Source organism: Labilibaculum manganireducens, from assembly GCF_002843385.1.
GTDB classification, from domain to species: Bacteria; Bacteroidota; Bacteroidia; order Bacteroidales; family Marinifilaceae; genus Labilibaculum; species Labilibaculum manganireducens.
Genome location: NZ_MVDE01000025.1, coordinates 1 through 57,671, shown reverse-complemented (window position 1 = coordinate 57,671; position 57,671 = coordinate 1). Strand labels below are relative to the sequence as shown.

37 protein-coding genes and 1 tRNA gene are annotated in these 57,671 nt (G+C 37.3%); 30 read left to right on the top strand and 8 right to left on the bottom strand.

Going from position 1 to position 57,671, the window contains the following annotated elements:
• Positions 1-962: 962 nt before the first annotated feature.
• The 11 genes from BZG01_RS15080 (at position 963) to BZG01_RS15030 (ending at position 21,977) form a co-directional block, all read left to right on the top strand.
• Entirely contained in the window at positions 963-4,019 is a 3,057-nt protein-coding gene (locus BZG01_RS15080) for a SusC/RagA family TonB-linked outer membrane protein (protein ID WP_180327338.1), read from the top strand.
• A gap of 58 nt (positions 4,020-4,077) precedes the next feature.
• On the top strand, positions 4,078-5,775 hold the full coding sequence (locus tag BZG01_RS15075) for a RagB/SusD family nutrient uptake outer membrane protein (protein WP_101310667.1): 1,698 nt from the start codon (positions 4,078-4,080) through the stop codon (positions 5,773-5,775).
• 183 nt (positions 5,776-5,958) lie between these two features.
• Positions 5,959-8,220 carry a GH92 family glycosyl hydrolase gene (locus BZG01_RS15070; RefSeq protein ID WP_101310666.1) on the top strand — a complete coding sequence of 754 codons (2,262 nt, stop codon included), beginning with the start codon at positions 5,959-5,961 and terminating at the stop codon, positions 8,218-8,220.
• A 30-nt stretch (positions 8,221-8,250) separates the two neighbouring features.
• Positions 8,251-10,665: a glycoside hydrolase family 3 N-terminal domain-containing protein gene (locus tag BZG01_RS15065; RefSeq protein WP_101310665.1), complete on the top strand. Its 2,415-nt coding sequence runs from the start codon at positions 8,251-8,253 to the stop codon at positions 10,663-10,665.
• 122 nt (positions 10,666-10,787) lie between these two features.
• Entirely contained in the window at positions 10,788-11,459 is a 672-nt protein-coding gene (locus BZG01_RS15060) for an SGNH/GDSL hydrolase family protein (protein WP_101310664.1), read from the top strand.
• Positions 11,460-11,474: 15 nt separating this feature from the next.
• Complete coding sequence (locus BZG01_RS15055) at positions 11,475-12,296, top strand: alpha/beta hydrolase (RefSeq protein ID WP_101310663.1); 822 nt, start codon at positions 11,475-11,477, stop codon at positions 12,294-12,296.
• Positions 12,297-12,406: 110 nt separating this feature from the next.
• Complete coding sequence (locus BZG01_RS15050; protein ID WP_218973129.1) at positions 12,407-12,574, top strand: hypothetical protein; 168 nt, start codon at positions 12,407-12,409, stop codon at positions 12,572-12,574.
• Between the two features lie 30 nt (positions 12,575-12,604).
• Entirely contained in the window at positions 12,605-14,845 is a 2,241-nt protein-coding gene (locus tag BZG01_RS15045) for a GH92 family glycosyl hydrolase (RefSeq protein ID WP_101310661.1), read from the top strand.
• A gap of 31 nt (positions 14,846-14,876) precedes the next feature.
• Positions 14,877-16,940: a glycoside hydrolase domain-containing protein gene (locus BZG01_RS15040; protein ID WP_218973128.1), complete on the top strand. Its 2,064-nt coding sequence runs from the start codon at positions 14,877-14,879 to the stop codon at positions 16,938-16,940.
• Between the two features lie 57 nt (positions 16,941-16,997).
• Positions 16,998-19,310 carry a GH92 family glycosyl hydrolase gene (locus BZG01_RS15035; protein WP_101310660.1) on the top strand — a complete coding sequence of 771 codons (2,313 nt, stop codon included), beginning with the start codon at positions 16,998-17,000 and terminating at the stop codon, positions 19,308-19,310.
• A gap of 459 nt (positions 19,311-19,769) precedes the next feature.
• Entirely contained in the window at positions 19,770-21,977 is a 2,208-nt protein-coding gene (locus BZG01_RS15030) for an alpha-N-acetylglucosaminidase (RefSeq protein WP_101310659.1), read from the top strand.
• A gap of 340 nt (positions 21,978-22,317) precedes the next feature.
• Here the strand turns inward: BZG01_RS15030 and mnmE are convergent, their stop codons facing one another.
• Positions 22,318-23,715 (bottom strand): tRNA uridine-5-carboxymethylaminomethyl(34) synthesis GTPase MnmE, encoded by a 1,398-nt coding sequence (gene mnmE, locus BZG01_RS15025; RefSeq protein ID WP_101310658.1) that lies wholly within the window; start codon positions 23,713-23,715, stop codon positions 22,318-22,320.
• Positions 23,716-23,922: 207 nt separating this feature from the next.
• On the opposite strand from mnmE, the gene BZG01_RS15020 reads away from it, so the two are divergent.
• Positions 23,923-24,279, top strand: a complete 357-nt coding sequence (locus tag BZG01_RS15020) for a hypothetical protein (protein WP_101310657.1) — start codon at positions 23,923-23,925, stop codon at positions 24,277-24,279.
• Between the two features lie 91 nt (positions 24,280-24,370).
• Here the strand turns inward: BZG01_RS15020 and BZG01_RS15015 are convergent, their stop codons facing one another.
• Both BZG01_RS15015 and BZG01_RS15010 read right to left on the bottom strand, forming a co-directional pair.
• Positions 24,371-24,994, bottom strand: coding sequence for a YqaA family protein (locus tag BZG01_RS15015; RefSeq protein WP_101310656.1), 624 nt, complete (start codon positions 24,992-24,994; stop codon positions 24,371-24,373).
• Positions 24,995-25,210: 216 nt separating this feature from the next.
• Positions 25,211-25,507, bottom strand: a complete 297-nt coding sequence (locus tag BZG01_RS15010; RefSeq protein ID WP_143470922.1) for a hypothetical protein — start codon at positions 25,505-25,507, stop codon at positions 25,211-25,213.
• 159 nt (positions 25,508-25,666) lie between these two features.
• Between BZG01_RS15010 and BZG01_RS15005 the strand changes: the two genes are divergently transcribed.
• The 8 genes from BZG01_RS15005 to BZG01_RS21790 all read left to right on the top strand — a co-directional run bounded on the left by BZG01_RS15005 (position 25,667) and on the right by BZG01_RS21790 (position 33,289).
• Positions 25,667-26,497, top strand: coding sequence for a hypothetical protein (locus BZG01_RS15005; RefSeq protein WP_101310654.1), 831 nt, complete (start codon positions 25,667-25,669; stop codon positions 26,495-26,497).
• 10 nt (positions 26,498-26,507) lie between these two features.
• Positions 26,508-27,428 carry a universal stress protein gene (locus tag BZG01_RS15000; protein WP_101310653.1) on the top strand — a complete coding sequence of 307 codons (921 nt, stop codon included), beginning with the start codon at positions 26,508-26,510 and terminating at the stop codon, positions 27,426-27,428.
• A gap of 483 nt (positions 27,429-27,911) precedes the next feature.
• A complete protein-coding gene (locus tag BZG01_RS14995; protein WP_180327337.1) occupies positions 27,912-29,168 on the top strand; it encodes a sensor histidine kinase in 1,257 nt (418 codons plus the stop codon).
• 5 nt (positions 29,169-29,173) lie between these two features.
• The gene (locus tag BZG01_RS14990; protein WP_101310651.1) at positions 29,174-29,827 is read left to right on the top strand and encodes a response regulator transcription factor; all 654 of its coding nucleotides are present in this window, start codon (positions 29,174-29,176) and stop codon (positions 29,825-29,827) included.
• 238 nt (positions 29,828-30,065) lie between these two features.
• The gene (gene nhaA, locus BZG01_RS14985) at positions 30,066-31,397 is read left to right on the top strand and encodes a Na+/H+ antiporter NhaA (protein WP_180327336.1); all 1,332 of its coding nucleotides are present in this window, start codon (positions 30,066-30,068) and stop codon (positions 31,395-31,397) included.
• Between the two features lie 241 nt (positions 31,398-31,638).
• Positions 31,639-31,720 (top strand) — tRNA-Leu (locus tag BZG01_RS14980).
• Between the two features lie 102 nt (positions 31,721-31,822).
• Positions 31,823-32,779: an NAD(P)H-dependent flavin oxidoreductase gene (locus tag BZG01_RS14975; RefSeq protein ID WP_101310677.1), complete on the top strand. Its 957-nt coding sequence runs from the start codon at positions 31,823-31,825 to the stop codon at positions 32,777-32,779.
• Positions 32,780-33,133: 354 nt separating this feature from the next.
• Positions 33,134-33,289 (top strand): hypothetical protein, encoded by a 156-nt coding sequence (locus BZG01_RS21790; RefSeq protein ID WP_218973127.1) that lies wholly within the window; start codon positions 33,134-33,136, stop codon positions 33,287-33,289.
• A 205-nt stretch (positions 33,290-33,494) separates the two neighbouring features.
• On the opposite strand, the gene BZG01_RS14965 is transcribed toward BZG01_RS21790, so the two are convergent.
• Positions 33,495-33,998, bottom strand: a complete 504-nt coding sequence (locus BZG01_RS14965; protein WP_101310649.1) for a DUF6155 family protein — start codon at positions 33,996-33,998, stop codon at positions 33,495-33,497.
• A gap of 792 nt (positions 33,999-34,790) precedes the next feature.
• On the opposite strand from BZG01_RS14965, the gene BZG01_RS14960 reads away from it, so the two are divergent.
• Positions 34,791-36,233 (top strand): hypothetical protein, encoded by a 1,443-nt coding sequence (locus tag BZG01_RS14960; RefSeq protein ID WP_101310648.1) that lies wholly within the window; start codon positions 34,791-34,793, stop codon positions 36,231-36,233.
• A gap of 299 nt (positions 36,234-36,532) precedes the next feature.
• Here BZG01_RS14960 and BZG01_RS14955 read toward each other — a convergent pair whose 3' ends face one another.
• The 3 genes from BZG01_RS14955 to BZG01_RS14945 form a co-directional block, all read right to left on the bottom strand.
• On the bottom strand, positions 36,533-37,954 hold the full coding sequence (locus BZG01_RS14955) for a glutamate synthase subunit beta (RefSeq protein WP_101310647.1): 1,422 nt from the start codon (positions 37,952-37,954) through the stop codon (positions 36,533-36,535).
• Positions 37,955-38,034: 80 nt separating this feature from the next.
• Positions 38,035-42,555 carry a glutamate synthase large subunit gene (gltB, locus tag BZG01_RS14950; protein WP_101310646.1) on the bottom strand — a complete coding sequence of 1,507 codons (4,521 nt, stop codon included), beginning with the start codon at positions 42,553-42,555 and terminating at the stop codon, positions 38,035-38,037.
• A gap of 394 nt (positions 42,556-42,949) precedes the next feature.
• The gene (locus tag BZG01_RS14945; RefSeq protein ID WP_101310645.1) at positions 42,950-43,225 is read right to left on the bottom strand and encodes a hypothetical protein; all 276 of its coding nucleotides are present in this window, start codon (positions 43,223-43,225) and stop codon (positions 42,950-42,952) included.
• 976 nt (positions 43,226-44,201) lie between these two features.
• Between BZG01_RS14945 and BZG01_RS14940 the strand changes: the two genes are divergently transcribed.
• The 9 genes from BZG01_RS14940 to carB all read left to right on the top strand — a co-directional run bounded on the left by BZG01_RS14940 (position 44,202) and on the right by carB (position 56,018).
• A complete protein-coding gene (locus BZG01_RS14940; protein WP_245870390.1) occupies positions 44,202-44,771 on the top strand; it encodes a GNAT family N-acetyltransferase in 570 nt (189 codons plus the stop codon).
• A 69-nt stretch (positions 44,772-44,840) separates the two neighbouring features.
• Complete coding sequence (locus tag BZG01_RS14935) at positions 44,841-46,040, top strand: argininosuccinate synthase (protein WP_101310644.1); 1,200 nt, start codon at positions 44,841-44,843, stop codon at positions 46,038-46,040.
• A gap of 2 nt (positions 46,041-46,042) precedes the next feature.
• Positions 46,043-47,008, top strand: a complete 966-nt coding sequence (gene argC / locus BZG01_RS14930; RefSeq protein WP_101310643.1) for an N-acetyl-gamma-glutamyl-phosphate reductase — start codon at positions 46,043-46,045, stop codon at positions 47,006-47,008.
• A gap of 12 nt (positions 47,009-47,020) precedes the next feature.
• Positions 47,021-48,154 carry an aspartate aminotransferase family protein gene (locus BZG01_RS14925; RefSeq protein ID WP_101310642.1) on the top strand — a complete coding sequence of 378 codons (1,134 nt, stop codon included), beginning with the start codon at positions 47,021-47,023 and terminating at the stop codon, positions 48,152-48,154.
• The gene (gene argB, locus BZG01_RS14920) at positions 48,151-48,930 is read left to right on the top strand and encodes an acetylglutamate kinase (RefSeq protein WP_101310641.1); all 780 of its coding nucleotides are present in this window, start codon (positions 48,151-48,153) and stop codon (positions 48,928-48,930) included. The genes BZG01_RS14925 and argB overlap by 4 nt, the downstream gene beginning before the upstream one ends.
• A 3-nt stretch (positions 48,931-48,933) precedes the next feature.
• The gene (locus tag BZG01_RS14915) at positions 48,934-49,998 is read left to right on the top strand and encodes a M20 family metallo-hydrolase (protein ID WP_101310640.1); all 1,065 of its coding nucleotides are present in this window, start codon (positions 48,934-48,936) and stop codon (positions 49,996-49,998) included.
• Positions 49,999-50,074: 76 nt separating this feature from the next.
• Positions 50,075-51,412 carry an argininosuccinate lyase gene (argH, locus tag BZG01_RS14910; RefSeq protein ID WP_218973126.1) on the top strand — a complete coding sequence of 446 codons (1,338 nt, stop codon included), beginning with the start codon at positions 50,075-50,077 and terminating at the stop codon, positions 51,410-51,412.
• Positions 51,413-51,511: 99 nt separating this feature from the next.
• Positions 51,512-52,600, top strand: a complete 1,089-nt coding sequence (gene carA / locus BZG01_RS14905; RefSeq protein WP_101310638.1) for a glutamine-hydrolyzing carbamoyl-phosphate synthase small subunit — start codon at positions 51,512-51,514, stop codon at positions 52,598-52,600.
• A gap of 58 nt (positions 52,601-52,658) precedes the next feature.
• Complete coding sequence (gene carB / locus BZG01_RS14900; protein ID WP_245870388.1) at positions 52,659-56,018, top strand: carbamoyl-phosphate synthase (glutamine-hydrolyzing) large subunit; 3,360 nt, start codon at positions 52,659-52,661, stop codon at positions 56,016-56,018.
• 397 nt (positions 56,019-56,415) lie between these two features.
• On the opposite strand, the gene BZG01_RS14895 is transcribed toward carB, so the two are convergent.
• Positions 56,416-57,108 (bottom strand): DNA-binding domain-containing protein, encoded by a 693-nt coding sequence (locus BZG01_RS14895; RefSeq protein ID WP_101310637.1) that lies wholly within the window; start codon positions 57,106-57,108, stop codon positions 56,416-56,418.
• Between the last annotated feature and the right edge of the window lie 563 nt (positions 57,109-57,671).

The following is a 57,671-nucleotide window of genomic DNA, read 5'->3' as shown; positions in this document are numbered from 1 at the left end:
AATTGGCAAAATACAAACTGTGTGAATACTGGAGAAATCTCTTTGTATGGAGATGATTTGTAATTGATATAAAATGGTTCCGTTTAAAATAACGTTGATCGTTAAACGCGGTTGACAGCTTCTTTTTTAGTTAGTAAAAGGGCTTCTTGAATTGCTAAAAACAATTGGGAAGTCCTTTCCTTTTTTATGTTGAGTTCAATTGTAATATACTTGAATCTACTGCAATAATTCATTCCACGTATATAATAGAACAGAAATGAATTTTTGAACGAATTTATAAAGATGATAGGTATATAAATAAGTTATACTGGGATTTTTATTCTTTGCGCTTCAATGTTCTATTAGACTCAATTTGTAATTACGTTCTGGCAGGAGAGGACGATCATGGACTTGATTCGTATTTTCCTCAGTATTCTATCACTACCAATCTCCGATAATGTTTCAAAAGTGTCTTATTCGTTTCAAAAAAATAAAATAAGGCATAATAAAATCATTAGTTGTTCCTTAGTTCAATAAGTTGTCAAACGTCTCTTTATGTGGTTGTTATGTATGGCTTCCGAAGAATGGCTTATTGCCTTTTTTATCCTTTTGCAGAAAAAATTGACAGATGAAACAAAAGCATCTCTATCTGAAACAAAAACACCATATCAAGAAAGTGCACATGTTTACTTTTGAATACTTACTTCTGTAAAAAACGATGTTTACAGCCATCATATTTGGGTTTTGGGAAGTAATCCTATTAGAAAACCTTTTCAGGTTGATACTGAAAATGGTCGCATTTACGATCGGGATGCTATGAAACTTTTGGGTAAAGAATATGAAAGGGCTGGGAACCTAAAATGTAATAATCATTCAAAATTATCAATAAGTATATAATAAAAGACCAAACTGTTAACGGCAGTTGGAACCTAATTTATATAAAATCTATAACCTTTATTTTATTAATTAAAACTATGAATGTAATGCGAAAAGTGAAAGAACAAATTTCACGAAGAAAGTATTTAATACTTTATCTTCTAATTCTGCCTTTGATGCTTTTCCATAGCGTGGAAGCTATAGGACAAGCAGGTTCAAAAACAATAATGGGTAAGGTTACTGACTCTAAGAGTTTCCCATTACCAGGTGTTGCTGTCTTTATAAAAGGCACAACCATGGGAACTACAACTAATGTCGATGGAATTTATAATTTGAAACAAATTCCAGAGAATAGTACCTTGGTTTTTTCTTTTGTAGGGATGAAAAGCGAGGAGATTAAAGTTGCCGGAAAAACAACTATTGATGTGCTTTTAGAAAATGAAACCATTGGCTTGGATGAGGTTGTGGCTATTGGCTACGGTACTCAGAAGAAAAAAGACTTAACCGGCTCAATTGTTCGCATGGAAATGGGTGGGAAAGAGCAAGCAGCAAATACCAGTTTGGTGCAGGCTTTACAAGGGTATTCGCCGGGATTGAACGCTTCAGGAGGATCCAGTGCAGGCGATGGAGGCTCTTTTTCAATTAGGGGAAGAACTTCTTTGTCAGCAAGTGATCAGCCACTTATTGTTTTAGATGGAATTATTTATAACGGGAGTATTAACGATTTAAACGTTAATGATATTCAGTCTGTCGACATTCTGAAAGATGCCAGTGCTGCTGCTGTTTACGGTTCAAGGTCGGCTAATGGTGTTCTTGTTGTTACTTCAAAAAAAGGAAGTTCAGGAAAACCAAAATTTACGTTCAATGCTTACTATGGTGTTCAGGGATTATCAAACACTGATCGTACGAATGTTATGGATGCAGAGCAATATGCAGTTCGTTTGGTGGATTACTACTACCAGCAGGATTTGTACGACTGGTATAAAACCGGGCCAACCAGTGCCGACGGACGTCCGGTTAGACCTGATGTTACTGATCGCAATTTGGTTGCATCGTACCTGAGAACCGAAGAAGAACAGCTTAACTACTTAGCAGGAAAAGAAGTGGATTGGGTTGATGAAGTTTTTCAAACCGCACCAATTCAGTCGTACAGTTTAAGTGTATCCGGGAAAACGGATCGCACCAATTATTACTTGTCAACTTCTTATTTAGATCAGGAAGGAATTTTACTGAACGACAACTATGAACGTTTAACTTTTAGCGGTCGTTTCGAAAGCGAAATTACAGACTGGTTAACTCTGGGTTTTGACCCAACTTTTTCGCACCGTGACTATTCGGGTGTTAGTGCATCGGCCGGTTATGCTTTGCAGGCAAGCCCGCTAGGAAATATGTACGATGAAAATGGAGACTATCCGGTTTATATCGCCGAAGAATCTTACAATTATCATCCGCTTGGAAACTTGTTGGCAGATGATAGTTCGCCAAGAGATTATTTTAGTCTGGTATTAAAAGGGGCGATCAAAGTTCCTTGGGTAAAAGGGTTAAAATATGAGGCGAATTATTCAAAAACCTATGATTTTGATAAAACCTCACGTTATTATCCAACTTCTATGGCTGACGGATCGAAAACCGACGGCTCTGGCTATGTTGATAATTCGAACCAAAGAACATGGTTATTAAACAGTTTATTTACCTATAGCAGAACTTTTGATGATAAACATAAGATTAATGCAAATTTCTTATACAGTCGTGAAAATGTTTCCGGAGATGGCTCGTATTTGTATGCTTATGGTTTTGCCAATGAAATTTTGGGATATAATGCCTTGGAACTTGGCGAAAACCAGGAGGTCTCTACTTCGGCTTACGAAGAGAATACGCTCTCGTACATGGGGCGTATAAACTATAGTTTTGATAGCCGTTATTTACTTACAGCAACAATCAGAAGAGATGGTTTCTCGGGTTTTGGTGGAAATAAGAAATTTGGAAACTTCCCGTCGGTTTCACTCGGATGGGTTATTTCAGAAGAGTCGTTTATGGACAACGCGGACTGGATGGATTTTCTTAAGCTCCGCTTGTCATATGGTGTAAATGGGAACCAGGGAATTGGTCGGTATGCCAGCCAATCAAAAATGGGAAGTACAGAAACTGTATTCGATGGCACTACTGCAGTAGGTCTCTATGCATCTTCGCTTGGGAATGCTGATTTAGGTTGGGAAAAAACAGCCTCTTTTAACGTGGGAGTTGATTTCAATTTCTTCGGCAACAGAATTTCTGGAAGTGTTGATGCTTATCACGCAAAAACAACTGATGTATTAGTGCAGAGATCCATTCCGAGAACCACCGGTAACTCTAGTGTTTGGACCAATATTGGCGGAATAGAGAACAATGGTATTGAAGTGAGTCTTGTTACTGAAAACATCAAAACCCACGATTTTAAATGGAAAACTGCTTTTGCATTCTCTTTGGTTCGAAATAAAATTACCAAACTCTACGACGAGGTAACTGAAGACTTGGGGAACAGTTGGTTTGTAGGGGAACCTATCAGCACAATTTACGGCTATGTAAACGATGGTGTTTGGCAGGAAGAAGATTTGTTTAACGGTACTATTATGGAAGGCTATTACCCTGGACAATTTAAAGTGCGCGATTTAAGCGACGATGGAGAAATTACTGCCGAGGAAGACCGAAAAATACTTGGCACAACTGATCCGAACTATCGCATTAGTATGAATAATATCTTAACCTATAAAAATTTCACATTCAGCTTCTTCTTAAATTCTATACAAGGAGGGAACAACTATTACCTTGGAAATAATTCGGGAGCTGTTGTAGCGGGAGGAACAGATTCTGCCTACCGTTTAAACAGAACAGCCATACGCGATTACTGGAGACCAGATAATGCTGTCAATGATGCTCCTGGTATTTATTATAATCCGAAAAAAAATCCAGGAGTATATCAAAGAAAAAGTTTTGTGCGCCTGCAAGATGTTTCTTTAGGATATACATTCGATAATAGCTTTCTGTCAGGTTTAAAAATCGACAACCTGAAGGTTTATGTAAGTGGGAAAAATCTTTATACCTGGACTGATTGGTCGGGCTGGGATCCTGAAACAGGAAGCCCAATGATGAGAAGTATTATTGGCGGTGTAAATATTAGTTTTTAATCAGAATACTAATTGTAAAAACAAAACAATCAGTTATTAATACTTTAAAAACAATAAAATGAAAAAAAAGAATTCAATACAAAAATATATAAGTGGAAGTATCGCTTTGGTACTCTTACTTTTGGGAATGTACTCTTGTAACGAAGATGTACTTGATGAAACCCCTCTTGATTTTATTTCAACAACAAATGCTTTTAATTCGCCCGATGATGTAGAAATGGGAGTTGTAGGACTGTACAGTTTAGGGCGCGATTGGTATTCGGCAATAAACGAAAAATATATGTTTGTCTTTACTGCCTTGGGAACGGATCTGGCCTATTTCGGAGAAGACCCGGCCGGAGGTTACATGAGTAACTGGGATACCGATATTACACCAACCAGCGATTTGCCAGAAAGGTTTTGGACCAAAGCTTTTGATTTGGTATATCAATCAAATACAGTAATTGCAGGTATCGAGAATCTGGAGTGGAATAATGAAGAAAAAAAGAATATGTATTTGGCTGAAGCCCGTTTTTTCCGTGCTTTCAATTATCGTATTCTTGTTACATTATATGGAGATGTTCCATTGGTAGTAGAACCGATTGCAACTCCTAAAACCAATTTTGTAAGAGCACCTAAAGCTGACATCTATAAATTAATGGAAGAAGATTTTGCTTTTGCTGCTGATAAACTTCCCGTAAACGGACAAGAAGCTACAGCCGGACGATTAACTCAAGGCGCTGCATGGCACATGTTAAGCGAAACTTATTTGGCACAAAACAAATATCAGTTGGCTGTAGATGCCGCAACACATGTAATCAACGATTACGGTTACGATTTAATGCGGGAACGTTTTGGCTCACAACCTAATTTGTTTGGTTCCGAAAATGTCTATTTCGACCTGTTTACAAAAGAAAACCATAACCTGGGAAGCAATAAAGAAGCAATCTGGGTGATACAAAATGATCCTGATGTAACAGGAGGAGGTTTTTATGCCGGAGAAAGAGGGTATGGATGCGCTTATTACCGAATGGGTAACACCCCGGACGGATACAAAGCCTTTTTGGGTGATATTAATAATGGCTCTTATACCGGATACAGCGATACACTCGGACGTCCGGTAGGATGGTCAAGGCCTACAAATTACACTGCTTATAGTATTTGGAAAAGCGACTGGGATAATGATTATAGAAATGCAGAGGCTTGTATTAAAAGACATTTCTATTTCAATAATCCGAATTCAGCATACGATGGAATGGAAATTGACTGGAGCTTGTACGAGTCTCGTTCAAGTGCGTTTAAAGATACCACCCAATACATATATCCTTATTTCATGAAAGCTGCAGCTCCCAATGATCATTACACTGATTTATCTAGAGCAGGAGGTGGTGTAAACCATAAAGATGTTTATGCAATTCGTTTGGCTGAAACTTATTTGTTAAGAGCAGAGGCATATTTGGGATTAAAACAACCCGGAAAGGCAGCCGACGATATAAATGAAGTACGGAAAAGGTCAAATGCTAAGCCGATATCAGCAGGCGATGTGACTATCGATTATATTCTGGATGAAAGAGCTCGGGAGTTATACACAGAAGAATGGCGTATGTTAACACTTATGCGTTTAGGGAAATTGGTTGAACGTGTTAGTGCTTATAATAACAATCCTGGAAATCCCGGTTTAAGTATTCAGGATTATCAGAATCTATGGCCAATTCCTCAAACTGAAATTGATTTAAATACAGGAGCTGTTTTAGAGCAAAATCCTGGTTATGAGTAGTAATCTCTCATGAGGTATAATTCTGTACCAACTAATCGGTATAGTTATTTTAAGAACTTCCTTGAATGCAGTTTTGCATGCAGGAAGTTCTGTTTTTCCTTTTTGTATGCAACACTTGTGGGTTTTTATAAAAAAACCAATTCATCCTGTTCAGAAAACTTTTAACCCAAGAAAATAATGATAATGAGTAAAGAGAGATTAAAGAGATTTGTATTGATAATATTTTTATTGCCAGCGTTTTGCATGTGCTCCCAACCGGGAAAAAAAACGAATTTTTCCGATCATGTTGATCCAATTATTGGATCCGGAGGGCATGGTCATGTTTTCGTTGGCGCAAGCGTGCCTTTTGGAGGTGTTCAACTGGGACCAAGCAATATTTTTAAGGGCTGGGACTGGTGTTCAGGATATCATTACTCAGATAGCATTGTGATTGGTTTCTCACATACTCACTTAAGCGGAACCGGTGGTTCCGATTTGGGTGATATTCTGTTGATGCCCGTAAATGGAGAGGTTAGCGTAAAAAGAGGACGTCAAGACGATATAAGTAATGCTTATGCTTCCTATTTTAGTCACGATAACGAGGAAGTAAAAGCTGGCTATTATTCTGTAATTCTTGATAAATACAAGATCAAAGCAGAACTAACCGCAACCGAAAGAGTTGGAATTCATAAATATACTTTCCCATCAGAAAATAACAACCATGTTATTATTGATTTAAAAGAAGGAAACGGCGATAAATCTACTGATACCTACCTGAAAAAAGTTGATGCACACACCATTGAAGGTTACCGTTTTTCAAAAGGATGGGCGAAGGACCAGCGCATTTGGTTTACACTGAAAAGCAATCAGGAAATTGAGAAACTTGAGGTATTCGACAATGCTACTCCTGTCGGAGAGGATGTTATAAAAGCTCAGGGAGCAAAAGGAGTAATCTCATTTGCCGGCAATCCCAAAGAAGTGATTTTTAAAGTGGGTATTTCGCCGGTAAGCTCAGAAAATGCACTGGCCAATATAAATTCAGAAGCACCCGGGTGGGATTTCAACAAAATAGTCAAACAGGCAGAGGCGAAATGGAATCATGAACTTTCAAAGATCGAGATAGAAACCACTGATCCGACTTTAAAAGAGATATTTTATACTGCCATGTTTCATTCGTTTATTGCCCCTGTTTTGTTTAACGATGCCGACGGAAGTTACAGAGGCACAGATAAAGAAGTATACAACAATCCTGGATTTGAGAACTATTCCGTGTTTTCGTTATGGGATACCTACCGTACAGAGCACGAACTACTAACCATCGTTCAGCCGGAAAGGGTAAATGATTTTATCAATTCAATGTTGGCGATTTACCAACAGCAGGGCAAATTGCCGCAATGGCATCTTATGGGAAATGAAACGAACGCTATGTTGGGCTATAGCGCTGCTCCTGTGGTAGTTGATGCCTGGCAAAAAGGATTTGATGGTTTTGATGAAGAACTGGCTTTTGAAGCATTGAAAGCATCTGGAACTTTTCAATCTCAACGTGGCATTGCTCCATTAATGGAATATGGATTTATACCCAGAGATAAAGCCCGCGAAGCAACTTCGGTAGCCTTGGAAAATTCGATAGACGACAGGAGTGTTGCCCAAATGGCAAAGGGGCTTGGTAAAGAAGAAGACTTTAAATACTTTATGGAAAGAGCCGAAACTTATAAAAGTTATTTTAATAAAACTACTGGCTTTGTTCACCCAAGAATGTCTGATGGTTCCTGGGCATTACCTTACGATCCGATGGAATCAATTCATATAGTAGGCGATTTCTCGGAAGGAAACGGCTGGCAATATACATTTTTGGTTCCGCAGGATCCGGAAGGGTTAATCGAATTATTGGGTGGCGACGATAAATTCACCGATAAGCTTGATTCTTTGTTTACTATTACTGGTGACATGGGGGAACACGCTTCCGCGGATATTACCGGATTAATTGGTACGTACGCACAAGGAAATGAACCATGTCATCATATGGCATACCTTTATGCTTTTGCCGGGGAGCAATGGAAAACAGCCGAGAAAATTCGTTATATTCTTAATGAGTTTTACACGAACAAACCAGATGGATTAATTGGTAATGAAGACTGTGGGCAAATGTCGGCATGGTACGTAATGTCGTCACTTGGTTTTTATCCTGTAAATCCTTCTAACGGAGTGTATGTTTTTGGTAGTCCCTTGTTTGACAAAGCCACAATTAGTCTCCCTGACGGAAAGACCTTTGCAGTTGAAACAGTAAATAACAGTAAAGAAAACATTTACATCCAGTCGGTTGAGTTAAATGGTCAGCCTTATTCAAAAAGTTATATAACACACCAGGATATTATGGCTGGAGGAGCTCTGAAATTTGGTATGGGTAATACTCCAAATTATAATTTTGGTTCTTCATATAAAGATAGACCTAAGTCAACTTTATAAAGAAGGTTATTAATTAGTAAAATGATAGATATGTATAAAATATTTCAGAAAATCTCATTGATGTTGTTCATGTGTTTGCTATTCTTTTCAAATATAGCATTAGCACAGAAAAGTGGTATTTATAAGAAAGGATGGATTGACTTTAACAAGAATGGAAAGAAAGACATTTATGAAGATTCCACTCAACCTATTGATATTCGGGTAGCTAATTTGTTGTCGCAAATGGCAGTTGATGAGAAGACTTGTCAGTGTGCTACGCTTTATGGCTACAAAAGAGTATTAAGAGATGAAATGCCAACACCTGAATGGAAAAATGAGATATGGAAAGATGGTATTGCTAATATCGACGAAGAATTGAATGGGTTAAAGCGCACACAATATTCATATCCATTTAGCAAACATGCCGAAGCAATCAATACGATTCAAAAATGGTTTATTGAAGAAACCCGGTTGGGTATTCCTGTTGATTTTACCAACGAAGGTATTCACGGATTAAACCATGACAGAGCAACTCCGCTGCCAGCACCAATTTCAATTGGAAGCACCTGGAATAAGGATTTAGTGAATCAAGCCGGCGAAATTGTAGGCCTCGAAGCCAAAGTGTTAGGTTATACCAATGTTTATGCTCCAATTTTAGATGTCGCCCGCGATCAACGTTGGGGCAGGGTGCTGGAATGTTACGGCGAAGATCCATATTTAGTTGCCGAGTTAGGCAAACAAATGGTGAATGGAATCCAATCGCAGGGAGTGGCTTCAACATTAAAACATTTTGCAGTTTATAGTGTGCCCAAAGGCGGGCGCGATGGAAATGCACGAACAGATCCTCATGTTGCCCCACGCGAAATGCATCAATTGTTTTTGTATCCTTTTAAAGAGGTTATAAAAGAATGTCATCCACTTGGCGTAATGAGCAGTTATAATGATTGGGACGGTGTACCTGTTTCAGCCAGCCATTATTTTCTTACAGAGCTGCTTCGTGGAGAATTTGGCTTCCGCGGATACGTGGTTTCTGACAGCTATGCAGTTGAGCAGGTTTATGCCAAACATCATGTGGCTGTTGATAATAAAGACGCAGTAAGGCAAGTTGCTGAAGCAGGTTTAAATGTAAGAACAGATTTTTCTGCTCCGGAAAAGTATATACAACCCCTACGCGAATTGGTTAAAGAAGGTAAACTGTCGATGGAAACACTTGACCGTAACGTTACCGATGTTTTACGGGTTAAATTCGAGATGGGTTTGTTTGATAGTCCTTATGTGGAAAACCCGAAAATGGCAGATAAAGTGGTTGCTGTAAATACCGATGATTTTGTTTTAAAAATGGCGCACGAATCACTTGTTCTGCTAAAAAATGACGAAAAGCTTCTGCCACTTGATATTAAGAAGCTTAACAATGTTTTAGTTACCGGACCTCTTGCTATCGACGAGTCGGCTTATGTTAGTCGCTACGGCCCACAAAATCTGGATATCACTAATGTTTTGGAAGGGATAAAAAATTATGTTGGGAACCAGGCTAATGTCGATTTTGAAAAAGGCTGCGAAGTTGTTAATGCCAATTGGCCCGAAAGTGAGATTATTCCAACTCCCTTGTCTGATGAAGAGAAGCAAAGTATTCAGAAGGCAGTTGAAAAAGCTGAAAAATCAGATGTTATTATTGCCGTTTTGGGTGAAGATGAAAAACGTTGTGGTGAAAGTAAATCCAGAACAGGACTTGATTTACCAGGAAGACAACGCGATTTGTTGATGGCATTAAAAGAAACCGGGAAACCAATTGTTTTAATTTTAATTAACGGACAGCCGCTCACCATAAATTGGGCCGATCGATACATCCCATCAATTTTGGAAGCATGGTTCCCAAATGCCAAAGGAGGACAAGCAATTGCCGAAACAATATTCGGAGATTATAATCCAGGAGGTAAACTTCCAATTACTTTCCCCAAAAGCTTAGGGCAGATTCAACTTAATTTTCCCTATAAACCGGGGTCTCAGAGTGGGCAGTCAACTTCTGGTCCAAATGGTTACGGAAAAACACAGGTTGTTGGTGCTTTGTACCCTTTCGGTTACGGTTTAAGCTACACCGATTTCGAATACAGTAACTTAAGCGTTTCTCCAAAGGAACAGTATGCACAGGGCAATATTGAAGTTTCTGTTGACATTAAAAACGTTGGCGATTGCAAAGGAGACGAGGTTGTGCAACTTTACGTAAAAGATAAAGTAAGTAGTGTAATTAGTTATGTTATGCAATTGCGAGGTTTTGATCGTATTTCGTTAGAGCCGGGAAAAACAAAAACGGTTCATTTTAGCATAAAACCGGATGACCTTCAAATATTGGATAAGAATATGAACTGGACTGTTGAGCCTGGTGAATTTGAAGTGTTACTCGGAAGTAGTTCAAAGGATATTCGATTAAAGGAACAGTTCGTGATTAAAGAAATAATCGAACAATGATTTGAATATTGATTTTTTGCAACCAATAAAATTAGCATAAAAATAGAACTCGCATCAATAAAAAAATAAGTGAAATGATGCGGATTCTATTTGTTCTCAGAGAAATAAACAATTATAAGAAGATGAAAATATTATTATGTATTTTAAGCTTAACGCTGTTTCTTGGAGCATCAGTTCGGGCGCAGGATTGGCCGGATCTTGGCCGTTTTGAAGAAGCAAATCAGAAATTAATGGAACAGGCAAATGATTCAGAACGGGTTGTTTTTATGGGAAATTCCATTACCGAAGGTTGGATTAAAACTTATCCTGATTATTTTACCGAACACTTTGTAAATCGAGGGATTAGTGGTCAGGTAACGCCGCAAATGCTAATTCGTTTTCGGTCCGATGTCGTGGACCTTAAACCAGCAGCAGTTATTATTTTGGCCGGGACAAATGATATTGCCGGAAACAAGGGCCCATCATCACTTAAAATGATTTTGGATAACCTTAAATCGATGACCGAAATTGCGAAAAGTAACAACATTAAAGTTTTGCTCTGTTCTGTACTGCCCGCATATGACTATCCGTGGAGACCGGGCAAAGAGCCAAATACAAAAATTCCGGAATTAAATAAAATGATAAAGGAATATGCCACAGAGGCAAATGTGACTTACGTTGATTGTTTTAGTCCAATGGCAAACGATAAAAATGGCATGAAGGAAGAGCTTACAAAAGATGGAGTACATCCCACCTCTGCTGGGTATGATATAATGCGACCCATCATCAATCGTGCAATTAAAGAAACGTTATAAAAATAAAGAAAACAGATGAAACGGTTGATTACATTTTTATTTTGTATTTGGGCGCTAGTTCCAGCGCAGGCTGCTATTGTCGACACCATTCAGGTTTACAGTTTATCGATGCAGAAAAGTATTGAGGCGATAATTATTACTCCCGATAGTTATGCTTCGGCCAAAGAATTGCCGGTGGTGTATTTGCTTCATGGATACGGCGGCAATCACCTCGACTGGATCAGCAAAGTAAAAGGGGTTGAGAAAGATGCCGATCAGTTTAACTTGATTATTGTTTGTCCTGATGGTGGAGCTAGCAGTTGGTATTGGGACAGCCCGGTTGATCCGACCTCGAAGTACGAAACATTTGTTTCAGGCGAATTGGTCAAAGAGATTGATGCCAAATATAAAACCATTAAAGATCGTAAGGGCCGGGCCATTACCGGGCTTAGTATGGGCGGGCATGGCGCTCTGTTCCTCGCATTTAATCATCAGGACGTTTTTGGCGCTTGTGGAAGCATGAGTGGAGGAGTAGATATTCGTCCATTTCCCAACAACTGGGACATAGCCAAACGATTTGGAACTTATGTCCAATATCCTGAACGTTGGGAGAAAAATACAGTAATAAATCGGCTTAATGTACTAACCCCAAACTCACTGGCAATTATTATTGATTGCGGAACCGATGACTTTTTTTATAAGGTGAATGAAAAGCTCCACCAGCAATTGCTGTATCGCAATATTCCTCACGATTACATTACCCGACCGGGGAGTCATTCCTGGTCATACTGGGCTAATGCTGTAAAATTTCAAATGCTATTTATGAGCAATTATTTCAATATCCGGAAAGATCTATGAAATCAATTGAAAACTTATAGTATCGACATGTACACTTGGAAAATAGAAACAAATGAGAAAAGCATTTGCATTTTTAATTATTCTATTATTGGCCCGAAATGTTTGACAAAATGGTAGCAACCATTGATATTCCGGAAGTTGTAAAGATGCTTCGTAATGTTAAGTGTAAGGGAATGATAAGTATAGAGCACGAACGTAACAGGCGCGATCCTTTTATGGGAATCGCGGAGTTTATTGGATTTATTCGCGGTGTAATTAAGGCTACTCAAAAGGATTAGTTATGTTTAATAAAATAAAGTTTGAAACCAATGATACCTATTATTAAAAAAGTAGTGCTTTTAAGCATTGCAATCCTTTTATTTCTGTTTGTTGAAAGTGAAGGTGCGAACAGTAAAGATGAAGAAAAACCCGTGGATTTTGTAAACCCATATATCGGAAATATTAGCCACTTATTGGTGCCAACATATCCCACTATCCACTTGCCCAACAGTATGTTGCGTGTTTATCCCGAGCGTGGCGATTATACAAGTGTAGAATTACATGCTTTGCCGTTGGTAGTTACTAGTCATCGCGGAAATTCTGCTTTTCGGTTAAGCCCGTTTCAGGGAAGTGAAAAGCAGTTAAGGCCGGTAATGAGTTACAGTTATGATCAGGAAAAACTTACACCTTATTCGTACTCTGTTTATTTAGACGAGCAGCAAATTCAGGTAGATTATGGTTTGTCGCATCAGTCGGCAGCCTACGAAATCGAATTTGAAAAGCATGATCCTTCCTATTTGATTTTAAGTTCGGGGAATGGTGCCTTAAGTTGGGATGGCAAGGCATTAAGTGGTTATCAGTGGATTGCCAATGATACAAAGGTTTATGTTTACCTGGTGACACAAGAACAACCTGCACGTGTTTCTACGTTGGAACACGGCAATCTAACAGAATCGAAGAGTATGGAAGGCAGAAATGCCTGTCTCGTTCTGAAATACCCGAAAGGAACAAAAAAGCTAAATGTTCATTATGGTATTTCATTTATTGATGCAGAGCAGGCAAAAGCAAATATGCTTCGTGAAGTAGCAGGCAAGTCAGTTGCTAAACTTCAAACAGCAGGCCGTGAAATTTGGAACAAAGAACTTGGTAAGATAAAAATAGAAGGCGGATGTGCCGACGAGAGAACGGTTTTTTATACCTCGTTGTACAGATGTTACGAGCGCCCGGTTTGTATATCAGAAGATGGAAGGTATTACAGTGCATCTGATAAACAAGTACATACCGACGAAGGGCGTCCGTTTTATACCGACGATTGGATTTGGGATTCGTATCGCGCACATCACCCGCTGCGTGTTTTAATTGACTCAAAGAAAGAAGAAGATATTTTGAACTCATTTGTTTTGATGTCGGAACAAATGGAGCACAATTGGTGGCCAACTTTCCCTGAAATAACCGGCGATAGCCGCCGTATGAATTCCAACCATGGCGTAGCTTCGGTTATTGATGGCTACCGAAAAAAAGTGCGAAATTTCGACCTGGAGAAAGCATACGAAGCTTGTAAAGGTGCAATTACAGAAAAAACCTTAGCTCCGTGGTCGGGAAAACCAGCTGGCGAGTTAGACGCATTTTATAAAGAGTATGGCTATATTCCCGCTCTACATCCAGGCGAAAAAGAAACAATTCCGGAGGTTAGTTCAGGCGAAAAGCGTCAGCCGGTTGCCGTAACGTTGGGTACTTCGTACGATGAATGGTGTTTGGCGCAAATTGCCGAAGAACTAAATAAGGACGATGATGCAGCATTTTTCAAAAAAGCATCATACAATTACCGTAACCTGTTTAACGAGAAAACTAGTTTTTTTCATCCAAAAGATAAAACGGGAAAATTTATAGAACCGTTTGATTATAAATTCTCGGGAGGAATGGGCGCGAGAGACTATTATGGCGAGAATAATGGCTGGACTTATCGTTGGGATGTGCAGCATAACATCCCGGATTTGATTGAGTTAATGGGAGGAGAGGAGCAGTTTGTGAACAAGCTCGATCGAACATTTTCTGAATCACTGGGACGCAGTAAATTTGGTTTTTATGCTCAATTACCCGACCAAACTGGAAACGTGGGACAATTTACAATGGCCAACGAACCTTCGTTGCATATTCCGTATTTATACAATTATGCCGGCCAACCATGGAAAACGCAGAAGCTTATCCGGAAATTAATTAAAGAATGGTTCCGAAACGATTTAATGGGTGTTCCCGGCGATGAAGATGGCGGAGGAATGTCTGCTTTTGTTGTTTTCTCGGCAATGGGATTTTATCCGGTTACTCCTGGTATTCCTGAATATTCGATTGGAAGTCCGATGTTTAAACATGTATCGCTTCGTTTAGAAGATGGGAAAACATTTGAGATTAAAGCAGAGAATGCTTCGGATGAAAATAAATATATTCAGTCGGCAACATTAAATGGCGAGAAACTAAGTACTCCTTGGATTTCGCACGAAGCCATTGAAAATGGAGGAAGACTGATTTTTGAAATGGGGCCAAAGGCAAACCAGAATTGGGGTGTTGAATAAAATATTTTGATTTTTAAAGAAGAAGGTTGATATGACGAGAATTGTATTTTGGCAACTAGTTGCTACAGTTTTTTTAATGTTTGTTTCTTGCTCAACAGAAACTGCAAAAGATGGAATGGAGTTGCCTGGTGCCGTAGAAAAAGTGAATGTGGTGAATGTATTTCTTGGTACTTCGGGCGACCATGGACAAATGTCGCCATCAGCATCGTACCCATTTAGCATGTTAAGTATTGGCCCGGTAACAACTCCGCATATACATACCGGTTACGAGTATTATGCCAAAAAGTATAACGGGTTTGTACACACGCATCTCGAAGGTGTTGGATGTACCGGTTCAGGCGGTAATATTCTTATAAAACCAATACTGAACGGTAATATTCAAACCGAACTGATAAAACAAAGCCAACAGGGAAGGCCGGGATATTACGAGGTGTCGTTCAAAAATGGTATAAAATCTGAAATGACGGTAGCTCATAATTTTGGTCTTCATAAGTATCACTTTCCCCAAAACAAAAACGAGTTATTTATAGATCTTTCCTATGCTTTGTCGGGCAGGTTTGTAAACGAGGAACACACGCTTTCTGATAATTCGATTAGTGGCTGGATTGATACCAAAACAACCTGTAGCCGTGGAATATACAGGATTTACTATTGCCTGGAAGTGCCGGGATGCCAATCTATTACTGAGGTAGGCGAACATAAATTACTAATTGAAGGAAATAAAACGGCCGATCTTCAGGTTTATATTGGTTTCTCTTCGGTAAATACCGATTATGCTAAGGAACGAGTTAAAAAAAACAGTTTCCAACAAGTTCGCTCGAGTGCTGAGACGCAGTGGAATAAACTATTAAATCAGATTCAGGTTACTGGTGAGGACGATAGAGTAAACCTATTTTATTCGTTGTTGTATCGGGGCTTGCAAGCTCCTTATCTTATTTCGGAAGAAGATGGCACATATACCGCCATTGATGGTTCGGTGCAACATAGCAGCGATGCCATCTATAACGGGTGGGCCATTTGGGATAATTACCGCGAACAGCTTCCTATGCTTTCATTATTTTATCCCGATCAATATGGAGATATTGCAAAATCTATCGCCAATTTATATCCTTACGGAAAAGATAATTGGGCAACAAAACATGAGCCTTCGCCGACAGTTCGCACCGAGCATGCGATGGTTGTTTTGCTAGATGCCTGGGAAAAAGGGTACGATATTCCGTTGGATGAAATTAAAGTTTTTTTGCTTGACGAAGCGGAGCATTTGGATTATGGAGCACCTGATAAAGCGCTGGAATCGAGCTATGATTGCTGGGCACTTTCCAGGATTTTAAAAATTACGGGAGACGACGACCTCAGCGAAAAATACCGGCAAAAGGCCATGGAATATAAAACGTATTGGCTGAAAGATTTTGCAGATCTTACCAAAAACGATATCGACAGAATGCAGGCCAGAGGTCTTTACCAGGGTACTATTTGGCAATATCGCTGGTTTGTTCCTTTTGATGTAGCTGGGTTAAAACAACTGGCCGGCGGAGAGGACGCCTTTATTCAGCAGCTCGACCGTTTTTTTGACGAAAACAATTATAATCACGCCAATCAACCCGATCTTCAGGTACCCGGACTATACAATGCCACAAATGAGCCATGGAAATCTCAGAAGCTGTTTCGTGAGTTGTTGTTAGACACTGTTGTTCAATGCTATTTTAATAATAACAGTAAAGGCATTGATCCTTACGTTGGCCGCATTTATAAAAATCAGCCACGTGCTTATTTGCGTACGATGGACGATGATGCTGGAACGATGTCATCCTGGTTTGTTTTGCGTAGTCTGGGGCTATCGGCAGTTAATGTTGGCGAGCCGGTTTATTACCTTACAGCTCCTATCTTCCAGTCGGTTAAGCTGGATTGGGGAAATGGTAAAATTTTCGACATCAAGGTAAAAAACTACAATAAGGATAACTTTTATATAAAAAGTGTAAAACTGAACGGAGAAACGTTAACACGAAACTGGTTAACTCATCAAGAAATAATCAATGGTGGAGAACTAGTAATCGAAACATCCGAAGTGCCAAATAAATCCTGGGGAGTGGAATAACTTTCAGAATAGTTTTTTTAGAATTAGGTTTTAAAAACAATACTCAAAAAATATAAAATGAGAAGAATAATATTTGTGCAAAATATATTACCGCTTAGAAGAGCAATTTCGCTACTATTCTTGACTTGTTTAACTTTAACAAGTGTTTCCGCCCAGGATGGTGGTTTGATAGAGTATGTCAATCCTTTAATGGGAACAGATTCTAATTCAAAATTATCCAACGGAAACACTTACCCTGCCATTGCTTTGCCTTGGGGAATGAATTTTTGGACACCTCAAACCAACAAGATGGGACATGGTTGGGTTTATGGTTACGACGACAATAAAATTCAGGGATTTAAACAAACCCATCAACCAAGTCCGTGGATCAACGATTACGGTCAGTTTTCTCTTTTCCCTTTAACGGGGGATTTAAAAATTACCGGAGAAGAACGCGCAAGTTGGTTTTCGCACAAAGCGGAAACGGCTAAGCCGAACTTTTATAAAGTGTATTTGGCAGATTACGATGTGACGACAGAAATTACTCCAACTGAACGTGCTGCAATGTTTCGTTTTACTTTTCCCGAAAATGAAAAGTCGTATGTTTTGGTTGATGCTTTCGACCGTGGCTCGTATGTGAAAATTATTCCTTCAGAAAATAAAATTATTGGATTTACAACCCGGAATAGTGGGGGAGTCCCCGATAATTTTAAAAACTACTTTGTGATTGTTTTCGACAAAAGTTTTACTGAAAGTAATGTTTGGAGTAAAGACCATATTATTGAAGGGAAAACTGAGTTGGAGGATGACCATGTGGGAGCTGCTCTTCAATTCAAAACTAAAAGAGGAGAGCAAATTCATGCTCGGGTAGCTTCTTCTTTTATTAGTTACAAACAGGCTGAGCGAAATTTGCAAGAATTGGGTACTGATTCTTTTGATCAAGTAAAATCTAAAGGGGCAGATATTTGGAATAAAGAACTTTCGCGTATTAAAGTTGGAGGCGGTTCGGATGATCAGATAGAAACTTTTTATTCTTGTCTGTACCGTGTATTACTTTTCCCTCGTAAGTTTTACGAATATGATGAGAATGGAAATGTTGTTCATTACAGCCCCTATAATGGGGAAGTATTACCGGGTTATATGTTTACTGATAACGGTTTCTGGGATACTTTCCGGGCAGTATTTCCATTTTTTAATTTAATGTACCCATCACTTAATGAAAAGATACAGGAAGGTTTAGTCAACACGTATAAAGAAAGTGGATTTTTACCTGAATGGGCAAGCCCCGGTCACCGCAATTGTATGATTGGCTCAAATTCAGCTACAATAATCGCCGATGCTTATTTAAAAGGAGGAAGCGGTTACGATACAGAGACATTATGGGAGGCTGTTGTGAAAAATTCAGAAAACGAAGGTCCAATGCATTCTGTTGGCCGATATGGCGTGGATTATTACAATAGATTGGGATATGTTCCATACGATGTTGGTGTTAATGAGAATGTTGCCCGCACTCTGGAGTATGCGTTTGCCGATTTTTGTATTTACAAATTCGGAAAAGAACTGGGGAAACCGGAAAGTGAGATTGAGATTTTTGCCAAGCGAGCCATGAATTATAAAAACGTGTTTGACAAAGAATCTAAATTAATGCGTGGTAAAAATGAAGATGGCACTTTTCAAAGTCCATTCAGCCCTTTTAAATGGGGCGATGCCTTTACTGAAGGAAACAGCTGGCATTACACATGGTCTGTTTTTCATGATATGCAAGGGTTGATTGATTTAATGGGCGGGGAAAAGGAATTTGTTAATATGCTGGATTCCGTTTTTAGGGTGCCTCCGGTTTTCGATGAATCATATTATGGGAAAGTTATTCATGAAATAAGGGAGATGCAAGTTATGAATATGGGTAACTATGCGCATGGAAACCAGCCAATTCAGCACATGATTTATTTGTACAATTATGCGGGTCAACCCTGGAAAACACAATGCAGGGTTCGGGAGGTAATGAACCGTTTGTACAAGCCACAATCCGATGGTTATTGCGGCGATGAAGATAATGGACAAACGTCGGCATGGTATGTTTTTAGTGCAATGGGATTTTATCCGGTATGCCCAGGAAGCGATGAATATGTATTAGGGTCACCGTTGTTTAAATCCGTAAAGATTGAACTTGAAAACGGAAAACAAATAAGCATAAAAGCAGATAATAATACAATGGAAAATCAATACATTGTTCAAATGGATATAAATAAGAAGAAGTATACCAAGAATTACCTGTCTCATAAAGAATTAATGAAAGGGGCAGAAATCAATTTACAAATGGGGGCGATACCTAATAAAAAACGGGGAGTAAAGAAAAAAGATTCTCCGTATTCATTTTCCAACGAAAAATAAACAGATAGAATTCAGTCACGATTTAAAGTCGTTAAACAGAGGATATTTTATACATGGATAATGTAAATGCGTTTCAGCGGATGCGATACCGTCTATAACAACGAAAAATCCAATGGAACCAGAGTTTTCGAATTAACAGAAGGAAAAGACACGTTCCGTTCGTGAATTCGTTTGTACGGCGGGAAAATTATTCAGGATTTACAATACCCGGACGATTTTGTAAAGAAAAAGGACGATTGAATTCTTCTTATCGATCTCTCGGATTTATTGATGCTCCCTTTCAGCTGGAAAACTCTGGAAGCATTGAAAAGTTAGATTAACAGGCAGACAGAAAAAGCCATCCTGGGGTATTATGTTGTGAGTTGACCGGTTTTGACATCGGAGTCGAAATGGCAGCTACTTCTCTCGTTTGTAAATATTTTTAAAATAAGATCACAAGTAAAAATAAAATTATAAAAAATGAAAAAGCTTATTATTGGTTTGTTGCTTATAATAGTTGGATTTAGTGCATGTAAAACCGAAAGGGTTGAACATCAAAACATCTATCAGCTTATCGAACGAATTCTCCCGGGTAAATCATCTCAATTTGTTTTGGAAGATATGAAAGATCAGGAGGGGGAGATTTTTGAGCTATCAGGTAATAATGGGAAAATTGTCATTAAAGCCACAAATGACATGGCTTTCGCAAAGGCTTTTGGAAGCTATCTGAAAAAGTATTGCAATACTTCTGTTTCGTGGTATCTTGATGACCCTGTTGTTGTTCCGGATGAGTTGCCTATGGTTGAAAAACCTGTAACACAGGAATGCCGTTTTGAAAAGCGGTTCTTCTTAAATTATTGTACTTTTGGCTACACCATGCTTTCTTGGCAATGGGATGACTGGGAACGATTCATCGACTGGATGGCTTTAAATGGAATTAATATGCCATTGGCTATAACCGGACAGGAAGCTGTTTGGATGGAAGTATGGAAAGATTTCGGCATGACAGAAGATGAAATTCGAGCCTACTTTACTGGTCCGGCGCATTTGCCCTGGCACCGAATGGGGAATCTCGACGGATTTTTAGGTCCCTTACCACAAAGTTACATAGACCATCAATTTAAATTACAGAAAAAGATACTTGAAAGGGAGCGTTCATTGGGTATGACCCCTGTACTCCCGGCTTTTGCAGGTCATGTTCCTAAAGTCATTAACGAAAAATACCCGGATGCAAAAATCACTTCCCTCGGATCGTATGGAGTCGGCGACCAATACCAGGCTTATTTTCTTGATCCAATGGATTCCCTGTTCTTAAAAATTCAGCAAAAGTTTTTAACCGTGCAAACTAAGCTATTTGGTACGGATCATTTTTATGGTGCCGACCCGTTTAATGAAATGGATCCTCCTGAAACAACACCCGAATATTTGGCTTCGGTATCAAAAACGATATACGACGGTATGAGTAGTATCGACCCGGATGCAAAATGGGTTCAAATGGGTTGGACATTCTATTATATGAAACTATGGAAAGAAGATCCTGCACGTTTAGAGGCGATGATAAAGGCTGTACCTGAAAACAAAATGATCATTCTGGATTATTTTGCAGAAAAAGAAGAAGTGTGGAGAAATACACAAGCTTGGTATGGTGCACCCTTTATTTGGTGTTATCTTGGTAATTTCGGGGGTAATACTGAAATGGCTGCCCCCATCATAAACGTGGCAAAACGACTTTCTGAAGCTGAAAATGACCCTGATCACGGAAAATTGAAAGGTATTGGTTCTACTCTGGAAGGATTTAATGTTAACCGGTTTATGTTTGAATGGCTGTTTGACTATGCTTGGGATAAAAATGTCACAGATCTTCAAGAGTGGATTGAAGAATATACAAAATCCAAAACTAAAAACGATGATCTGGCAGCATATGATGCCTACAAAAGGATGATTGAAATGGTTTACAACGATCAGGTATCAGATGTTGGAACAGGAAGCCTGATGCAAGCCCGACCATTTTTAACTGGCGTGAAAGGGTATCAGCGTCCCAATAAATATAATTATCAGAAGCTTACAGAAATCTTGGGAGCGATGTTGAGTGCTAATGAAAAAAGTATGCAAAGCATTGAATACCAAAAAGATCTCGTTGTGGTGACCAAGCAGGTTTTGGATAACCTGATCATTCCCATAAGGAAAAAGATAAATGAGGCTTATGCTAATAAGGATTCGGTTGAACTTAAAAAACAAACTGAAATATTTACCGGAATTCTTGATGACGCAGATCGCTTACTTGCTACTCAATCAGAATTCTTGCTTGGGAAATGGATAAACGATGCACGAAGTTTCGGAAACGATTCAGTCAGTAAAGCATATTACGAAAAAAATGCTCGGGTGTTAATAACTACTTGGGGTAATGAAGGTAATGGAATAATTGATTACGCCAGTCGAGATTTATCAGGTCTTATCTCATCGTACTATAAGGTTAGATGGCAAAAGTTCTTTGATATTCTTCAGCAAAGCCTTAAAGAAAACAAACCATTAAATATGGATTCTATCAATAAAAATATGGCATCTTTTGAGTGGGACTGGACTAATCAGCGATCAGAATTCACGATTAAGCCGCAAGGAAATTCATTGGGAATTGTGAAAGAAATATATGCCAAATACAAACCGCTTTATAATCTATGTAATTATTGAGGTATATTTAGGATGTGCTATTTGACTTCGTAAAAATAAAAAAGTCTGTAAATCAAATGATTTATGGACTTTTTTATTTTCCATTGGGAAGGCAAGATTTGGACTTGATTTATAAATGGAATACAGGATGTAAACAAGCACCAACAGACCTATGGATATATCTACAATGCATTAAACTGTGTAAATAATGCCGATTTTGAGAGAAAGTAAGTCAGGATGGAAAAATACTGCTTCTACTTACGATATTGGAGGAATTGCTTACCATTCCTTCTATTTTAAAGGGCTCTACATGTGTTGATTATCAGTAGTAAAGATGGGTTTTGATGTTTTTCCAACTTATTTACTTCCCGATGCAGAAGTTCTTAAAGATATTTCCCAAAACTTCATCAGTTGAAATGTCTCCGGTTATTTCGCCAAGGAAGTGAAGACATTCGCGAATGTCCTGAGCTAAAAAGTCTGTAGGGATATTTACTTCCAAACCGTTATTAACTCTGTCGATGCTTCCCAATGCGTTTTTAAGAGCTTCAAAATGGCGGATGTTGGTTACAATTACATCCTGTTCATTAACAGCACCCATGTTTACTGTTTTCAGCAGTTCGTTGGTTAAGGAGTCGATGTTTTGCTTTTGTTTGGCCGAAATAAAAATGATTTTGTCTTCTACGTCCAGTCCGGTTAATCGTTTTGCCAGCCCCTGAGGATCAGGAATTAAATCAATTTTATTGATGCAAACCACTAGGTGTTGAGTCTCGCGGTCTATGGTCTGATTTACTTTCGAGATAGAATCATTTATGTTTTCCATATCCCGGTCGGCATCAATCAGTAAAAGAACGATTTGAGCCTGTTTCATTTTGCTGTAGGTACGTTCAATACCCATACTTTCAATTCGGTCAAGAGTGGTTCGAATTCCTGCCGTATCGATAAAGCGGAAAGTTATTCCGCCAAGGTTAATGGTGTCTTCAATTACATCACGTGTTGTTCCTGCAATATCCGAAACAATAGCACGATCTTCGTTTAAAAGAGCATTCAGCAGTGTCGATTTGCCCACATTTGTGTTTCCCACAATAGCAACGGGAACACCGTTTTTAATCACATTTCCCAACTCAAAAGAGTTGACCAGTTTCTGAATCAGACTTTGTATTTCGTTCACCAAATTGGTCAGTTGAGTGCGATCGGCAAATTCTACATCTTCTTCGCCAAAATCGAGTTCCAATTCAATCAGCGATATAAAATTCAATAATCGTCCACGTAAGTTGGCAATTTCGTTCGAAAAACCACCGCGCATTTGCTGCAATGCCACTTTATGAGCTGCAGCCGAACTCGATGCGATTAAATCGGCGACAGCTTCGGCTTGTGAAAGATCCATTTTGCCGTTTAAAAAGGCACGTTGTGTGTATTCACCTGGATTGGCGCTGCGGGCTCCATTTTTTAGCAGAACCTGAAGAATTCTATATTGAATAAAAGGAGCACCGTGGCAAGCAATTTCAATGCTGTTTTCACCTGTGTAGGAGTGAGGGGCTTTAAAAACACTCACCAAAACCTCGTCGATAATTTCTTCGCCATCCTGAATTGTTCCAAAATGAACGGTGTTTGCTTTTTGATCAGCAATGAGCTTTTTGCTTGCAGCTGTAAATACTTTATCGCAGATTGTAAGAGCATCAGCTCCCGAAAGGCGCACGATTGCAATGGCGCCGTTACCAGGAGCTGTTGAAATTGCACATATAGTAGATTGATCAATCATAGTTGTTCCAATTGTAAATAATGAAATACAAAGATAGAAGAGAATTACGAATTATAAATGATGAATTGTGAATTATGAATGCTGTGGCGACCTGATTCTTTACTATTACTGCTTGTTTTCCTCTTTTTCCTTTTCGCTTTTTTCCTTTCGCCTTTATCTTTTACCTTTGAGCTTAAAATATAAAACAGAATTAAATCAACTAAGAATATGATATCACTAAGCGGTCGTTGGACATTTAACGAAGATTTTGGCTTTGGCAAGGACGAAGGCTTTGCAGAATTTACTCAGGAAGGTGATTCAATAACAGGAGTGGTGGTTTATACCGAAAGAATTGATGATGAAACTCCATTCAGAGTTCAGCAGGAGGTTGAAGGGAATTTTGATGGTGTTAATTTTAAAGTGACAGGAACAAAAGTTGAATTACTTGATGTCGAAAATCAGTTTGAATACCATCTGGATACCTGGGAAGGAATTTTAAACGCGAATAATCAGATAGTAGGTCATAGTTACGATGACCATGATTGTTTTGGTGTGTTTGTAATGGAATTTATTGAGTTGCAATAGAATTTATCTCAGTGATTTGCATAAAAAAGATCGATGCTCGTGCACCGATCTTTTTTATTTTGTTGAAATGCTTTGGCTTTTGTAACACTCTTTAATTCATAATGTTGAAAATAGCCAGGGCGAACAGATAAAATCGCAAAAAACGGAACAATCCAAACAATAGATATCTTTTAAAGCTAAAATTGATAATCCCCGATGCCATACTCACCATAGAAAATGGCAATGGCAGCAGTGCTCCTACAACAATAAGTAAGCCGCCCCATTTTTTTAGGTTTGTAATGTGTTTTTTCATCTTGTTTTCTACTGTCTTTTTAACAGAAGGAATGCTAAGTATCGTTTTCCCAATAAAATAGGATACGCAACCTCCCAGATACGAGAGTAGAGCCAGTAAAGAAAGCTGAAGCATTGGATCAGGCAGTGTTTTTACCCAGGCAATAAATAGTTCAGGGGGAATTAAGCCTAATATGGATTCTGAAGTAAAAAAGATCATAAAAACACTGATTGGTGAATAATCTTTTGTGGTTTCATGAAACAAACTATGAAAATCAAGTACATAATATTCCAGAAAAAGAATGAGACCAACAAGCACAGCAAAAGGAACAGCAACCTTCTTTAGAATTGCCCCAACAAATTGGTAGAAGCCTGTATATGAGTAATATTGATGCAGAAGTTGAATTTTTGGTTTGCGATTTTTTCGCACAATATTTGTTTTCATTAAGTATTAATCTGTTTAATCAGGAAATTGAATTTTGAAAAGCATCTCTGGGAATTATTTTGAATCTGATTACATATTTGTACCTGCCAGATAGATAAACTATGAAACATGAATGTAATTAGTGATGCGTGTTTTTACAAATCAGCTCAATATCGATGGTTAAATATTTTTTGAAGCAAATTTGTAATTGCAGAGATTTACTAAAGAAAAGAATACTTAGGCTTTGGGAGGCGGAGATTCCAGTTCTCGTCTACTAGGATTACTTATTGTTGTATTTGAATTCTTAGAACTGTCGTTATCATGCAAATAGAACTCTGTTTTGCTGTCGAAATACACATCCAGATCTTCTATATCAGTATCATCATATTCCGAAGAAGACACATCTGTTTCGCTTATCAAATCGGTTGCCAACGCAGGTTTATTTTCTTGATTTACCTTAATCATTTGTTGTATGATCGGTATCACAAGCAATAGCAGCGATAAGAATATCAGTAAAACCGATAGATTTTTCATGATTCTATATTAGTTGCGCAAATGTATAAAAAATCCAGCGCAAAGCAGTACTGTTTCTTTTTATGCATTTAAAAGTAGGGTATTCCCCTACACGAAGTAGGAACAGCCCTGTTTCACATCATTGCCATCATCTATACTTTTGTTATAAAAATTAGAAACATGCAATTAGTGAGTGAAACATGCCGAACCAGAGAGAATATTTTAATTCTTGCAGATTTTTCTGATGGGAATTGGGACGCAATACAATTTGCGATGAAATATCTTTATAGAACACATTCAGAAATAGGTATAGTTCAGACTTGGCACAGACCAAATTTTGGGTTTTCCATGGTCAGAGATCTTTCTCCTATTCTACAGAAAAACGCAGAAAATGAATTGGAAACACTAAAAAGAAAGCTTTTGTCGAGTTACACTCTTTCAGATTCTCAAATTCACCTATTTCCTTTTGAAGGAGATTTAACTGCATTTTTCACAAGTAACTTATATGCCGGCAAAAATTGGCAGGTAGTAATGGCTTCGGGCGAAGATGGATACCAATTATCTGAGAATCCAAGAATTCTTGAAATTATTGATAAGGTTGGACATTCGCTGTACATCCTGTCTGGATGGAAAGGAATTGGATTTAGATCAGATGGTTTTGTATTATCCGATACAAATAATCCTTCTCAGCAGGTTCTTGAAGCTCTCAGTAATATTACCGCAGAGGGCAAATCTTTCTTTCGGGTATGCCTTAATTCCTCAGAACAATCACGAGAGTCAACTGAAAAACAGAAAATAATCTACAGAGATAATTGCAGGAATGCCCGTTTGTTATTTTTGGAGGCGGGAAAAGGCAATGGTCAGGAAGAATTTAATGATTTTGCAACAGAGAAAGGGCAAAGGATCATGATTTTTGATCAGAATCGATATAGAAAGTTTACCAGAAGCTTAAAATCCTGCCTGGATTTGTGGTTGGTAAGAAGTAAAGGGATAATTATTGGCCATCACTAAATAAATTACCATGAAAGTACTGAAAATAAACAAGATACTTGTGCCGGTAAGCTTAGCTGGAGATGGAGAAAATGCCTTTAAACAAGCATTGTTTTTTAGAAGAATATTATCTGCTAAAATTACATTACTTCATGTCGTTTCATCTGGTTCACGATTTGGGAATGTTGTTCAATCGGATATAGTTAGGAGTTTGCAGGCAAGAGCCATGGTTCGTTTGGTTCGATTTGTAAAAATTCATTTTAAAGGCAGAATACCTGAAAATATAGAATTAAGGGTGGAAATTGGATCGCATATTTTAAAAACAGCAGAAATAGCAAGAGATGAAAACTTTGACCTGATAATTATTAATAAAACTAAAAAGAGCAATGCCTTAATCGATAAATTTAAGAAACACAGTGCTGATAGACTTATTGATGATTCAATTTGTCCTGTTTTAGCGGTGGAAAGCCGATGGACGAATAGAGGTATTAGAGACATTTTAGTACCTGTAGATGTTTCAAGGAGATCAAGAGATTTACTGGAATGGTCTATTTTTATGGGAAACTTACTAAATGCGAGAATTCATTTACTCACTGCCTTGCAGGTTAAAATTAAATTGGAACGAAGCCTTGCCTTTAAAAAGGCTCATATCATGAAAGAACTCATAGTAAGGGCAGGAGTGAACTGCAAAGTAACTATTGTAGAGAGAGAGGAAGAAACCAGATTGAATGCACTTCTATTGGGAGCAAAAAAACAATCGGCCGATCTGGTTATGGTTCAAGGGCATCAGGAAATGATTTTTAGTGGTGGGCAAGGAGCAAAATTGGTTACCGGTTTTTTGCATAGTTCATCGGTTCCTGTATTGTGTCTGGGGATTGATCAGAATTGTTTCTTTGCCAATTTACTGGGGGCTGGCAACTACAGTCCAATTAAGTATAAAGTGAGCAATTAACACCTGAGTAACAGCCCTTAAATTTGGAGGAGTTAATAAATCATAGATAATAAAATCAAATAGGGAATAATCACAAATAAATTAGTTTCGGTAATTGGGAATGGTACGGTGATTATTCTGAAGGAAGGCTTCACAACAGATAATTATATGGTGTAAACATAGTTAAGGTGTGCAGGCTTTCCCTATTTGATTTAACAATTATAAATGAATAGTTTTAGAATAGTCACAATAAGAATAAAAAACAGTTGGTGTATGATGTTTTCATTGGTATGGATTGTAATTTTTGAAATTCTATTTGGCAAAACTCAGTCAACTAAATCCCGGAAGTAAAAGCTTTGCAATTATTTGTAAATTTGTTACACTTTGCAGAATGGTACCTAAAACGTTTTTGGAATGAAACGCCCCTATACAATAGTGTTACATGCAGGATGATGAGTGTAATTTGGGAGTTTCATATGGCAAATGAAAACAAATTATACTCACATGAAAATAAAAAAGAGTCTGTTCATTAAACAAAAAGTAATATTTGTTTTATTGCTCTTTAGTTTATTTGCTTTTGGAGGAATCATCTACACCTTTAGCAATAGTGCTGTGCTCGATTCTCAGCATATCCGACTGGTTGAATTCTCGGAGAAAGTAGAAATTGAAGTTTTCAATGGGAGAATTAAAATGGATGAACTTTTAAGTGGTAATAAAACCATTACAAACAGTTCTGTTTTTGAACGTTTTGATAGAGCCGAAAAATATATATCAGATATCGAACAAATAATTTCGAAGACTAAAAAAATCAAATTAGATAAGGAAAATCATTTTCTGTATCAACTTTCCGAACTAAGACTTTTAATTCATCAGATTAAAGAAATTGTACGCACTAAGATAAACAAGGATGTGAATAGTGTCGATTCTAATTTGGCCGGATCATATCTCGAATTTATGCTAAAGTTTGATGAATATGGCAAAACTTTGCACGCCTTTATCAGCGAAAATAATTATCGTTTAAAACGTGAGCTGTTTATTCTTCTTACCAGCATATTTACGATACTGATTATTAGTTTGGTTTTAATTGTTCGATTAATGGATTCACTGATTAGAACCAACCGCGTACTTCTTCACAACACAATGAAAGTGGAGCAGAGTGAGCGTAGGAGAATAGCGATGGATCTTCATGATGGTTTAGGTGCCATGTTATCGAGTGTGGGTCTCTACAGTAAGATTTTGGAGAAAAAATTTAAGGATGATCCGAAGATACATGGTCAACTAAATCAAATTACCTTGTTATCAAATCAGGCCTTGCAAACTGTTTCTGAAGTAATTAATAATCTGAATCCATCAATTTTAAACCGTTATGGTCTTGTTGAATCATTGGACAGACTATGTGCACGAGTCAACAGTATCGGAAATGTTAAACTCCATCTGGAATCGAAGAATTTTATTGGAGAAATGAATAAGAGTACCGAAGTGATTATTTATCGTATTATTAGTGAGTTAATCAATAACACCATAAAACATGCAAATGCTACAGAAGCCTTCATTACTCTAAAAGGGAACACCAAAGTTACCCTTCATTATCAGGATAATGGTTCGGGTTTTGACAGCAGAAAGTTATCATTGCATGAAAAGAACGGCATGGGTTTGCTAAATATAATTGACCGGATTGAATCCATAGGAGGTGATTCTTTAATTGATACTACCCCGGGTAATGGATTTGCAATCACAATTAAATTAGGAATTGATAAGTAAATTATATGGAAACAATTAAAGTTATTTTGGTCGACGATCATAAGATATTTAGAGATGGGTTTCGTCTTTTGCTGCAGAGTTTTCCATATGTTGATGTAATTTGCGAAGCCTCAAATGGTTTAGAATTATTAAAAGTACTTGAGGATAATATTCCTGATATTATTTTCATGGATATAAATATGCCTCATGTTGATGGTGTAGAAGCAAGTAAAAGAGCTCTCGAAAAATATCCGGATCTTAAAATCATAGCACTTACTACCTTTCTGGATGATGATTATCTGGAACAAATGTTAATGGCAGGTGTGGAAGCTTATATGTTGAAGAATGCAGATATTGAGGAGTTCGAAAAAGCAATTTTGAAAGTATATTCAGGAGGAAATTATTTCTCAGCAGAAATTGTCGCATTACTTTCTGACAAATTAAATATCCTTCGCAGCCGCAAAGTTCAACAAATGGAATTGCCGGTATTTACCGATCGGGAGAAAGAAATCCTTGAATTAATTTGTAAAGGATTTGGGAATAAAGAAATTGCAGAAAAAATCTTTATTAGTCCTAAAACGGTGGAGAAACATAAGAGCAGCCTTTTTCAAAAGACAGGTGTTTTAAATACTGTAAATTTGGTGATTTTTAGCTTTAAACATCAAATTGTGGATTTCTAATCTGTTTTTCCGGAAATGTACATGTTTCAATAAATATTTATGCAGATAATGAACATCGGCATAAATCCACGTGTCTTGTTTAATTATCGCTCTTATTCCGAAGTAGGGATTTCCCTATTGTTCAATTCTCTTTTCAGGCTTATTTTCGCAGGATATTAAACCAAATAAATGCTTGGTGTTTAATTAATTATTATTTGTAGTGTAAGGATTGATGCTGAGTGAGAATAAAAAATAAATGATGATACAATTTTTGAAGGAAAAAAGAATATTTGATAAAAATAAGAATCCTCTGGTTGAATTTGTAAGGCTGGAATCATTTGGAGGAATTGTATTGATGTTTTTTACCATTCTAGCCATTGGCTTAACCAATTCCGCATTTGGAGAATCCTTTTTATCTTACTGGAAACAATATTTCGGTATTAATTTTGGTGATTGGGAGTTAAATAAGACTCTTTTACACTGGGTTAATGACGGCTTAATGGCAGTTTTCTTCTTCGTAGTTGGATTAGAAATAAAAAGGGAATTGCTTACAGGAGGTCTGTCATCAGTTAAAAAGGCAAGTTTGCCAATTTTTGCAGCTATTGGAGGTATGTTGGTGCCTGCATTAATATATTTTGGTTTAAATCAAACAGGATCAGGAACACATGGCTGGGGAATCCCAATGGCAACAGATATTGCCTTCGCCTTAGGAATATTACTTCTTCTGGGCAAAAGAATACCGACTTCACTCAAACTTTTGTTAACCTCAATTGCAATTGTTGATGATATAGGTGCTGTAATTGTAATTGCTCTTTATTATACCAGTGAAATAGATTGGGTTTATCTTCTTTACGGCGGTGGTATATATGCTGTTTTATGGTGTCTCAATTTATTAAAAATCAGAAATATTCCTGTTTTTTTATTTCTTGGTGTTTTGCTTTGGTTTGCTTTGTTAAAATCGGGCGTACATGCAACACTTGCAGGTATTTTATTAGCCTTCACAATACCCGCCAGGGCGAACCGAAATGTTTTCGAATTCATTCGATCCAATACCATACTATTAAAACAATTGGGAACTACTCTTACTAAAGATAAAAAGTCAAAGGAGAAAAATATACAAGCCTCAATTACTGCCATAACAGCTAATTGTGTTGAGGTAATATCGCCATTGCAGAGGTTAGAACATTTATTTCATCCTTGGGTAGCCTATTTAATAGTTCCCTTATTTGCTTTTTCCAATGCAGGTGTAATTGTAAATGGCGATTTAATGAGCAAAGCTTTTGATCCAATCTCCCTTGGTATAATTTTAGGTCTGTTTATAGGGAAACCACTGGGCATTTTTCTGTTTTCTTATTTAGGCGTAAGAATGGGCATTGCTCAGAAATCTCAAAAAATATGTTGGTCACAAATTATTGGAATTGGTTTTTTGGGAGGAATTGGTTTTACCATGTCCTTCTTTGTCTCGCAACTTGCCTTTTCTGATTCGTTAATTTTAAATCAGGCAAAAATTGCTGTGCTAATAGCTTCAATTATGTCGGGTTTGATAGGTTTTTTCATTTTAAAATTATTCGGTAATCAATCAACAAAATAAATGTTTTTCATAGTTTAGTTAATTCTTTGAAGGCCGAAGCGTATGTTTCGGCCTTCTCTTTTTATTTTGTCAATGAATTATTCATAAAAAGTTTATTTTTTTTAATGATGCGATAAACTTGAAATTCAGAACGTTTAGTCCTGTAATGCCTATTAATAAAGAGGTGCAGTGATTTTTTTCTTGCAAAAAGATTTGGAGGATAAGAAAAAATCCCCATCTTTGCATCGCAATCAAATGAAACGCGGATGTGGCGTAATTGGTAGCCGCGCTAGACTTAGGATCTAGTGCCGAGAGGCGTGGGGGTTCGAGTCCCTTCATCCGCACAAAAAGATCGATACGAAAGTATCGGTCTTTTTTTTTGGCTCCAAATCTAAATGTTCAATTCTGGATTTTCTTTGTATCTTCTTCAAACCAATTATTTTATTATGAAGCAACGATGCACTTTAAGTCAACTTCTGGGAATTGAACATTCAATACTGCTGGCTCCTATGTTTTTAATATCCAACACCAAAATGGTTGTTGCAGCTCTGAGCTGTGGTTGTACAGCAGCAATTCCTGCTCTTAATTACCGAACAAAAAAGGAATTGCACGAGGCCATATTGGAAATCAGGAGGGCGACATCAAAACCATTTGGTTTTAATCTAATTGTGAATAAATCCAATCTTAAATATAAGTCTCAATTAAAGACTTTGCTTGATCTTAAAGTAGATTTTATAATTACCTCTCTGGGGAATCCTAAAGATGTTATTGCATCGTGTAAACCGTTAGGGATTAAAGTTTTTTGTGATGTTACGGATGTGGAATACGCTCAAAAAGTGGAGCAATTGGGCGCGGATGCAATTATTGCTGTCAACTCGCAGGCTGGCGGACATTGCGGCCATTTACCGGCAAAAGAATTAATTTCTCAATTATTTCAGTCTACAAGCTTACCAATTGTATCTGCGGGCGGAATTCGTAATAATTCGGATGTGAAACAAATGATGGAGTGGGGGGCATCCGGTGTTTCTGTTGGCACTATTTTTATTGCCACTCACGAATCTGATGTTTCTAAGGAGTACAAGCAGGCAATGATTCAATACGGCTCAAAAGATATTGTAAAATCAACAAAATTAACCGGCTCAGCACTCACAGTAATCAACACAGCTTATGTGAAGAAAATTGGGACCAAAGCAAACTTTTGGGAGTGGTTATTTAATAATAGTTCCATTCTTAAAAAATATGCAAAGTTGATTCTTGCCTGGCAAGGAATGAGTAAAGTAAAAAAATCTGCATTTAAAGCAAGTTATCAGAATGTATGGTGCGCAGGCCCAAGCATTGAAAGTGTTAAAAGCATTCGCTCTGTCAAAGATGTTTTATCTGGCTTAATCCAAGCTGATAATTAACCTTTTCATGGTTGCAAGTAAAGAATTACCTAGTGCACAGCCACTTTATTCAAATAATATCGGTAATAATAATTATTATTACCATATTGTTTTAATTAATCAATATGAAACGTCCATGCCAAAGCGATTTTGACACACAGGGGGATGATTATTCCAAGCATGGTAAGTTCTCCCGAAACAAGTTCGGGACAGGCTATATGACAAAACCTTAAAATTATAATCATATGAAATACTACTTTTATTATGTAATAATTATATGAGTGCAATTATTATTGCTTCAATAATAAAACTAAAGGTGGAATAAGCCGAATTAACCTTAAAATAGAAGTAGGTAGTAAAAAAAACAAAATAATAATGAGTGAACAAGTTATTCAAATAGTCGAGAAGAAAAGCAACGGAATGGCAACTGCTGGTTTCGTTTTGGCTCTTATTACCGTACTTTTTGGTTGGATTCCTTTTGTTGGATGGGTTACTTGGCTGTTAGGGCTTATTTTTAGTGCTCTCGATTAAGTAAAGCTAATAAAGTTGGAGTTGGTAAAGGATTGGCCATTGCAGGTTTAGTTATTAGCTTAATTGGCATTGTTGTATTACTTGTAGTTGCGGCAAGCATAGCAGCCATAATTGGCATGAACGTCTAATCAGAAATTCTAACGAAAGGAGGTTGCCGAAAATCCTTAATAGAGTAGGTAAGCTATTTCTTTAAAATTAAAACAGATCATTTTATAAGTTTTTCGAATCCCCGCCAACCAATCCAATTTTGCTCTGTCACATCATCTGCTATTCGAATTAGCCGCTCGTTAAAATCATTTCTAACCGCATTTTCATTGATATATGTAACCGCTTCGGCAAATGATTTAAGCATGCTTTTATAAAAGGCTTCCTGTTTAATGTATTTTTCAGAAGTGTATGTGATTGCTATTTCAATCTGATAAAGCATTACATCTGCAATCAAGTTTGGTTCCACACCAAGCTTTTTAAAGTGGCGAATGAATTTTTGGGCTACAGAACGTCTCATTTTCGCTTTACGGCCAGATAAAGGAAAGTATTCTTTCGAAATTTTGAATTTACATTCTTCCAGCAATTTATTCTCCTGAGGATTAAATGCGAAATCGTAAAACTCCTTTACATCTTTAAATCTGGTATAAAGATCGGTAATTTGTTCCTGAAGCTGCTTTTTGTTCAGTTGCTGCAGGTATTCTTTTAAGTCTTTTTTACTCATGTATTTTACTAAAATTTAAAGTTATTGCTTAGGTGCAAATTTACTAATAAAATTATCCCTTTTATAATAGGTACAGAAGTTTTATTACTTTCCAAAACAGACTAATTGTTTTAGTGAATTTTATTTTCCGCTTATGATGAATATCTAAAATTGTAATTATTTGTTTAATTAAAATTAACAATAATAAACTAATTATAGTGCCTTTTATATTTTAATCTTCATTAATGTTGTTTTTGTGGTTATTTTATGGTGTTTCATGTAAAAGTCTTAGTTCATGTAATATGACTTCAGTAAATTTATTTTGTTGATTAGGGAGAGGAGATAGGTATGTAATTATGATTTTATGATTTTAAAATTTTGATTTGTCCCAATACCAGTAAGAAGCCCCTGTTTCTATTTAACAATTTTTAATTAACCTTAAAATTAGACTGTGAATCACGTACATAATTTTTTGATATTATTCCTTGTCAATTGTGGTATTCATTTATATCATATAATGCCATCTCTAATTCAAAGAGATAAAACAGCGTGTTCTTCAATTTTTTCTTTAGCAACTGCTATTTATCGTATTTCCACCATGTCAGTAAAAAACTTATTAGGAGCAAAAATACCATCTATTAATTGGAATGTGTGTAATTGGAAGCAAGAACGAATTATTTATTTTTTGTGTTAATTGATTAAAAGATAAACTATATAAACCTGATGAAGTTTTGGATATTTTCAAACCACAACCATATTTATTCAATAGATAACTTCATCGAAATATTCATTTAAACCTTAAAAAATTCAACAATGAAGAAAGTAATGTTAATTATGGTCGCTGTAGTTTTTACTGCAGCAGCATCTTTTGCTCAACAAAATGTTTCTGAAATACAACAATTTGGAACAGATCAAGAAGCAACAGTTGATCAGGTAGGTGTTTGGAATTACAGTCAAATAAATCAATCCGGAGAATTAAATATTGCTTCAGCTACTCAGTTAGGCGATTTAAATTCTTCTTTTATTAATCAGATTAATAGTGTTTGGGTAGAAGCTTACGTTGAGCAATACGGATTCTTGAATTTCTCCTCTGTATATCAAAGTAGTGTGTGGGATATTGCAAATGTACTTCAAGATGGTAATTTTAACATCTCGTATGTTGAGCAAGTGAACAATTTATGGTCAGAGGCTTTAATAAACCAATTTGGAGATTCTAATTGGGCTAAAGTTGATCAGGCAAATGGTTCTCTTGATTTTGCCGGAATTATTCAAGATGGTTTTGCAAATCAAGCTAGAATAAGACAATACGGTAATGAGAGTAATTGGGCTGGTGTTATTCAAACAGGATCCTTTAATTTAGCCGATGTATATCAGGCTAATGGAATAGGTAATTCTTCTTACGTTACACAAGAAGGTGAAGATAATTGGGCATTTACAACTCAAATGGGTGGCGAAGGCAATTCTATCGAAGTTGAACAATATGAGAATAGTAATACTGCAATAGTAAATCAGTATGGCGGTGTTATGAATCGTGCTTATGTTGGTCAGTTAGGAGACTGGAACTACGGTAAAATTACACAGGTAAAAGGAGAGGATAACTATGCAGGTATCGCGCAGATTGGTTATGCTAATGATGCTTCTATTAAACAAATTAAGGGAGAATCTAATTGGGCCGGTTTGGTTCAAAATGGTGATTTCAATAAAGCCACAGCTATTCAAAGAAAAGGTTTTGATAACGAAGCATACGCAGAGCAGGCAGGCGATGGAAATACTGTAATGATGAAACAAATTCGCGGCGAAGGAAATTTGGCAGAAGTTTACCAGATTGGTGATGATAACTTTTCTTATACAGAACAAGTTGGTGGTGAGAACAACACTATTTCAGTATTACAGGATGGAACAATGAATTATACCGAAACTTATCAGTTTGGTGGCGGTGGAAACCTTGCAATAATAGAGCAATATGGTTATGGTAACTATTCAGGTATCCTACAAGAAAATGTAACAAATTCTGTTGCTGATGTTTTCCAGGATGGTGAATTAAGCGAATCTGTTGTTCTTCAATACAACGGAGACAATAATTTTGCAATAGTTACTCAGGTTGGAGATTACAATTATTCTGGAATTGCGCAGGATGGATCAGGCAATACTGCTGATGTATATCAGTCAGGTTATGGACATTCAAGTGTAGTAATGCAGTATGGTATTGGAAATAGTGCAACAGTAGATCAAACTAATTCCAGTTTAAATCCATAATTAAAATATTTTAGCTGTCTTTATATTTCTAAAGACAGCTACTTCTAAAAATTTTAAGTTGATTTTGTTTTAAAGGTTGAGTCAACTTTAATAATGATAAAATCTGGAAAGTATTCGTAATTTGTGTGGTTGTAAATTGCGGAAGTGAATTGGATTTTATTAAGAGCAAGATAAGGAATGTTCATTTTGAGCATTCCTTATTTGTTTATATACAAAGAACCGACAGCTATCTTTGTCGAGATTAAACTATCGGTTCTAACCACTTAACTGCCTATGTTTAGTGTAACTTATTGCATTTTTTAAGCTCCTAAGTATTTGTGAATTGCGTGAGCTGTTTTGCGTCCATGATCCAATGCACGAACAACCAGGCTTGCACCGGATGTTGCATCGCCTGAGCAGAAGATTTTCGAATTTGAAGTTTGACCTTTCGCATCAGTTTTAATATTTCCTCTGCCATCCAATTCAAGTCCTAATTCATTAACTAATCCCTCATGCACAGGATGAACAAATCCCATGGCTAATAATATTAAATCAGCATCAATGGTTTCTTCAGTTCCTGGAACTTCATTCATTTTGAATTGGCCCTTTTCATCCTTAGTCCATTCAATTTGTGTGATAGTAAGTTTTTTCACGCTGCCATCTTCACCTAAAATCTCTTTAGAACTAAGAGACCATCTTCTCTCACAACCCTCAAGGTGAGAACTGGAAGTTCTTAAAGTTTCCGGCCAGTAAGGCCAAGGATTGGTCTCTTTTCTTTCTTCAGGTGGTTTTGGCAGCAATTCTATCTGCAAAACAGATTTTGCCTTTTGACGAATTGAAGTCCCAACACAATCGGAACCAGTATCGCCACCTCCAATAACAACAACGTTTTTACCTTTAGCGGATATTCTTTCCTGCTTGGTGAATTCGTCGCCACGTATCAGTTTATTTTGTTGCTTAAGAAAATCCATAGCGAAATGTACACCTTCCAGTTCACGGCCTTTAATTGGCAAATCGCGGGGTTTCATTGCACCAATTGCCAGGCAAATGGCATCATATTCCGCTTCCAATTCAGTAAATGAAACATTTCCACCTACATCCTGATTGGTTTTAAATTCGATACCTTCTTCAACAAAAAGTTCCAAACGTCGATCAATAACGCCTTTATCCAATTTAAAATCAGGTATTCCGTAACGAAGCAATCCACCAATCGCATCATCTTTTTCAAATACAGTCACATTATGACCAGCTCTGTTTAGCAGATCTGCAACAGATAATCCTGCTGGTCCTGACCCAATTACAGCTATTCTTTTACCTGTACGCTTTTTAGGAGGCCGGGCCTTGATATAGCCGTACTCAAAAGCTTTTTCGATAACAGCGGCCTCATTTTCGCGTATAGTTACAGGCGATTTCTGCAACGCCAGCACGCAAGATTTCTCGCATGGAGCCGGACAAATTCTTCCTGTAAATTCGGGAAAGCTGTTCGTTGAATGTAAAATTTGGCTTGCTTCCTCCCAATTTTCTCTGTAAACAGCATCCTGCCATTCGGGAATTTTGCTGGCTGTAGGACAGGCCCAGTGACAGAAAGGAACACCGCAATCCATACATCTGGCTGCTTGATCTATTCTGTCATCAAGATTCAATGTTTGTTCAACCTCTCCAAAATCCCCAATTCTATCTCTTACCGGACGGTAGCCGGCTTCTTTTCTTTTTATTTCTAAAAAACCTTTCGGATTTCCCATAATCGTTCTGTTTGTTAATGAATAGTGCAGTAATTAAAGGAAAGGATCGAATCCTGTTTTCACCTTTCCATAAAATTTAATTACTCGTGAACTTCTGTTTGCGATTGAGCCGCTTTTAACTTTCGGTGAATCTTCTTCAGTTTTTTCTCCTCAAGAACTTTTTTATACTCATAAGGAATAACTTTCACAAAATGTGGTAGATATTCTTCCCAATGAGTAAGTACTTTAGAAGCGACACTACTCTGTGTTAATAACAAATGCTCGTGGATCATTCCCTGAAGCTCATGAATATCCTGCATATTTTCGACCGGTTCAAGAGAAACAAGACTTTTATTGCAGAAATAATCCAATCGTCCTTCCATATTAAGAACGTAAGCAATTCCACCACTCATACCAGCCGCAAAGTTTCTGCCTGTTTTACCTAGAATTACAACTCTACCTCCGGTCATGTATTCACAACCATGATCACCAACACCTTCAACAACAGCTATTCCACCGGAATTACGAACACAAAAACGTTCTCCCGCCATTCCTCTTATATATGCCGATCCGCTGGTTGCACCATAAAGTGCAGTATTTCCAATAATAATTTGTTCTTCAGGTTTAAATTTGCTTTTCTCCGAAGGATAAACAACCAGCTTTCCACCCGATAAGCCCTTTCCAAAATAGTCATTAGAGTCACCAACCAAGCGGAAAGTAATTCCCTGTTCCAGAAAAGCTCCAAAACTTTGTCCTGCAGATCCTCTGAATATGCAATGAATTGTATCCTCGTCTAAAACTCTTTTTGGTTTTAGTAAAGCAACTTTACCCGAAAGCATAGCTCCTGTGGTTCTGTCTGTATTGTTGATTTTCTGATCAATCCAAACTTTTTCTCCATCATGTAGCGCTTTCGCAGATTGTTTAATCAGCTCATGATCAAGAACCTCACCAATGGATTTTATTTTAGCGTTTGCACCACATATGGTGTGTCCATCAGTATTAGGAAGATGAATTAGGTTGTCTATACTAACTGTTTTTGCTTTCCAATTTTCGATGTTTTTACGTTTTTCCAGTAAATCAGATCGACCGACCAAATCATCAAATTTTCGAATTCCTAGTTCTGCCATCAATTCACGACACTCTTCTCCTAAGAAAGTAAAATAGTTAATCAGCCATTCTGAACGACCAAGGAATTTTTCTCTAAGCTCCTTGTTTTGAGTTGCGATTCCAACAGGACATGTGTTTAGGTGACATTTACGCATCATTACACAACCCAACACAACCAAGGCACTTGTAGCAAATCCAAACTCCTCAGCTCCAAGCAAGGCCATTGAAATAATATCCCTTCCGGTTTTTAATTGTCCATCGGTTTGTAATTTGATACGACCACGCAAGTCGTTCATTACAAGTGTTTGCTGCGCCTCTGCTAATCCAAGTTCAACAGGTAATCCTGTATGTTTAATTGAACTCAACGGACTTGCGCCTGTTCCGCCTTCGCAACCAGCAATCACAATAAGATCAGCGTTTGCTTTGGCAACACCCGCAGCAACAGTTCCAACACCATTTTCTGAAACCAACTTCACACTTACACAAGCTGTTGGATTTATATTTTTCAGATCGAAAATTAATTGTGCTAAATCTTCAATTGAATAAATGTCATGATGTGGAGGAGGAGAGATCAGTGTAATCCCCGGAGTAGAATTTCTAAGCTTAGCTATGATGTTATCAACCTTAAATCCAGGCAATTGACCTCCTTCTCCCGGTTTTGCACCTTGAGCTACCTTAATTTGCAGTTCATCAGCATTTACAAGATATTCAGCATTTACACCAAATCGACCTGAAGCAATTTGTTTAATTGAACTTCTTGCACTTGAATAAAAGCGTTTTGAGCTTTCTCCACCTTCACCGGTATTACTTCTGCCGCCAATTTTATTCATGGCAATAGCCAGAGCTTCATGAGCCTCTTTTGAAATGGAACCATATGACATGGCACCAGTACAAAATCTTTTCATGATGTTTTCAACCGGTTCTACTTCACTGATATCAATAGGATTCTTTTTATAATCAAAGAAACCTCTTAAAAAATGGGGAGAAGCAGTTTCCTTATTTACAATTGTGCTGTATTCCTTAAATTTTTTGAAATCATTTGTTCTGGTTGCCCATTGCAGCAATCCTATTGTTTCAGGGTTCCAGCTATGAGGCTCACCATTTTTTCTGTAGTGAATATTTCCATTATTCGTAAGCAAATCCTGATTATCGAAAGGATCCTCTTCTGAATAAGCTTTCTTGTGATGACAAAGAATTTCTTCTGAAATCTCTTTTAATCCAATTCCCTCAATTCTGGAAATTGTACCTGTGAAGTATTTGTCAATAACATCCTTGCTTACACCTAAAGCCTCGTAAATTTGGGCACCAAGATAACTGCCAATGGTTGATATTCCCATTTTAGACATCACCTTTAGCAATCCCTTATCAACGGCTTTTATATAGTTTTTACGAGCCGTTTTATATTCAAGACTGGTTCTTCCATCTTTCACCAATTTGTCAATAACCGCATAACTCATGTATGGATTAATAACACTAGCCCCGTATGCAATCAGTAAGGCAATATGATTTACTTCACGAGCCTCACCCGTTTCCACAACGAGACCAATCTGCATCCTCTTTCTCTTTTTTATAAGATGATGATGAACCGCAGCTACAGCTAAAAGAACAGGAATTGGAGCCATTGATTCGGACATATTCCGATCCGTTAGAATAATGTAATTTTTCTGTTCATCAACAGCTTTTTCGGCTAACAGACAAATAGAATCCAGAGCACTTTCCAGGCCAGCACCATTTTGAGATGCTTTAAACAGTATATCAATGGATTGATGTCTGAACTCTTCATGCTTAAGTTTCTTTATCTTGCCAAGATCAGTATTAGTAATTAACGGACTTTTGAATCGAATTAACTTACAATGCTGAGCTGTTTCATCCAATAGATTTTTCTGAACTGATCCTATATAATTGGTCAGATCCATCACCAGATTCTCCCGAATTGAATCAATTGGAGGATTGGTTACCTGGGCAAATAATTGACGGAAGTAATTGAAAAACAATTGCGGTTTTGGCGACAACACTGGTATCGGAGCATCGTTACCCATTGATCCCACAGGCTCTTGTGCGCCCGTTGCCATGGGCAGAAGAACTCTTTCAAAATCTTCTTTGCAATAGTTAAAAGTCTTCTGGCAAATGTTAAAATGATCTCCAATATCTGAAGGAACCCTTTTTTCAACAGGAATAGCCTTTAAATCCAAACGATTCTCTTTTAGCCAGTTTTGATAAGGATTACGATAAGTCAGTTGTGATTTTACCTCTTGGTCAGGAATGATGATTCCTAACTGAGTATCAACAAGCAATAGCTTACCTGGTCTTAGACGACCCTTTTCTTTAATTTCTTCGGCTTTAAACTGTTGAATACCCACTTCAGAACCCATTACAATCATGTCATCCTGAGTAATTACATATCGGGAAGGGCGCAATCCATTTCTATCCAATGTGCCGCCAATATAACGGCCATCAGAAAATACCAAGGAAGCTGGTCCATCCCAAGGCTCCATAAAAGTGGAATGATATTCGTAAAATGCTTTTAGACTATCGGGGATAGGATTTTTTTCATTCCACGATTCCGGCACCATCATACTCAAGGCATGCGGCAGACTTCTTCCAGTTAAGAATAAAAATTCAAGCACATTATCAAAAGAGGCAGAATCACTTTTGTTTGGTTCAACAACCGGGAATAGTTTTTTGATGTCATCACCAAACATCTCCGATTTTAAAAGAGATTCACGGGCTTGCATCCACAAACGGTTTCCTTTTATTGTATTGATTTCACCATTGTGAGCTACAATACGAAATGGCTGAGCTAAATCCCAGGAAGGGAATGTGTTGGTACTAAAACGTGAGTGAACCATTGCAATAGCGCTTTCCATACGGGAATCCTGAAGATCACTATAGTATTTCCCCAGTTGGTCGCTTGCAAACATTCCCTTATAAACCAAAACTTTAGACGAAAGACTAGGAATGTAAAACATCTCCTTTTCCTTCATTTTAGTTGCGCGAATATAACTTTCAGCTTGTTTTCTAGCTAAATAGAGTCGTCGTTCCAATTCATCCTGTTCGTAATTTCCACCAACAAAGATTTGTTTGATCACTGGTTCCGATTGTCTTGCAATTTCACCAATTGCATTGGTGTCCGTTGGGACATCACGTAATTGAAGAAATTCCAATCCTTCTTCTTCCAGAATCTGAATAAGAACTTCAAGACAGAACTTTTCTTCGGTTTCGTCTTTTGGTAAGAAAATTAAACCGGTACCATATCTTCCTGCTAAAGGAAGCTTGATTCCAATTTTTTTGTAGAAACTGTGAGGCAATTGCATTAAAATACCGGCACCATCACCACTTACATTATCAGCACCACGCGCGCCCCGGTGTTCCATATTACAAAGCACCTCCAGTCCACGGGTAATAATCTCGAAAGATTTTTTTCCTTTAATGTTGGCTACAAAGCCAATCCCACAATTGTCATGTTCGTTCTGAGGGTCGTAAAGACCCTGCTGTTTTGGTCTAAGGTTTCGCATAGGCAATTTTTAGTGCGAAGCCAGGAAATGATTTTATCTTTTAAACTTAAGGACCTTAAGAAATGAATAGAAATCCCCATTCCATATCATTTAGTAACGACTTTTATAAATCCGAGAGTCGTTGCCTTAATTCAAGAAACACCCAAAGATGGAGGTGATCAATTTTTTGCTTGTCTAATCCGTTGAGCAAATATAACACAATTAAATCTACATATGCAATTATTATTGTTAAGTATATTAGCGGAAACGTTTGAAAAGTGAAAAAAACATGATAATTATCACTGCAAAGGTTTGCATGATATTCAGGCATTTATAAAAATAAGAGGCATTTATCTGCAAAGAATGCGAAGGAATTGTCTTTTAAAATTTATGTTTAGTGTTACAAAGAAGATTGCTAATTGTTTGTTTCAACAACAGGTTGAACTTTTAATAATTTTAACAATCGTCTTTCAATCCATTTGGGTAAATATTTTCCAAATTTGGAAATGAATTGTTTCCCTAAAATATAAATTGAAGAATAAAAGAAAACTTTATTCAGAAGATAAACGGATGCAGTTAGCAGAATGATTTTATTAGAACCCGATAGAATAAAAGGTAAGGAGAGATAAAGGAAGAAAGTAACAACAGCTAAGCCCAACAACACAAATCCAACAATTTTTTTTAACTCCATGATAATTTCAAATCTTTTTAAATTTAGATACTAATGCAATTCTACGACGCAATTTATAAATGGTTGCTAAAAAAATGAATTTAGAACTGTTAAAAAACTATAATGCACTATTTTTTAGACTAAAAGATATGGTTTCATCTAAATTGTTTGATTGAATTCCATTCGTTATCATTACAAAAAAACATGAAATTTCAGAAAGATGAGTGCTGATTGTTGATGGTATTTCATTAAAAAACACCATGAAATTTATACGCAAAGGTTTTAAATAAGGATGAACTAAAAAAAAGATGGTTTTATTAGGATATTACTGTTTTTTGCATTTATCTTTGTAGGCAACAAATAAGAACAGGTATGGAAAATTTACAAATTATTCGACGACGCTTTATTAGATCTTTATCCAAACGATAAGGTATAAGCTCTGGCATATTTAATTTTCCAAGCTTTCCATATCGGGAAGCATTTTTTTTGAACTTGAAACAACAGAAAAAAACATCAAATGATTTTATTTTACAACATACAACGACGAAGACAGAGCGCTCCTTTAGGAAAAGCGGTTGGTGTCGTATTGTCTTGTAATCAATGATTAACAGCAATATATAAAAGGCTTACCGTTTTTACCGGTAAGCCTTTTTTTTGAAACTATATAATCACAAATAGAAATGAAGCAAATCATCTATACTCAAAGCCGACGCCATTTGCGTAGTAACTGTTACCCAGGGGGAACGGATGAGCTTGCTGTTTCTGTTATTGAAATATCATAATTAACAAGCTTACTGTTTTCGGACGGTAAGCTTTTTTTGTATTAATTAAAAATAAAAAAATGAATTTTTTCAACTCCTTAGACTATCGAAGACGCTGTTTTCGGGAACAAAACAATCAGACCGCAAGAGCGGATTTTTTTGTAGAATTAAATAACAGGTGGTTGTGCTTAACAGCAGTAGCACTTTTTTGGGAAATTTAGATTATTTAAAATAAAATGATAGATACTTCAATGGAAATTGAGCAAAAATTAAGTGTCATTATAGCAGGTTTAAGGCATTACGAATATGCCCAGGAAATTTGTGATATGATTGAAAGTGCTGCGAAAATCCGCGGTACCGGAATTGCTAAAAGAGAAGCTTTGTACATCGTACAAAAAATTCAGGAAGGAAAGGCAATTATCGCCTTTGATCAGGATAAAGTTATTGGTTTCTGTTATATAGAAACCTGGGAACATGGTAAATATGTAGCTAATTCGGGACTAATTGTTGATCCTGATTACAGAGCTGTAGGTTTGGCTAAAATGATTAAAGCCAAGGCATTCGAGCTATCGCAAAAACGTTATCCTGAAGCCAAAATATTTGGACTCACCACCAGTCTTCCTGTAATGAAAATCAATTCAGAATTAGGATACAGACCAGTTACCTTTTCGGAGCTAACTACAGATGATACATTTTGGAAAGGATGCAGTGGTTGTGTGAATTACGACATATTGCAGCGAACCAATCGGAAAATGTGTTTGTGTACAGGCATGCTGTATGATCCCAATAGAAAGGATAAAAAGTAATTATTCTGAAAAGAAAGCAATTTCATCAATTTATCAACAAGATTTTGAAAATCTACAAATAACAATATAATGACATCAACTAAGAAAAAAGTAGTATTAGCATATAGCGGAGGTTTAGATACAACATACTGTGCACTTTATTTGTCTAAGGAGTTAAACATGGATGTGTACACAGTATTGGGTAATACAGGTGGTTTCAGCAAGGAAGAATTAGCTGATATAGAGAACAGGACAAAACAACTGGGAGTTGTTCAGCACGCCTCACTTGATATTACCGAAGAATACTACGATAAATGCATTAAATACATGATAATGGGAAATGTTTTAAAAAACAACACCTACCCATTGTCGGTAAGCTCAGAAAGAGCATTTCAAGCCATGGCAATTGCTCAATATGCCCATTCCATTGATGCTGATTATATCGCTCACGGTAGTACCGGAGCTGGTAACGATCAGATAAGATTTGATCTTATTTTTAAAATAATGGCTCCCAATGCCGAAATCATTACTCCAACCAGAGATATGCAGTTGAGCAGGGAGACAGAAATCAATTACCTGAAAGAAAATGGTATTTCGGCCAATTTCGAAAAAATGAAATATTCCATTAATGCAGGAATCTGGGGAACAAGTATTGGCGGAAAAGAAACTTTAACTTCAGATCAACCTCTTCCGGAAGATGCCTATCCAAAACAGGTTGTTAAAACCGAATCGGAAAAGCTGACCATAGGATTCGAAAAGGGAGAATTGGTTAGTGTGAATGGAGAAAAAGTACAACATCCTTTGGATGCAATTAAAAAAATTGAAGCAATTGGTTCTCAATTTGGCATTGGAAGAGACATGCACATTGGTGACACAATTATTGGAACAAAAGGAAGGGTTGCATTTGAAGCTGCTGCGCCTTTAATGATTATTAAAGCTCATCAAACTCTTGAAAAGCACACGCTTACCAAATGGCAAATGCACTGGAAAGAGCAAATTGCAAATTTCTATGGAATGTTGTTACACGAAGCTCAGTACTTAGAGCCGGTAATGAGAAACATGGAGACTTTCCTTCTTGACACTCAAAAAAAGGTGACAGGAACAGTTATTTTAAATTTGAATCCAAAACATTTCTTTGTTGAAGGCATTACTTCACCCAACGACTTAATGACTGATTTATTTGGTCAGTACGGCGAAAGCAGTAAAGGATGGACAGCAGATGATGCAAAAGGATTTACCAATATTCTGGCTAATTCATTGAAGATTTATTACACCGTAAATAAGCAGTAATTATGGTGAATGTAGGAATTATAGGAGGAGCAGGATATACGGCGGGAGAATTGTTACGGATTTTAATTTGGCATCCGCAGGCAAATATCAGTTTCGTGCAGAGTACAAGTCATATGGGACATCCGGTATCGGATGTCCATAGGGATTTGTTAGGGGATACTGATTTGTCATTTTCCGAAGCTGATTATAAGGCAATTGATGTTTTGTTTATCTGTTCGGGACATGGGAAGACCAAATTGTTTTTGGAAGAGAATAATTTGCCTGAGACTGTAAAAATTATCGATTTAAGTACTGATTTCAGACCAAAAGCAAATGAAAAAGGTTTTGTTTACGGATTACCGGAAATTAATAAAGATAAAATTGTAAATGCTGATAAAATAGCCAATCCGGGATGTTTTGCTACCTGTATTGAATTGGGATTATTGCCTTTAGCTAAAGAAAATAAATTGAAGGAGGAGGTTCATATTACTGCAATAACAGGATCAACTGGAGCAGGACAGAATCCAACATCAACTTCACATTTTAGCTGGAAAAACAACAATGTTTCGGTATACAAAGCATTTACTCATCAGCATTTGGCTGAGATAACAGAAACGGTTTTGCAACTTCAACCCAGTTTCGATAAAGAAATTAATTTTATTCCCGTTAGAGGAAACTTTAGCCGGGGAATAATGGCCACAATCTATACCGATTGTGATTGGTCTGCTGAAGAAGCTGTTGAGAAGTACAAAATATATTATAAAAATCATCCATTCGTTTCAATATCAAATATATCGCCCGATGTAAAGCAAGTTGTAAACACAAATAAATGTGTATTGTATCTTGAAAAACATGGCAGCAAACTGATGATTATTTCAGTGATTGATAATTTATTGAAAGGGGCTTCTGGTCAGGCAGTTCAGAATATGAATTTATTATTTGGAATGCCGGAAATATTGGGATTGGGCTTAAAGCCGGTTGGATTTTAAAAAAAGAAAGAAATGGAATTATTTAACGTATATAATTGTTACGATATAAACCTGGTTAATGGGAAAGGATCAGGCATATCTGACGATAAAGGAAATAAATATTTAGATTTTTATGGTGGACATGGTGTGATTTCAATTGGTCACAGTCATCCTCACTATATTTTCAGAATGGAGCACCAACTTCATTGTTTAGGCTTTTATTCGAATGCTGTAAGAAATGATATGCAGGAGAAATTGGCTAATAAATTGGGGACACTTTCAGGATACGATGATTACAACTTATTCTTGTGTAACTCAGGAGCCGAAGCCAATGAAAATGCTCTAAAAGTGGCATCTTTTCACACTGGTAAATCGAAAATTGTTGCAATTAAAGGAGCTTTTCACGGAAGAAGCAGTGGTGCTTTGGCAATTACCGATAATCCAGTTTTATCATCAGAATTTAATGTAAAACACGACGTTGTTTTTATAGAGATGAATGACATTCCTGCACTTGAAAAAGCTCTTGGGAAAAATGACGTTGCTGCAGTGATTATCGAAGGAATACAAGGTGTGAACGGTGTTGTAGAACCTTCGGCTGATTTCTTGAAGTCTGCCGAAAGCTTGTGCAAAGCTCACAAAGCAATGCTTATTTTGGATGAGATTCAGTCGGGTTATGGAAGAACAGGGAAATTTTTCGCACATCAGCATGCTGGTATTAAGGCAGATATTATAACTACAGCTAAAGGAATGGGAAATGGATTTCCAATTGCCGGAGTAATTATCTCACCTGCAATAAAAGCATGGAGCGGAATGTTAGGAACAACCTTTGGGGGAAATCATTTGGCATGTGCTGCGGGAATGGCAGTTTTAGAGGCAATCGAAGAAGAACAGTTAATCGATAATGCAGACAGATTGGGAGATTATTTAATCTCTGAATTAAAAGATAATAAAGCAATAAAAGCAATAAGGGGGAAAGGATTAATGATTGGTATTGATCTTGAGGATATGCCTAAAATCAGGAAACAGCTTCTTGAGGAATATGGAATTTTCACAGGATCATCAGGTAGTACAACACTTCGTTTACTGCCGCCACTTTCAATTACCAAAAAAGAGGTGGATCAATTCATTCAAGCATTTCAAAAACTAACCCAAATTATAATGGTATGATAGATTTAACTGTTGTAAAAATTGGTGGTAACGTAATTGACGATACCGAAAAACTAAATGATTTTCTTGATGCATTTTCAAATTTAAACGGCAAGATTGTTTTGGTTCACGGAGGTGGAAAACTAGCATCCGATTTAGCAGGCAAACTTGGAGTTCAAACCAAAATGGTGGATGGAAGACGCATAACTGATGCCGAAAACCTGAAGTTGGTTACCATGGTTTATGCCGGACTAATTAATAAGAACATTGTTGCTGCTTTACAAGCTCGTGGAGTAAATGCGATGGGGATGTGTGGTGCCGATTTAGATCTTATAAAAGCTGAAAAAAGAAGCAACACAAAGGTCGATTTTGGTTTTGTTGGTGATGTTACAGCAGTGAATACCCTGGCTTTATGCAAGCAAATTGAATGCAATTCGGTTTTGGTTATTGCCCCGATTACTCATGATGGCAAGGGACAATTATTCAACACCAATGCTGATACGGTGGCAACAGAAGTAGCCGTTGCTTTAAGTCGTTTCTATAAGGTGAAATTGATTTATAGTTTCGAAAAACTTGGAGTATTAATGAATGCGGAGGATGACAGCAGTGTAATGCCTGTTCTTTCTAACGTAAAATGCTCTGAAATGGTGAAATCGGGCAAGATAAATACAGGAATGCTGCCCAAAACACAAAATGCATTTTATGCCTTATCAAAAGGAGTGGAAGAGGTCGTAATCGGGAATTTTGTTTCGATGGAGACAAATCATTCCTCAGGAACACAAATTGTTAATTCTTAGCTTATGGATTTAAAAAAGTATACCGAAATAGCCTTAACCACTCTTAAGCAATTGATTTCTATTCAATCTTACAGTAAACAGGAAAATCAAGCTGCCGATGTAATGGAGCAGAAACTAACTGACTTTGGATATCAGGTACACCGCAAAGGAAATAATGTATGGGCTTTCAATAAGGATTTTGATGATAAAAAGCCGGTTTTGTTGCTGAATTCTCATTTAGACACCGTAAAACCTTCTGAAAAGTATACAAAAGATCCTTTCAATCCGGAAGTGTCCGAGGGCAAATTGTACGGATTGGGCAGCAATGATGCAGGCGGCTGTTTGGTTTCTTTATTTGCATCATTTTTAGCCTTGGAAGGCACTGATCAAGATTACAACCGTGTTTTTGCAGCTTCTGCCGAAGAGGAAATATCAGGAACCGGAGGTTTTGAGCTGATACAGGATGAAATAGGACGAATTGATGTTGGAATTGTAGGCGAGCCGACTCTTATGGAAATGGCCATCGCTGAAAAAGGCTTAATGGTGCTGGATTGTGATGCTATCGGTGTTCCCGGACATGCAGCCCGTAACGAGGGTGTCAACGCAATAACTATTGCAATGAGGGATATAGAATGGCTTCATTCTTATAAATTTGCTTTGGAATCTGAGATGCTGGGAGCAGTGAAAATGACTGTAACACAAATTAATGCAGGGAAACAGCACAATGTAATTCCATCATCCTGCAAATTTGTAGTGGATGTCCGCACGAATGAGCATTATTCTAACGAAAAAGCATTTGCAATCATCAAAGAAAAGTTGGAAAGTAATGTTACAGCCCGGTCCTTTAGAATGAATTCTTCAGGAATACCATTGGAGCACCCGTTAATTCAGACAGGATTGAACTTAGGAATGAAGTATTACGGTTCTCCAACCACATCCGATCAGGCAATTATGAAGGGATTTCCAACTTTAAAATTGGGTCCCGGAGATTCGGCCAGATCTCATACCGCTGACGAGTTCATCTACATGGATGAAATTGAAAAAGGAATTGAAAAATATTATAACTTGTTGAACGGTTTGAAAATATAACCGGAAATCACTTGTTGAAAAATAAAACGGATTAAGCAATAATATACACTAACACCTAACTTTAAAGAGAATTACTATGAAACTTTGGGATAAAGGCGTAAAAGTTGATAAAAAAATTGAACAATTCACTGTTGGAATGGATCGCGAATTGGACTTGCAGCTTGCCGCGTTTGATGTGCTGGGATCGCTTGCACACATTGAAATGCTCGAATCCATCGGATTATTGGAAAAAACAGAATTAAAATTGATTCAGGAAGAATTACGGAAAATTTATTCCTCGATAAAAAATAATGATTTTGTGATTGATGATGGCACTGAGGATGTTCATTCTCAAATTGAATATCAGCTTACTTTAGCTTTAGGTGATATTGGAAAAAAGATTCACAGCGGACGATCAAGAAACGATCAGGTTCTTTTGGATTTAAAGCTTTTTACAAGAAACAAACTGGAAGAAATTGTTCGGGAAGGAAGATTGCTTTTTGATGAGTTGATTGCAAAGAGTAATGAAAATAAGGATGTATTAATTCCTGGATATACTCACTTACAGGTGGCTATGCCATCCTCGTTCGGTTTATGGTTTGGTGCTTATGCCGAAAGCTTGACCGATGACATGATGGTGCTGCAGGCTGCCTACAAAGTGGTTAATCAGAACCCATTAGGATCGGGTGCCGGTTATGGCTCATCATTCCCGTTAAACAGACAAATGACTACTGACTTACTAGGTTTTAGAGATTTAAGTTATAATGTAGTTTATGCACAAATGGGGCGTGGCAAAATGGAGTTTACCGTTCTTTCTGCACTAGCTAGTATGGCCATGACAATCGGAAAATTAGCTATGGATGCCTGTTTGTATAACAGTCAGAACTTCAATTTTTTAAGTTTTCCTGATGAATTAACAACAGGAAGCAGCATTATGCCTCACAAAAAGAATCCTGATGTTTTTGAGTTGATTCGGGCTCATGCAAATGCTTTGCAGATGTTGCCGGCACAAATTCAGGCAGTTACATCAAATCTTCCTTCGGGATATCATAGGGATTATCAGCTAACAAAAGAGTTCTTTATGCCTGCTTTCGATAAAATGATTGCTTGTCTGGAAATGACACGAATCATGCTTTCCGAAGTTAAAATCAATAAAGAGGTTTTGAAGGATGAACGTTATAAGTACATGTTTACAGTTGAGGAAGTCAACCAAATGGTGCTTAACGGTGTTCCTTTCCGGGATGCTTACAAAAAGATCGGACAAATTGTGGAGGAAGGTACTTTCAAATACGAAGGTAAAGTGAATCATGTTCACGAAGGCAGTATCGGCAATTTATGCAATGATAAAATTGTAGATAAGATGAATGAGATTTTCGTTGGTTTTAATTTCAACAAAACCAAAGAGGCTTACATGAACTTACTGAATAGAATATAAATAGAAGTAACTGGTAAAGAGTAATCAGCATTGGAAAATACAGAATACTTTCAATTCATAACTAATCACTAAAAATATTAACCATTTTATAGAACTTTTATGTCAGGAGAGACAAAAGCTAAATTAATTTTACAGGATGGATCGGAATATATCGGTACATCGTTTGGTTACCAGGAATCCATTTCCGGTGAAATGGTATTTAATACTGCAATGACCGGATATCCGGAAAGTTTAACCGATCCTTCGTACCGCGGACAAATTCTGGTTAGTACTTTTCCTCTGATTGGAAATTACGGAGTGCCGGGAACACTGCAGGAAGACGACTTGTTTCGTTTTTATGAGTCAGAAAAAATTCAGGTGTCTGCATTTATTGTGTCCGATTATACCGAGGAATTCAGTCATTGGAATGCGAGTTTAAGCCTTGGTGACTGGATGAAACAACATAAAATACCAGGAATATATGGTGTTGATACCCGCGCACTAACAAAAAAACTTCGGGAACAAGGCAGTATGCTTGCTAAAATTGTTTTTGAAGGCAAAGAACCTGAATGGAAAGATCCAAATCTGGAGAATCTTGTAGCTCAGGTAAGCACACCCGAAAAAATTGTTTACGGAAATGGAAAACACAAAGTAGTATTGTTGGATTGTGGTGTGAAAAACAACATTATTCGTTGTTTGTTAAAAAGAGATACCACAGTAATCAGAGTTCCACACGATTACGACTTCACTAAGGAAGAATACGATGGATTATTTATATCCAATGGTCCTGGTGATCCAAAACAAAATACAAAAGCAATCGCCAATCTAAAAACAGTTTTTGGTCAGGATACACCAATTATGGGTATTTGTCTGGGAACACAATTAATGGCTCTTGCTGCCGGTGCTGATACTTATAAGCTGAAGTACGGACACCGTAGTCACAATCAGCCGGTTGTTTTAAAGGGAAGCAAGCGTTGTTTTATTACCTCTCAAAATCACGGGTACGCCATTAATATGGATACCTTGCCAAAAGAGTGGGAGCCATTGTTTGTTAATGCCAATGATGGCACATGCGAAGGATTAAAGCACACAAGCAAACCATTTTTCGCGTCTCAGTTTCACCCCGAAGCTTCCAGTGGCCCTACAGATACCGAATTTCTGTTCGACGATTTCATTAAAATGATGGAAGATCATAAAGTTAAAAGGTAAAAGGAGAAAAGTAAAAGGTAAAAAGGAGAAAGGTAAAAGTTAAAAAAGTCCCATCTGTATGCGGTTCTCCTTTTTAGGGGAGATGTCCGGAGAACAGAGGAGGGTATTTTTAAAGAAAAACAATTATCAATTAACAGCCAAAAGCGATAAGCTAATGGCTCTCAGCTTAAGAAAAATGATAAAAGACAACATAAAGAAAGTACTGGTATTAGGTTCCGGAGCACTTAAAATTGGTGAAGCAGGGGAGTTTGACTATTCTGGATCACAGGCATTAAAAGCAATGAAGGAGGAAGGTATTTATACGGTACTTATCAATCCCAATATTGCAACTGTACAAACGTCAAAAGGAATTGCCGATCAAATTTATTTTTTGCCGGTTACACCTTATTTTGTAGAACAGGTGATCTTAAAAGAAAAGCCTGATGGAATCCTTTTGGCTTTTGGAGGACAAACTGCATTAAACTGTGGTATTCAGCTTTTTAATGCCGGATTGCTAAAGAAATACAATCTTCAGGTTTTAGGGACTCCAATCGAGACCATTATTAAAACTGAAGACAGAGAGATATTTGCCAACGAACTTCGTGGAATCGATGTAAAAACCCCGCAGTCATTTGCTGTTGAATCGATTCCTGAAGCATTAAAAGCGGCAGAAAAACTAGGTTTTCCAATTATTGTTCGTGCAGCCTTTACTTTAGGAGGACAAGGAAGTGGATTCTGTTCTAATATGGCAGAATTGGAGAAGTTGGCTGAAAATGCCTTATCCTATTCAAGTCAGATATTGGTTGAGGAATCATTAAAAGGATGGAAAGAAGTAGAATATGAAGTGGTTCGGGATGCATACGACAACTGTATTACAGTTTGTAATATGGAAAACTTTGATCCGCTGGGAATTCATACAGGTGAGAGTATTGTTATTGCACCATCGCAAACATTAACCAATTCGGAGTATCACAAACTAAGATCACTGGCAATTAAGATTATTCGTCACTTTGGTGTTGTGGGTGAGTGTAACGTTCAGTACGCTCTTGATCCCAATTCGGAAGATTACCGTGTAATTGAGGTAAATGCCCGTTTATCAAGATCATCTGCATTGGCTTCAAAAGCAACGGGTTATCCTTTGGCCTTTGTTGCGGCTAAACTTGGTTTGGGTTATGCCCTTCACGAGCTTAAGAATGCTGTAACAAAAACAACAACAGCTTGTTTCGAACCTGCTTTGGATTACGTAGTTTGTAAAATTCCACGTTGGGATTTAAACAAGTTTGAAGGTGTAACCAAAGAGATTGGTTCCAGCATGAAAAGTGTAGGAGAAGTAATGGCCGTTGGTCGTAATTTCGAGGAAGCCGTTCAAAAAGGTTTGCGTATGATTGGACAGGGAATGCACGGATTTGTTGGGAATGTTCATTCAAAGTTCGACGATGTTGATCGGGAATTAACTCATCCAACAGATATGCGTATTTTCTCTATCGCGCAAGCTTTTGAAAAAGGATATTCCATTGATAAAATTCATGATCTCACCAAAATTGATAAATGGTTCCTAAGTAAGCTGGAACACATCACAAAATTGAAATGGGATCTTCAGAAATACAATAACTTACAGGAATTACCTGACACTTTACTAAAAGCTGCAAAAGTATACGGTTTTTCCGATTTCCAGTTAGCACGCTTTGTTTTAAAGCCAGAGAGAACTGATATGGAATCGGAGCTTTTAGAGGTGAGGAAACATCGTAAAGCAAAAGGGATTGTTCCGGTTGTTAAGCAAATTGACACATTGGCTGCAGAGTATCCTGCACAAACCAACTACGTTTATTTGACTTACAGTGGTGATGAAAATGACATTACTTATGCAGACGACAATCAATCGGTTATTGTTTTAGGTTCCGGAGCCTATCGAATAGGGTCTTCAGTTGAATTCGACTGGTGCAGCGTAAATGCGCTGAACGCAGTAAATAAAGAAGGACTACGGTCGGTAATGATCAATTACAATCCGGAAACGGTAAGTACCGATTACGATGTGTGTGATCGTTTGTACTTTGATGAACTTTCATTCGAAAGAGTCTTGGATATTATCGATTTGGAATCGCCCCGCGGTGTAATTGTATCGGTAGGAGGACAAATTCCTCAGAACCTTTCGATGCGTTTGCACAAGGCAGATGTAAAAGTGTTAGGAACGTCTCCTGAATCGATCGACAGAGCCGAAAACCGCCAGACTTTCTCAGCCATGCTTGATGAATTGAAAATTGATCAGCCAAGATGGAATGAGTTGACAAGCAAAGAGGCAATTAATGACTTTATTGATGAAGTAGGATTTCCTGTTTTGATTCGCCCAAGTTATGTGCTTTCGGGTGCTGCAATGAATGTGGTTTCGAACAAGGATGAATTAGGCCATTTTCTGGATTTAGCTGCGCAGGTATCTAAACAGTATCCGGTTGTTGTTAGTGAATTTATTCAGGAAGCAAAAGAAATCGAGTTTGACGGAGTCGCTAAAAATGGTGACATTATTATTGATGCCATTTCGGAACACGTTGAGTTTGCCGGAGTGCATTCGGGAGATGCTACTTTGGTATTTCCACCGCAAAAACTGTATTTCGAAACCATTCGCAGAATTCGTAAAATAGCCGCTAAAATAGCAAAATCACTGAACATTACCGGGCCGTTCAACATGCAGTTGCTGGCAAAAGATAACGACATTAAGGTTATCGAGTGCAACCTGCGTGCAAGTAGAAGTTTTCCTTTTGTTTCGAAGGTAATGGACTTTAATTTTATCGAAACTGCCACTCAGGCAATGTTGGATGTTCCTATTCCAAACAATTTACCCTCGATGTTCGAATTGGAGCATATTGGAATAAAAGCCTCTCAGTTTTCCTTTTCAAGATTGTCGAAAGCAGATCCGGTTTTGGGTGTAGATATGTCATCAACCGGTGAAGTTGGCTGCATAGGAGCTGATTACTACGATGCAATACTAAAAGCAATGCTGTCAGTGGGTTACCGCATACCGAAGAGTGCAATCCTAATCAGCAGTGGTCCTATTCGCTCGAAAGTGGAACTTTTAAAAAGTGCGAAGATGCTTGAAGAGAAAGGGCACAAATTGTATGGCACCAGAGGTACTGCAAAATTCCTGGAAGAGAACGGTGTTACTATCGAAAGTGTAGGTTGGCCTGATGAAGATGTTGAAGTGACTGCTCACAATTTAATTAAAGAGCGCAAAGTTGATTTGGTGATTAACATCCCCAAAAACTTAAGCAAATCGGAGTTGAATAACGATTACCTGATCAGAAGAACAGCCATCGACCTGAACATACCATTAATAACCAATGCTCGTCTGGCTTCAGCCTTTATCTATTCATTCTGCAAAAAATCAATAGAAGATTTAGGAATTGACAGCTTCAGCGATTATGTAGATAAAAAGCAGGATTGGTAAAATATAACTTTTGGTGCTCTCACAATAAGTGAGGGTACCAATTCTTTCAAAAGCTTATTGCTTTTCGGCAATTTGCAAACCTGATAGCATTGTAATACATTATTTTAGCCCCGGCAGATTTCTGAAATCTATCGGGGCTTTTGTATTGATACTGCCCTTACAATGAAATAAGAATTTCCCTGCCTAAAGGGAAGGTCTTTCCCTAACACAAGGGAAAGCTTTGGAGTAGTACAAGGGAAGAGTATTGCCTAACACAAGGGAAAACTTTGGAGTAGTACAAGGAAAGAGTATTGCCTTATGCAAGGGAAAAGTTTTGGAGCAGTGCAAGGGGAAATATCCGGGTGAAACAGGAGACTGCGATATAAAATAAAAGCCGGATCAACCGGCTTTTTATGTGCTATTTTACGCTAAGAGTTTTGTCGTAATACCCAATGGTAAGCTTTTTGTTGTTTTTGGCAATACATCTTATTTGTAATTCGTAATTGCCGGCAGTTAATTCAGGAATTTGAAAAATTTGAGTGCTGTCGGTATTGGTTACATATACCGCAACCCGATGTTCTGTGCCATCTTCAGCAATCAGGAATATGCCTTGATTTTCGTCCGAAGGATCCATTTTTAACCGTTTCCCCCTTAATTCACCCACACCATTAGGCAAAAGACTGTCAGTTTCCTGACCAATGGAATGATCCGTAAAGCTATAGATATCGATGATACTCTTTTTGCGGTCAATTTTGTGAAGTTTGCTCGAATCAGCAATAGCCTTCAACAACACACCCGGAGATGATTTAAAACGCAGTTTGTGACGGGATCCATCAAAACTGTCATCCCAATTATTGAACACCCCGGTAATACTTGGCGAAATATTTAGCAATGGCGTATTAATAGAGTAACCCTTTCCCAGATTCTCTGTTACCACCGTTTCGATACGCTTAAACATACTCTCAGCCTCGTATGGGGTGATTCCTGTACCTTCGGCACAACATGCATTAATTAAATCTTCGCGGGTTAAAACGCCGATTGGAGATGGTTTGGCTATGCAATCATCCGGAGTATCGGTTAATGGATTTAAATGCAAATAATATTCAATCATTTTAATCAGGTATTAGTTTTTATTTTCAAAATATTTTTTGAAAGTACATTATAATTGCATTATGAACAAGTTAAATAATACTAATATGATAACTTTTTAATTTTACAGGATTACAAAAACTCTTGTGTGCCCTTGTATAATTGCAATACCGAAGCTGAAACAAAGTAAGTTCAATTCAAAAAGTATTTGGTATTACTTACCGGATCATATAAAACAAACATAACTGGGAAATTATTCACTTTATATCTATTTTAAATAATAGGGGAGTGATGTTTTATGAATTGAATCAATCATTTGTACTATAAGGCATGTGTTTTTACATCAAAAAAAACAATGCGTTTAATAATGTTCAATACCAGTGAATATAGTACTTTAAGGAGTTTGTAATACTGCTGCAGGATAATAACCAATAAAATTTATTGATTTTTTGGGTTACCTTTTTGCTTTATGGGGAATAAAGGGGTGATAATTGATTTGTTATTTTGAAAATAGTGAATATTAAGACTAAATATTCATTCAGAATTTACCCAATCTATTATCAAGTGATAACTATTTAAAAATTT

Excerpts from the sequence above, each read along its gene's own strand:
- BZG01_RS15080 (WP_180327338.1), top strand. The coding sequence starts at position 963 with ATGCGAAAAGTGAAAGAACAAATTTCACGAAGAAAGTATTTAATACTT.
- BZG01_RS15075 (WP_101310667.1), top strand. The coding sequence starts at position 4,078 with ATGAAAAAAAAGAATTCAATACAAAAATATATAAGTGGAAGTATCGCT.
- BZG01_RS15070 (WP_101310666.1), top strand. The coding sequence starts at position 5,959 with ATGAGTAAAGAGAGATTAAAGAGATTTGTATTGATAATATTTTTATTG.
- BZG01_RS15065 (WP_101310665.1), top strand. The coding sequence starts at position 8,251 with ATGTATAAAATATTTCAGAAAATCTCATTGATGTTGTTCATGTGTTTG.
- BZG01_RS15060 (WP_101310664.1), top strand. The coding sequence starts at position 10,788 with ATGAAAATATTATTATGTATTTTAAGCTTAACGCTGTTTCTTGGAGCA.
- BZG01_RS15055 (WP_101310663.1), top strand. The coding sequence starts at position 11,475 with ATGAAACGGTTGATTACATTTTTATTTTGTATTTGGGCGCTAGTTCCA.
- BZG01_RS15050 (WP_218973129.1), top strand. The coding sequence starts at position 12,407 with ATGGTAGCAACCATTGATATTCCGGAAGTTGTAAAGATGCTTCGTAAT.
- BZG01_RS15045 (WP_101310661.1), top strand. The coding sequence starts at position 12,605 with ATGATACCTATTATTAAAAAAGTAGTGCTTTTAAGCATTGCAATCCTT.
- BZG01_RS15040 (WP_218973128.1), top strand. The coding sequence starts at position 14,877 with ATGACGAGAATTGTATTTTGGCAACTAGTTGCTACAGTTTTTTTAATG.
- BZG01_RS15035 (WP_101310660.1), top strand. The coding sequence starts at position 16,998 with ATGAGAAGAATAATATTTGTGCAAAATATATTACCGCTTAGAAGAGCA.
- BZG01_RS15030 (WP_101310659.1), top strand. The coding sequence starts at position 19,770 with ATGAAAAAGCTTATTATTGGTTTGTTGCTTATAATAGTTGGATTTAGT.
- mnmE (WP_101310658.1), bottom strand. The coding sequence starts at position 23,715 with ATGATTGATCAATCTACTATATGTGCAATTTCAACAGCTCCTGGTAAC.
- BZG01_RS15020 (WP_101310657.1), top strand. The coding sequence starts at position 23,923 with ATGATATCACTAAGCGGTCGTTGGACATTTAACGAAGATTTTGGCTTT.
- BZG01_RS15015 (WP_101310656.1), bottom strand. The coding sequence starts at position 24,994 with ATGAAAACAAATATTGTGCGAAAAAATCGCAAACCAAAAATTCAACTT.
- BZG01_RS15010 (WP_143470922.1), bottom strand. The coding sequence starts at position 25,507 with ATGAAAAATCTATCGGTTTTACTGATATTCTTATCGCTGCTATTGCTT.
- BZG01_RS15005 (WP_101310654.1), top strand. The coding sequence starts at position 25,667 with ATGCAATTAGTGAGTGAAACATGCCGAACCAGAGAGAATATTTTAATT.
- BZG01_RS15000 (WP_101310653.1), top strand. The coding sequence starts at position 26,508 with ATGAAAGTACTGAAAATAAACAAGATACTTGTGCCGGTAAGCTTAGCT.
- BZG01_RS14995 (WP_180327337.1), top strand. The coding sequence starts at position 27,912 with ATGAAAATAAAAAAGAGTCTGTTCATTAAACAAAAAGTAATATTTGTT.
- BZG01_RS14990 (WP_101310651.1), top strand. The coding sequence starts at position 29,174 with ATGGAAACAATTAAAGTTATTTTGGTCGACGATCATAAGATATTTAGA.
- nhaA (WP_180327336.1), top strand. The coding sequence starts at position 30,066 with ATGATACAATTTTTGAAGGAAAAAAGAATATTTGATAAAAATAAGAAT.
- BZG01_RS14975 (WP_101310677.1), top strand. The coding sequence starts at position 31,823 with ATGAAGCAACGATGCACTTTAAGTCAACTTCTGGGAATTGAACATTCA.
- BZG01_RS21790 (WP_218973127.1), top strand. The coding sequence starts at position 33,134 with ATGAGTGAACAAGTTATTCAAATAGTCGAGAAGAAAAGCAACGGAATG.
- BZG01_RS14965 (WP_101310649.1), bottom strand. The coding sequence starts at position 33,998 with ATGAGTAAAAAAGACTTAAAAGAATACCTGCAGCAACTGAACAAAAAG.
- BZG01_RS14960 (WP_101310648.1), top strand. The coding sequence starts at position 34,791 with ATGAAGAAAGTAATGTTAATTATGGTCGCTGTAGTTTTTACTGCAGCA.
- BZG01_RS14955 (WP_101310647.1), bottom strand. The coding sequence starts at position 37,954 with ATGGGAAATCCGAAAGGTTTTTTAGAAATAAAAAGAAAAGAAGCCGGC.
- gltB (WP_101310646.1), bottom strand. The coding sequence starts at position 42,555 with ATGCGAAACCTTAGACCAAAACAGCAGGGTCTTTACGACCCTCAGAAC.
- BZG01_RS14945 (WP_101310645.1), bottom strand. The coding sequence starts at position 43,225 with ATGGAGTTAAAAAAAATTGTTGGATTTGTGTTGTTGGGCTTAGCTGTT.
- BZG01_RS14940 (WP_245870390.1), top strand. The coding sequence starts at position 44,202 with ATGATAGATACTTCAATGGAAATTGAGCAAAAATTAAGTGTCATTATA.
- BZG01_RS14935 (WP_101310644.1), top strand. The coding sequence starts at position 44,841 with ATGACATCAACTAAGAAAAAAGTAGTATTAGCATATAGCGGAGGTTTA.
- argC (WP_101310643.1), top strand. The coding sequence starts at position 46,043 with ATGGTGAATGTAGGAATTATAGGAGGAGCAGGATATACGGCGGGAGAA.
- BZG01_RS14925 (WP_101310642.1), top strand. The coding sequence starts at position 47,021 with ATGGAATTATTTAACGTATATAATTGTTACGATATAAACCTGGTTAAT.
- argB (WP_101310641.1), top strand. The coding sequence starts at position 48,151 with ATGATAGATTTAACTGTTGTAAAAATTGGTGGTAACGTAATTGACGAT.
- BZG01_RS14915 (WP_101310640.1), top strand. The coding sequence starts at position 48,934 with ATGGATTTAAAAAAGTATACCGAAATAGCCTTAACCACTCTTAAGCAA.
- argH (WP_218973126.1), top strand. The coding sequence starts at position 50,075 with ATGAAACTTTGGGATAAAGGCGTAAAAGTTGATAAAAAAATTGAACAA.
- carA (WP_101310638.1), top strand. The coding sequence starts at position 51,512 with ATGTCAGGAGAGACAAAAGCTAAATTAATTTTACAGGATGGATCGGAA.
- carB (WP_245870388.1), top strand. The coding sequence starts at position 52,659 with ATGCGGTTCTCCTTTTTAGGGGAGATGTCCGGAGAACAGAGGAGGGTA.
- BZG01_RS14895 (WP_101310637.1), bottom strand. The coding sequence starts at position 57,108 with ATGATTGAATATTATTTGCATTTAAATCCATTAACCGATACTCCGGAT.